The sequence below is a fragment of the Algoriphagus pacificus genome (assembly GCF_017254845.1).
Taxonomy (GTDB): domain Bacteria; phylum Bacteroidota; class Bacteroidia; order Cytophagales; family Cyclobacteriaceae; genus Algoriphagus; species Algoriphagus pacificus.
On the sequence record NZ_JAFKCU010000001.1, the window covers coordinates 1,319,818 to 1,377,488 of the forward strand.

The window sequence follows — 57,671 nt, forward strand, 5'->3', positions numbered from 1 at the left end:
GCTCCAAGCAAATTATTTTTGGAACATTTTGGGTCATTGTCTGACAGGCTGTCACCCCTTTCAACCAAATTTTTTATTGAAATTTGGCCTATTATATTTTTCTATAGCACTATTCCAATAATAAAAATGCTTTTGACAAATATCCTATTTCGGTACGATGCTTGTTTTAATTAGGCGGGTTTTATCTTTTAAAACCGCATGTTTCAGGTATTCATCTTTAAAAAGCAATCGAATTAAAGTCTGATTTGGAGCCATTTTCAACAATCCATAAGGGAGAACTGAAATGGGAAAAATCAATTTATTATAAAAAAAACAAAAATGTCAAGCCAAAGAATTCTCATCAAATATGGTGGGAATGCGATGATTCATCCTCAACTGCAACAAGAGATTGCAGCTGAAATTTTTAAACTTCAACAGGCCGGTTTTGAAGTAATAATGGTACACGGAGGTGGTCCATTTATCAATAAAGCCCTCGAAAAAGCCGCCATCAAATCTCAATTTATAGATGGGCTGAGAGTAACCGAAAAAGTTGCTTTTGCAGAAATCCAAAAAGCCCTGATCGGAGAAGTCAATGCTGATTTGATTTCCACTTTAAATCAAAATAATATCCAAGCTGTGGGACTATCTGGCAAAGATGCCGGGATGGTTACCGCAAAAAAATACATGCACCATTCTGCCAATGGTGAACTGACAGATTTAGGATTGGTGGGTGAAATCGTGGAAATCAATGAGGATCTGATCCAACTGCTTTGTGCCAATGGCTATGTGCCGGTGGTGGCATGTATAGCAGACGGAGATGATGGAGAATCCTACAATATCAATGCAGATACCTTCGCGGGAAAGCTTGCTGCGGCCTTGAAAGTGGATCAAATGATCGTTTTGACGGATGTGGATGGACTTTTTCTGAATTATCCAGATCCCGAATCTATCATCCACGAACTTGATGAAGAGGCTGTCGACAAACATTTGGGTAGTACCATCCAAGGAGGTATGATTCCTAAAATCAATGCCTGTGTTTTGGCTTTAAAAGAAGGTGTGAAAAAGGCCATTATTCTCAATGGTACCAAGCCGGAGCAAATTGCAAATTATGCAGTTCACCATCAACGAATTGGAACAACCTTAACTCTTTAAGACTATGAACAATCTAGATTTATATCACAAGGACAAAGAAAATTATCTCCCAACCTTTAACCGCTTTCCTTTGGCTTTCATCAAGGGAAAAGGTAGCAGACTTTGGGATGCCAATGGTAAAGAATATATTGACTTACTGGCGGGAATTGCGGTGACCAGTGTAGGGCATTGCCACCCGACAGTAGTTTCTGCGATCCAGAAACAAGCTGCAGAGCTGATGCATATCTCCAATTTTTTCGTCAGCCCACAACAAGTTGCTTTAAGTGAGTTGCTTGTTAAAATTTCGGGATTGGATCGCGTGTTTTTAACAAACTCTGGAGCTGAATCTGTGGAGGGAGCCATCAAAATCGCCAGAAGATATGCGCATAAAAATGGACAAGGTGGGAAAATAATTTCCATGCAAAACTCATTTCATGGCAGAACTCTCGCGACCATCGCCACAGGACAAGAAAAATATCAACAGGGCTTTGCGCCGATTCCAACCGGTTTTCAGCAAGTTCCATTCAATGATATCAAGGCTGTCAAAGCAGCTATAGATAAAGATACTGCCGCAGTTATTTTGGAACCTATTCAGGGCGAAGGAGGAATTATTCCTGCAGAAAAAGCCTATTTGGAAGAATTGAGAAAAGTCTGCGACCTAAAGGGAGTCTTATTGATTTTTGATGAAATCCAATGTGGAATTGGAAGAACAGGGAAGTGGTTTGCAAAAGATCATTTTGGAGTTCAACCAGATATCATGACCCTTGCAAAAGGACTCGGTGGAGGAGCTGCGATTGGAGCAGTCTTGTGTAATGAAAAAGTTGCCAGCGCAATAGAATTTGGTGACCACGGAACCACCTTCGGTGGAAATCCACTGGCAGCAGCTTCTGCCATTGCAACTATTGAAGTGATGTCGGAGGAGAAGTTATGCGCTAGAGCGGTAGAAACTGGAGAATGGCTTCGAGAGAAACTGACTGAGCTCATCGAAAAACACGAAGAACTGGAATCGATCAGAGGGATGGGTCTGATGCTTGGAGTGAAATTAAGTTCCCCAGGTGCACCACTTGTCAAGCAATTGTTGGAAGAAGGAATTGTCGCAAATGTGACTGCAGGGAATATTTTAAGGTTAGTCCCTGCCTTGAACATCAGCAAAGGAGAACTGAATATTTTCCTTGAGAAACTGGATGCAGTCTTGACCGAATCTAAAGCCCTAGCCTAAAATGAGTAATACAAAATTAAAAGTTGCGATAGTAGGCGCATCAGGATTTACCGGTTCTGAATTGGCACGATTGCTATTAAATCACCCCACTGTTGAGATTTCGATGATAACTTCTGAGTCTCATGTGGGTAAACCATTTTCTGACCTTCATCCGCAGTTTTTTGACCGGCTGGATATCCCGCTTGCTAGTGCAGAGGAAGTTTCAAAGCAGAGTTTGGACGTGATTTTCCTGGCTTTACCGCATGGAGTTTCAATGGATTTTGTCTCCAAATGGAAAGATTCAGGAGCAAAAATCATAGATCTTTCCGGTGATTTTAGACTTTCTTCAAAGGAGGTTTACGAAGAATGGTATCAAAAGAAGCATACCTATCCAGAAGGATTTGAATCTGCTGTTTATGGATTACCTGAGCTTTTCGCAGAGAAAATAAAAAGTGCAAAGCTGATTGCCAATCCAGGTTGCTATCCAACTGCATCGATTTTGAGCTTAGCACCTTTGTTTGCAAAAAAGCTTATCCAAGAGGATTCTGTGGTGATAGATGCCAAATCAGGTTTGACCGGCGCAGGAATCAAAGCAAATGCGACGACTCATTTTTCCAATGTGAATGAGAATTTCAAAGCCTACGGAATCGCTGGTCACAGACATACCATTGAGATTGAAGAGCAATTGGGAAGCTTAGCTGGATCAGAAGCCATAGTTCAATTTACCCCTCATTTACTACCAGTTGATAGAGGGATTTTGGTGACTGCTTATGCAAAAGTCAAAGGAGCTATGGATCAAGATTCTCTTACCAAGATTTACAGAGAGTTTTACCAAGACAAGCCTTTTGTGAGGCTTCGAAATCAAGCGCCTGGAATAAAAGATGTCAGAGGCAGTCATTATTGTGACGTGTTTCCCGTCTGGGATCAGCGCACCAAGCGGGTGATTGTCATCTCCGCCATAGATAATTTATTAAAAGGAGCTGCCAGCCAGGCAGTTCATAATATGAACTTAATGTTTGATTTGCCTGAATCTGAAGGCTTAACTCAAATCCCACTAAAACCTTAACCAGAAGAAAAGATGATTCAAAATATTACAAACGTAAGAGGCATTAAATGCTGGGGAGCACATACTGGTGTGAAGTCCATGAAGCGGGATTTGGCGATTATTTATTCTGAAGTGCCAGCTGCTGCTGCAGGAACATTGACGCAAAATAAAGTGCGGGCAGAACCAATCAAGATTACAGAAAGAAATCTGGAAAATAACCGCGCACAGGTTATTATCTGTAATGCCGGAAATGCCAATGCCTGTACAGGTGAGCAAGGGAAAGAAGGTGCAGAAGCGATGGTAAGAACCACTGCCGAATTATTGAAGATCCCTGAGGAAGATGTAATTGTTGCTTCGACTGGAATTATTGGTTTGGAGTTTCCAACCGAAGATGTGGTGGAAGGTCTGAAAGTCAACATTCCCAAGCTAAGTAATGAACTGAAAGCTGGGTCTTTTGTGGCAAATGCAATTTTGACTACTGATACATTTGCTAAAGAAGGCTTTGTGGATTTCGAGCATGAAGGTGCAGTTATCAATATGGGTGGAGTGGCAAAAGGATCAGGTATGATTCATCCCAATATGGCCACCATGTTAGCTTTCATCGTGACAGATTTCAACATTGATGAAAAGCTGCTTCAGGAAGCTGTCAGTTATTGCGTGGATCGTTCATTCAACATGATTACTGTGGATGGAGATACGTCCACGAATGATATGGTGGCTGTGATGGCAAATGGACTTGCCGGCAATCGAAAAGTAACCAGCAAAGATGATCCGGGATATGAGATTTTCTTGGAAAAACTTCTCGAGATTTTAACGCATCTGGCAAAATTGATTGTCTCAGATGGAGAAGGTGCTTCCAAATTCATTGAATACCGTGTCAGCAAAGCCAGAACAGAAGCTATCGCCAGAACAATAGTTCGTGCCATTTCTGATTCAACTTTGGTGAAAACTGCCATGTTTGGCCGTGATCCAAACTGGGGAAGAATCGTTGCCGCTGCTGGAAATGCCGGGGTGTCTTTTAATTACCGAAAAGTCAATTTGTACATCGGCGATCAAAAGCATTTGGTGCAGGTTCTTGACAAAGGAAATCCAGTGGAATTTGAAAAATCATATATGAAAAAATTACTTCGGGAATCCCATGTGAGAGTTCATATGGAGCTCAACACCGGAGAAGAAGAAGGAGTCGGTTGGGGATCTGATTTGACCACAGACTATGTGATGTTCAATTCAGTTTATACAACTTGATCCATAGAATTTAAAAGTGAAAAAAGGCTTTCCAGATTATTGGAAAGCCTTTTTTCTTGAATAATTAGGAATATCTACCTACTTCAAATCCTTTTATCTCCATGTTGGGATCTTTCTGCTGATGAAGTTCGCTGATTATTTTACCAGATCCAGGGGCTAAGCTGACTCCCATCATGGAATGTCCTGAATTGACCAAGACATTGGAATAGCCTGGAGCAAATCCGATGTAAGGCAATCCATCTGGAGAGCAAGGCCTTAATCCTTTCCAGATTTGATTTTCTTCTGGAAACTTCGCTTCAAATTCAGGGTAGTATCGATTGATAGACTCAAAGATTCCTTTTACTCGATTGATGTTTATTTTCTGGTTGGTGCCAGCAATTTCCATTGTCCCTCCAAAGCGGATATGATTTCCATAAGGACTAACCGCCACTTTCATTTCCGTCAAGATCGATGCCTGCTTTATTTCAGGCTTGTTTTCCTGAATAAAGGAATAGCCTTTACCTCCCATCATTGGAAGAGTGAATCCTAACATTTTTGTCAGTTCGCCTGACCAAGAACCTCCGCAAAGAATAACTTTTTCAGCTTCTATTTTTCCTTTATCTGTCAAAACTGCTTTGACTGAATTTCCGGATTTTTCGAATCCATGAACTTCCGTATTGGATAAAAATTTGACTCCCTTTTCCTGGAGGTAATCTTTCAAGAAGCCATATAATTTTCCGGGATCCAAATGTGCATCTCCTGGAAACATGACTGCACCTCTAGCTTTCACTTCCAGATTTGGTTCGATTTTGCTGATGTCTTCTGGACTGAGGATATCTGCTTCCAATCCATGTTTTCTTGCCAAATGCGCAAATTCCACCTCTTCTTTTTCAATGGCTTCGGTTTGATAGATCATCATCAAGCCTTTTTCTTGCAATGCAATCTTTGATTCTGGATGCTCGTTTCGAAACTCCTGATACAAAGCCTTGCTGAACAAGCTTAGATTTTTCAGATAGGGGATACTTCGTTCTACATGACTTGGATTGGCTGCTTTGAAAAACAGAAGACACCATTTCAATAATTTAGCATCAAGTCTCGGCTGAATGTAAAATGGGCTTTTGGAAGAAAACATCCACGAAATCCCCTTACTGATCATACCCGGAGCAGCCAAGGGTATGATATGACTAGGCACGATCATACCGGCATTACCCGTGGAGCAGTTCTGCTGCATGTCTCCTTTGTCCAATACTTGAACTTCAATTCCTTCTTTTTGAAGAAAATAGGCTGTGAAAAGTCCAACTATTCCGCCGCCGATGATAAGGGTTGGTTTCATATTTTAGTACCAAGTACTAGGTACTAAGTACCAAGAAAAATCATTACGACTTTTTACTTGATACTTTGTACTTCGTACAATTTATATTACTTGGAATCCATGGACATAAGGGTCGTCGTCATCCAGGATAATGGTATTGTATCCATAGACTTTTGCCCATCCTTCAATGCTAGGAATGATAGCGGGCTTACCGCCTACCTCAGTTTCCTCTTCAATTCGACCGATGAATTTTGAGCCAATAAAGCTTTCATGAATAAATTCTTCTCCGGGTTTCAAAAGTCCTTTGGCATACCATTGGGCCAATCTTGCAGAAGTTCCTGTTCCGCAAGGAGAACGATCGATTGCCTTGTCTCCATAGAATACAGCGTTTCTAGCTGTGCTAGTTGGGTCAATGGTTTTTCCTGTCCAGAGAATATGAGAAAGTCCTCGAATTTGTTCATGTTCAGGATGCACAAATTCGTATTGCTCGTTCATTTTCTTTCGAAGTGATCGAGCCATTGAAATCAATTGCTCAGCTTTGAAATGCTCCAATCCTGGGAAGTTTTCCTGTGGATCCACGATGCAATAAAAATTGCCTCCATAGGCCACATCCACCACTAATTTTCCTAGCTCATCCGATTCAATTTCCAGACTTTCCGCTGCCAAAAAGCTTTTAACGTTGGTTAGTTTGACGGACTTGACCTTTTTTCCTTCTTGTTTGTATTCTACCAAAACAAGTCCCGCAGGAGTTTCTAGCCTAAGTTTACCCGGAGTTTTGGGGTAAATCAATCCCTCTTCGATAGCTATCGTGACTGTGCCAATCGTGCCATGACCACACATGGGTAAGCAGCCACTGGTTTCGATAAATAGAACAGCTACATCATTGTCAGGATTATGTGGAGGGAAAAGCATGGAGCCAGACATCATATCATGTCCTCTTGGTTCAAACATCAATCCTGTGCGGATCCAATCCAGATTTTCTAGAAAATAGTGGCGCTTCTCCAGCATGTTATTCCCTTTCAAAAACGGAACTCCTCCTGATACTACCCGTACAGGATTGCCACAAGTATGAGCATCAATACAAGAAAAGGTATGCCTTGTAGAGCCAGTTGTTTCTTTTTTAGACATGAATTAATTGAGGGTCAGAAATGGACTCAATATCAAATTTTATCCGAGGTGAATTTTCCATTCACCTGTCTTACGATTCCTAATGGATTTTCATTTTTCAATGCATCAGGCAAAAGCTCATGAGGCATATCCTGGAAAGCAATAGGTCTGGCAAATCGCTTGATAGCATGTGCTCCAACAGAGGTGCTTCGAGGATCTGTAGTGGAAGGGAATGGTCCACCATGCTGCATGGCATAGCCTACTTCTACTCCTGTCGGTACTCCGGTAAATAGCAATCTCCCACATTTTTCTTCCAAAAGATTGATCAGTTCGCTTTGAGCTTTCAACTCGGATTTATCTGCCCACAGTGTAATTGTCAATTGTCCATGAAGCTTTTTGGCAACTTCCAGAAGTTCACTTTCATTTTCATAAACCACCATCAAAGCGAAAGATCCAAAGACTTCCTGCTGAAAGAGATCATCAGAAATCCAGTCTGAAGCTTTTATTTCTGCCAAAGCAGGGCTCACATTGATCAGGTGAGATGCGTCTGGGACCTTTACCCATTTTAATTCTGATCTGGTTTTAAGATTATCAATAGCGGAGTAGTAAGATGAAGCAATTCCTTCATGTAGCATTGGTCCTCCAGCAGCTGTAGCTAATGCCTCTGAAACTGCGTTTTCAAACCTATTTGCATATTCACTTGGCACGAAAATCAACCCTGGGTTGGTACAGAACTGACCAGCTCCTAAGGTAAGTGAGCTCACATAGCTCTGAGCCAAAGGCACTAATTCATTGCTAAGTCGCTCTGGAAAAGTGAAAACCGGGTTTACAGATCCCATTTCCGCATAGACAGGAATTGGTTCGTCTCGATCACTGGCAATATTAAACAGAGATTTTCCAGCCCCGTAAGATCCAGTAAAGGCCACAGCTTTTGCAAGAGGATGCTTGACAAGATCCTGACCCATTTTTACACCACCTTCCACATGAGTAAATACACCAGCAGGTAATCCTGATTTATTGACAGCCTGGGTAATGCATTCTCCAACAAATTTGGAAGTATCTGGATGCGCAGGATGTCCTTTGTAAATCACCGGGCAACCTGCAGCCAGCGCAGAAATGGTATCTCCCCCAGCCGTAGAAAATGCCAAAGGAAAATTACTGGCTCCAAAAACCACCACAGGTCCAATTGGAATCAGCATGCGTCGAATATCGGATTTTGGAAGCGGAGTTCTATTTGGATCAGCTGGATCGATTGTCGCCTCTAGCCAGCTTCCTTCTCTAACCTGCGAGGCAAAAAGTTTGATTTGACCGGTAGTTCTTCCAAGTTCGCCATTGATTCTTCCTTCAGGCAAATTGGATTCCCTTACGGCCATCAGTACAATAGCGCTTCTGTTTTCTTCTAATATTTCAGCAATCTTCTCGAGGAAGTCTGCTTTTTTACTATTGGAAAGGTTTTTATAAGATAGAAATGCTTCTTGTGCGGCTGAAAAGATCGTATCGAGGTTCATAAAATGAGTTTTGATAGGTTAAAAGATAGGTTTATCAAGAATGGCAAATGCCAGGGCTTAAGTTACAATTTTTTGCTCCTTTGCCCTGACAATTTGAGAAGGTGTTTACAGATAGACTTTATAAAGCAGGTCTATTTGCAATTCCGTCTTTGATGATTTTCTCGATTCTCTCTCTTTCCTCTCCGATTAATGTCAATCTTGGAGCACGAACATGCTCTGAACCGATCCCACAGTGAGTTTCGGCAAGTTTGATGTATTGAACCAATTTAGGGTGAATATCCAATTCCAATAGCGGTAAGAACCAACGGTAGATTTTTCTGGCTTCTTCGATTTTTCCTTCATTTACCAAATTGAAAATGGTCACTGTTTCTTTTGGGAAGGCACAAACCAAACCGGCAACCCATCCGACTGCGCCCATAAGCAATTCTTCCATTGCCAGTGTATCTACACCACAAAGCAGTTGGTATCTATCTCCAAATCGATTGATCATTCGGGTCACATTTGAAATGTCTCTAGTCGATTCTTTGATCGCCTGGATATTTTGGCATTCAGCCAATTCTGCAAACATTTCAATGGTTACCAAGGTTTTATAATCTACTGGATTGTTGTAGATCATGATCGGAAGATCGGTGCTATTCGCTACAGTTTTGAAATAAGCCACTACTTCTCGAGCGTCTGCCGCGTATCTCATCGGAGGTAGCATCATCAAGCCAGAAGCTCCAAGTTCTTTGGCTTTTGCAGCCCAAAAAAGAGCATCTTTTGTAGCTCCTTCAGCGATATTTAAAATCACAGGCACTTTACCAGCCACATAGTCTACAGTTTCTTTTGTCAGCGTGATTTTCTCTTCTTGGCTGAGTACGGAACTTTCACCTAAGGTTCCCCCAAGGATGATTCCGTGTACACCCGCTTCGAGTTGGAAATCAATGTTTTTGAAAAATAAATCCATGTCTAAACTTCCATCAGCGTGGAATTTAGTCGTGACAGCAGGGAATACACCTTTCCAGTTCATATCGTTTTTTTTTATTCAAAATTAATGGCTTCACGTTGTTTGTTCGTATGCTGAATTAGTAAAAAGTGGTTCTATATTGATATTAAAATAGGTCAATTTGAAGAATTTGTAATAATTGAATATCATTACTGTCTATGAGTAAAGTAATTTCATTCCAGATTCCGAAAGCAAGTAATACCTTTATCCAATACCAAGAGGACAGGGGAAAGTATTTTTATAACAACCTTCACCAACACCCGCAGACTCAGCTTACGGTTATTATGGAAGGTAGAGGCCAGCTTTTGGTTGGTGATTATGTGGGAAGATTTGATGCTGGGGATGTTTTTTTGTTAGGTGAGAATGTGCCCCATGTCTTTAGGAGTGACGCTGAATACTTTGAGGAGGATAATGATCTGAAAATTGCAGGAAATACTGTGTTCTTTGATTTTCAGGCTTTCGGTACGGCCATAGATAAGGTGGAGGACTTCCGTGACTTGTTATTATTAAATGAGCAAATCAATGGATGTTTTAAAATCCATGGAGATACGAAACAAGAGGTTTTCGACTTGTTGAATGGATTCAATGAATTAAAAGGCTTGGATAAGCTCCAGCGATCGATTCATATTTTATCCAAGTTGGATTTCAGTTCAGAAGATTTAGAAGCTTTGAATCTGATACCAGTTTCCAGATCAATGTCAGAAAAAGACGGGAAGCGAATGGATCAAGTCATGCGCTACATTTTGGAAAATAGCCATAGAACGATCACCCTGGATGAAATTGCTGAAAGAGCTTATATGAGTAAGGAAGCTTTCTGTAGGTTTTTTAAGTTGAGAACACGCCGGACTTTCACCCAATACATGCAGCAGCTTCGAATCACAGAAGCCAAAAAGCTTTTGTTGGAATCTGATATGAGTATCGCGCAGATTTCTTATCAAGTGGGGTTTCAGACCTTATCTCATTTCAATAAGACTTTTAAAAGCATGACTAACCAAACTCCAAAATCCTGGAGGAAATTGAATTAATTGAAGATTTGGGGGTTTATTTTCCCCAGAATAGGCATGGATTCATCCAAGAAATAAGGTTGAGATGTGTAATTATTTTTAGATAGAACTGACTTGGAATAAATCATAAACAACTTTAAATCAATGATTTAAATAATATTTTTTGTAGCTGCTAGAGTGCGATTTTTATTTGGGGCACTTGGTTTGGATTCCTAGAGGAAAACAAACCAACTATGAAAAAATTAATTTTATCGCTGTCTTTGATCCTTGCCGGACTGGCAGTCAACGCACAGGAAGTTAGAGAAATTGACGAAATCAATGAAAACAATTCTTGGCTGAAAGTAGGGATTAATTTAGGTGCTCCTGTAGGAGATGTAGGAAACTACTCCTCTTTGGCGTTAGGTCTTGACGTGGCCGCTCAATTTATGCGAACCGATAATTTCGGATTGGGTATCGCAACAGGTTATACCAAATACTTTGAGAAATCAGATGCACCTGCTTTTGATGGATTGAATGATGGATTTGGTGCCATTCCATTGGGTGTCATGTTCAGATATTATCCACAACCTACTGGATTCTTTGTAGGAACAGATGTCGGTTATACCTTTTTGACTAGTGTGAATTCTGCCGAAGGTGGTGCCTATATCAGACCTCAGTTAGGTTACCATAATTACGATTGGAACATTTTCGGTTATTATAACCAAGTATTTAGGGCTGATCCATCTATCGACGTGCAAAGTGTCGGTGTGGCAGTGACGTACAATATTCGATTTAAATAATTTCACTAAAAACCATTTCAACCATGAAAAATCAAGTAATTAAATACGCGCAAAACCTGTTCTTTTTCCTGTTAGCGATGACAGCAAGTCTAGCTACTTATGCGCAGGATAAAGGATTGAATATTGATGTAGAAATCGGAACAGAACCAGTTTGGTACCAACAGACTTGGGTTTGGGTAGTAGGTGCGGCAGTGTTTGTTTTGCTGCTAGTTGCTTTGCTCAAGAACAATTCAAAAAAATAAGTTAGAGTTTAGTGCTTTCAAAGAAAAGGGACCTGTAATTTGTAGGTCCCTTTTTGTTTTATTGAATTTCAACTGAAATCGTATTGTCATCAGGCAATCGATCAATTAATTTATTGAGTGGGTCAATGCCCGCTTTAGCTGGAGTTCCTTTTACCCTGATGGTAAGGTCACTTTCGCCAGGTTTGATTTTGTATTTCTGAATGTAAAGTGGATTGACACGATCCTTACCGTTCTCGTCCACATCATCAGCAGCAAAAACTCCAATATCAATGTAATCTCCATCGTAGGTGGCTGGAGTTTCCATCCCTGCTCCATCTGCGTAAAGCTTTTGAGAAGTGAATTTGATAGTCACATCGTATTCTTCCTCACCAACTTTTGTGGCAGTGACTTCTTGAGCTTTATTTTCGTAAAGCGTGATTTTATTCCAAGTGTCGTCCAGATAATACATCAAACTATCAGGAGTTTTGGCGGCCAAATGGCGATAAAGATCAGAGCTTCCTGGGAAAGGCGGTGCTTCTCGCAATCCAAATTCCTGATTGAAATTATATAGCGCTGAATCCATCGCTTCTGCTCCAATCAAATCCCTTAATCCGTAAAGGATAAGACTTCCTTTATTATACCACTGATAAGGACGATTACAATTGATGAAAACATTTTCTTTTTTGCCTTCACTGGATCTTCCACTTAAGTAATCATCCAGTTCGTCTTTTAAGAATCGCTTCATGTTTTCTTTGCCATACTTCCGTTCAGAAAGAATCAAGGCCGAAAATTCTGCCAAAGCCTCAGAAGTCAAATTGGACCCTCGGGTATAATTCGGAGTGATCTGATGTCCCCACCACTGATGCGCCAATTCGTGAGCAGTCACATAATAGACATAATCAAAGCTGTTTGGATCAGAAAAATCAGCTACCCAACCAAAGCTCTCTGCGAAAGGAACCGTATTCGGAAAAGACTGGGCAAAGCCAGCATACCTAGGGAATTCCAGAATACGCATTTGTCTGAATTGGAAGTCTCCATAGGTATCGGAGAAGTACTCTAAACCATCTTTGTAGGAGCTGACAAAACGATCGAGGTTGTATTCATGTCCTTTTTGGTAATAGATCTCGATGTTGACTTCTTTTCCTGAGCTCAAAGTTGCTTTGTCCCGTAGCACTTCATAATCAGCAGATAATACAGAGAAGAAAGCCTGAATAGGCGTGTCTTGCACATAATGGAAATAGCGACGACCGCCCTCTTCCCATTCTTTTTGAAGATAGCCAGGAGCTATCGCAATTTGACTTGGAATGGTGCTGACAGTGGCTTCAAATTGAATCAAATCTGCTTCATCTGCGAAAAGAAGCGTGTTTCTTCCATAGGGGTCATCATGTGGAGGTAGGTCTTCTGGTTTTTCAGGAAGCTCATATTCCCTCCTTTTTTCATCACTGTTCAATTCGTTCTGAGCAGAATAACCAATCTCTGGCATTCCTCCTGCGATGAAGCTTCCGTTATAAACCAATTCACGACCAAAGCCAGAGTTAGGGAAACCATCATTGATCACTTTACTTTTGATGACTAGGTCCAGAGTATCACCCGGCATCATTGTCTTAGGAAGAGCAGTGATTTTGTACCATTCACGATCCGGTTTCTTTCCGAAAATCTGGAATTTTGCAGGCTCATAATCCAAAGGAAAACGATAGGCTAAAGGCTCACCTTGGTATAAAATCTCAAATTCAGTCAATCCTGTGCTATTGAAATGCACCGAATCGATTGGCTCATTGGTTTTATTAACCATTTGTACCTCCGCTTCGAAATAGGCATCCCGCTCCATCGGAAATAAATCTGCTTTAAGGTTTACTTTGGTCACTTTTGGCTGAGGGATGAATTCGTATTGCTTCAATTGCTTCTCGTAAGCTACTTGTCGTAATTCTCCCTCATCGCTGGTACGATAGCCATTTTCATAAACCAAGGAATTGAAAATATATGCCCCGGTTGCAATACCTATGAAAAGGAAGACATAAGCGACGATGCTGGTCTTTTGTGTCAATCGACCTTTGGCCTGCTGAATCGTATTTTTGAATGAATTTTCGGATCCTCTGCTATAGAAGATGCTAAAGAAAAGAATCAGAAACAGTCCGATAGCCGTCCAATAAAGGTTAAACCAGAATAGAGGCTCTCCAAAATGTCCCAAACCATTCATATCACTCCAGCGATAGCCTGGCTTATAGGAGAAGAAGAAAAGGTTGAAATCGTATCCGGCAAAATCTCTAAAGATGATCATTACTACCCATATTCCGATCGCCACTGCATGGCCTGCAAACTTGTTATTCACAACCAAGTGCACTGCAAAAACCAGCATCACCATCTGTAAAAAATCCGGCAATGAGATCAGAAAACTGTCCACTAAATAGATTCCGATTTCATAATCAAAGTAGCCTTTCAGCGTCTGTATCAAGATTCCTACGATAATTGGAATGGTAGTCAACATCAAACATATAAAGGCCATCCCCGCAAACTTCGAAGCGATCACAGTTCCGTCTTTTACAGGGAAAGTATCATTAATTACCGAGTAGCCAGAGGACTTGTCTCTATGCAGTGTTTCTCCTGTGAAAAACACGATGATAATGAAAACGAACAGGTTGTAATCAAAAGTTTTATACTCCATCAAAAAGGAGGTGGAGGGGAAATTGGGAACGCTATAAAGCGTATTTCCTATCCAAAAGTCCAAAACCAAAAACACTAAACCACCCAACAAAATCGATTTGAAATAGATGTCCTTGAAGATGTTTTGGAACTCGATTTTAGTCAGAGTTTTAAAACTGTTCCATTGATAGCTTCCAGAGAAATCTGCTTTTGAAAGCACTTTTTGAAGCATTGGAGTACTCGCTTCTTCTTTCTCGGCTTTGGATTTCTTCTGCTGGGTCTGGAAGAAATAGGTAAAACTAAATCGTGCATAAGCTGCCACAAAGAATACAATCCCAACACTGATCCATAGGAGACGGTTAATCAAAAGATTTCCGACTACAGGAAGAATAAAGTTATTCTGCTCATAAGGAGTCAGGTATCGAGTTTGGAAATTGAAAGTATTGATCCCAAAAGGGTCCATAATTTCAACCAAATCCTTGTTTTCAATATCCTGGGCAAGAAAATTTGCCAAGAGATAAATGATAAATACAACGATACCTCCTGAGTAAATCGACTTGATATTTCTGGTGAAAACAATCAGCGCAAAAAACAACGCTCCAGCTAACCAAAGATTGGGAAGGGAAAGTGTCAACCAAGGATGTAAGTAATTGATCAGTTCATTTGGACCATAGCGTAAAGCATCTGTTCCAAAGAGAGGACCGAGCAGAGTTCCCAAATAAAATCCCACCAAACTTCCAAAAGAAATAAACATCAAGGTCACAAAAGAACCCCAAAATCTTCCCATGAAATAGGCGAATTTGGAAATCGGGTAACTGAAAAGAAAGGTTCCTGTTTTGTGTTCCAAATCTCTGTAGATGGGAACTCCCATGACTGCAGAGGCAATTAAAATTCCAAAAATTGAAATCAACAACTGAAGGTTTGCAATCACAATTGGGGCATTGTGATAGACCTTTTCCGAGGCAGGAGTGTTACCAAATCCCACCAATAACAAAGGCACGACCAGTAACATCAAGAAATAGATATAAGTCGCCGGACGACTGAATCTATATTTCAGTTCAAATATGAAAATATCTAAAAACATGTCCGGAAATTATATCGTGATTGGATCAACTTTCTTTGAAATGTGACTGAAGTACACATCTTCCAAATCTGCCGGAACAGCTATAAAGCCATTTCCTGGATCTTCTTCACTTTCTATTCTCAAGCTTAATTTGCCTTCCAGCAGTTTGGTTGAAATCACTGAGTATTTCTCTCTATAATCTCCCAATTCAGCCTTTTCAACTGATTTTTTATAGATTTTGCCTTGTACAGAAGCAATTCCTTCTGCTGGTTTTCCTTGCATTAGCACCTCACCTTGGCAGATAATTGCCATGTTAGAGCAAAGTGTATTGACGTCTTCCACAATGTGAGTTGATAGGATGACGACGGTATTTTCTCCGATTTCAGAAAGCAGGTTATAAAATCTATTTCGTTCTGAAGGATCTAGTCCAGCTGTAGGTTCATCCACGATGATTAAAGAAGGACTTCCCACCAATGCCTGAGCAATTCCAAATCGCTGGCGCATCCCCCCAGAATATGTTCCTAATCCTTTTTTGCGGTGACTGTATAAGTTTACTTTCTGGAGTAGATTTTCTACTAAGGCCTTTCTTTCACCCTTATTGCCAATTCCCTTCATTTGCGCAATATGATCGAGCATTACCTCGGCATTAATTCGTGGATAAAGTCCAAAGTCCTGAGGAAGATAGCCTAGTCGCTCTCGGACTTTTTGTTTTTCTGCCAGCACATCGATATCGTCCAGCATAATAGACCCCGAATCCGGATCCTGTAAAGTTGCAATAGTTCGCATAAGTGTTGATTTACCGGCTCCATTTGGTCCAAGTAAACCAAACATTCCTTGAGGAATGGTCAAAGTAATGTCATTCAAAGCCTTCACGCCATTCGCATAAGTCTTTGATAGGTTTTTGATGATTAATTCCATAAATACATAAGTGTGGTTAGTAGTGACAATTGAAAGAATAAGCAAAAAAATCAGTGTTTGGTGGTTTTGATTTAATACGCTTCTGAATATAATGAATTGTTTATAAATGACTTAGCAAAAAAGAGTAAAGTCTGTATACTTAATAGATGCCGGATTTACTCAATAGGTTGCAATCAAATGAGGAGGAATTCTTAAACTCAGGTATTAAACAAACCAAAATTGAAAGATGGATATAAGGAAATGGACCATAGGTTTTATGTCCCCACTGCTTTTTTTATGCTTGCTTTTTTCTTGTCAAAAAGTCGATTTCAAAAAAGAATTAGGATCCTTGGAAGCTTTTTCAGAAATGGTTCAGGCAGGAGTAAAACCTATAGCTCTTAGCGAACCTATGAGCTCGAGCGAGTTAGATTTGTTTTTGCCTGAGGCTCAGCGATTGGCTGAGAAATACGAGATTGAGGTTTTTAGAGAAGCCTCGTTACTCGGAACCTATCTTTTTGATTCATCAGTAGTTGAAGGAAAGGAAGTTTTAATCCTATATAAAGGAAAAGCTTTGGATGCCTATCAACTTCTCAAGAATGAAGCAAGTGAGTTGGCTGCAAATGGGACTTATTCTGGCTCAAAAAAAGAAGCAATTTCGAGGGCTTTTGGAAGGTTGCTTGGATATCCAGAATCCCGAATCAATGATTTGCTTGCTCAAAATTCTGAGTTCAGAGATTTGGAAGACTTTGGAATTAAGGGACAGGAAGTGATCTGGTTTTATAAAGATCTGCCTTCAGCAAAAGTCTTTTATGGAAGTACTTTGGGTTTAAAAATGATTTCTGAAAATGAAAATTCAGCTACTTTTCAAATCGCTGGAGATTCAAAACTGGTTTTGAAAAGTGTAGAAAAAAGTGGGTATTCAGGTAAGGAAGCCAAATCTGTGGCTTTGGCACTTTTGACAGACAATCTAGAAGCATGGTATGCTCATCTCCAAAATGAAAAAGTAGAAATCAAATACACCTTAAAAGTTAAACCTGAGGGTGCTCACGACGGATTTGTCGCTGTCGATCCTGAAGGATATTTATTAGAATTTGAAATGTTTCGGATGCATCCAGAAAATGAAAGATTTATACCAGAGCTGAAAAGTTTGAAACCTCTAGAAACAAGTTTAGGGTCAGGCTTAGATTTTTACGCAAGTATCACTTGGTTGTATTACAAGGATATGCTGCCGATGGAGAATTTTATGACTCAGAATCTCGGATTAGAAATAGCAGCAGATCAAGGCTGGGCCAAAATCTATAAAGTTTCAGAAAACAGCTATTTGGGTTTAGTCGATGAAAAACGAGGAATGAATTCTTTCGCTGAAGAGAAACTAGTGGAGGTGAAGTTTGATTTAGAAAATCCGGATGGCTGGGAAGAATATTTGGTTAAAACCTCAAAGGACTCGACCCGAATCTCTGGAACATTTAAAGATTTGGGAGGCTATCTGTTTCGATTTTGAGCTTTTATTTAGCCTCTTTCTTTTTCTGAAAGTAGGAATCCTCTCCTCCATTGTTCCTCAACCATGGAAAATTATTCTCTTCTTAAAAACTGAAAATCTCTCGCTTATAAAAAAACTAAATAGATTCAGGTCAAATCATTTAAATTAAACCATTCACTTAGCCACCATCAACCATGAAAAAAACGCTGCTACTAATTTTATTTAGTATGGCTTTCCATTTTGTATCTGCCACTGAATTGGTTCAGACGATTCAAACCTATCAGGCAGACTGGGGAGCTCTAAGAAGACTTTATACTAATAATCTTTCTCTGGAATATTTTGATAGAATACAGGAGTTCAATCAAGAATACTTATCGGATCTGCAGAAATTGAATTACGATGCTCTTTCTGAAGACGGGAAAATCGATTATGTGTTATTCAGGAATTTTTTGGAAAAGGAACTAGCTGAATTGAATTTGGAGCGAAGGGCTTTTGAAGAAATTTCATCTGTTGTGGCCTTTAGTGCACCTTTAGATGAATTTGTAGTGGGTAGAAGAAGAGCGAAAACACCAGATTCTCAGGCTTTGGCAGCAACTTGGAATGAGGTTGCTAAAAAAGTAGATGCCCAATTGAAAAATCTGTCTTCAACTCCAAAATATACCAGTTGGCAAAAAGCTGACTTGGCAGCTCAAGCTGTTGAAATGCTGGATCGAGTAGTAGGCGAGGCCTATAGTTATTATTTTGATTACGATCCAATGTTTACTTGGTGGATGCCTGAGCCTTGGAAAAAACTAGACACAAGTTTAAAATCCTATGCCAAAGCTTTGCGGGAGCATTACACTAATTCTGTCAAAGATGATGGGAGTGGAATTATCGGGAAGCCGATTGGGAGAGAGGCCTTGTTGAATCAATTGGCTTTTGAAATGATTGCTTATAGTCCGGAGGAGCTGATCGCGGAAGCAGAAAAGCAATTTTCTTGGTGCGAAAAAGAGATGCTAAAAGCTTCCAATGAATTGGGTTTTGGAGATGACTGGAAGGCTGCGTTGGAAATGGTCAAGGAAACGTATTTGCCTGCTGGCGAATGGCCTGCCGAGGTAATTCGATTGGCAGAAGAAGCAACCGAGTATGTCGAGAAGAATGATTTGATTACCGTTCCTCCAATGGCAAAAGAGACTTGGAGAACAACTATGATTTCTGCAGAGCGTCAATTGGTGAGTCCTTTTTTCTTGGGAGGAGAAACTATTCAGATTTCCTATCCGACTTCAGAAATGAGTCATGAAGATAAAATGATGAGTATGCGTGGAAACAACCCGCATTTCTCCAGAGCGACTGTTCAGCATGAATTGATTCCGGGTCATCATTTGCAGCAGTTTATGAACCAGCGCAACATGACACATCGTCGGATGTTTGGAACACCTTTTTGGACAGAAGGATGGGCTTTGTATTGGGAGTTTATTCTGTGGGACAAAGGATTTCCGAGAGATGCCAAAGATAAAGTAGGGATGCTCTTCTGGAGAATGCATAGATGTGCGAGAATTATTTTCTCTTTGAATTACCACCTGGAGAAAATGACTCCACAGGAATGCATCGATCTATTGGTGGATAAAGTGGGTCATGAGCCAGCAAATGCAGAAGCTGAAGTTAGAAGATCATTTGAAGGTCGATATGGTCCTTTGTACCAGATCGCTTATATGATCGGAGCTTTGGAGATTTATTCAATGCGAGATGAGGTAGTCAATTCAGGAAAAATGGGAGAGAAGGAATTTCATGATCTGATCATGAGCCAGAATGCCATGCCGATTGAGATCCTGAGAGCTAAGGTGACTGGAAATCCCCTTAAAAGAAACCATAAAGCAAGTTGGAAGTTTTTGGATTAAGTCACCTGAATTCATGAACAAAAAAAGGAAGCTCGTTTGAGCTTCCTTTTTTGATTTAAACATCAACCTTACCATTATTTTGGATCATTTTTAAGTTTGATGACAATTGCTCCGTTTTCAGCTTTTTTGCCGAATTTCTCGATGGCTTTTTCACCTTTTAATACCTCCATACTCTGGATATCTTTGGGATCTATATTTTTAAAGTCTTTTACCTGTTTCATTCCATCTTTCGTATCGATGTAAAATAAAGGAGCCTCATCCTCATTTACTCCCGCTACATAAACAGAAACATCTGGGCTAGAGCTACCCTTTCCTTGTGAAACTTTGTCGCTATCCCAAGTCACGGCATAACCTGGCTGACCTACTCTATATTTACTTGCAATTAAGCTGTTTGCAGCGTCACTTGTGGTTGCATACCCACGAACGCTCATTGATGAGCCTTGATCTCTCACAATAAAAAAACTATTCTTCTGAAGGATCTTTTGTTGCTCCTCGGTAAGCTCATTTTTTATTGCAACAAGATTATCCAATTGCATTTTCTTCAACTTATTTTCAAGATTCAGCACAACATCCATTTGCTTCTGAACAGCAGCTTGGTCAATCTTAGAAAGGTTGAGAAGGTTTTTCAGTTTTGTAGTGGCTTCATCAAGATCCCACTTTATCGTGCTGAATTCCCCTGCATTTTTGCTGTAGGCTTTTTTAATGTTTGCTACCTGAGCATCCGTCAGATCAAGTTCTTCTCGCATATCCATGACCTTATCAGCTGAATAAAGATTCCTTTGAAATAAATCCTGACCTTGGCCAAATGTTGTAGCTACTTGTCCCTGAGCAATTCCTGCGCTGAGTACGAGGAAAAGAAATAGTACATGTTTCATAAAATAAGTTGGTTTAGTAATCTGTCAATAAAGAGGCTGTTGGGGATTCCCAAACATCCAAATAGGCTTTTTCTTCGATGGTAAATTCCTGTTCATTGTTTTCCCCTTCCTGAAGTGTGATAATCAAAACTTCATTAGGAGCCTCAGGTAAGGGTTGAGGTTCATGCATGATCAAGCCCACTAAAGTCAAGGAGGCTGCTATTCCAGCAGGTATCCAAAGATTCATTCGCTTTGTTTTGTATTCAGGAAATGGAGGAATATGAAGTTCCTCGTCCTGTTTTTTCATCTGTTCAAAAAACCGTTCTAGCTGTTCGTTATTTTCCATAATCTTCCTGGATTTGAACTTTTGTAATCAATTCTTTTAGTTTCTTCTTCCCGCGATCATAATGTGTTCTCGCAGTTCCTAGACCAATTTGCAGCACTTCTGCACTTTGCTCTATCGTCATTTGATGGTAAAAAACCATCAGAATCACTTCTTGCTGCATTTTTGGAAGGAGTTGGATGATTGCTTGATAATCCGTTTGATCAATCTCTTCTTTGAAATCTTCTACTTCGTAGGATTCATCCAAGGAAATAACCTTGCCTTGTTTTCTGAATTGATCAATTGCAGTGTATCGGATAATCGAAAAAAGCCAAGTCTTTGCTTTTTCTATGTCCTTCAACTTTGCATTCCCTTCCAAGATTTTCAAGTAAACCTGTTGCAGCACATCTTTTGCCAGCTCATCATCAAATGCACAACATTGTCTTGCCCAGATATAGGCTTCCCGATGGTATGATTTGAGAATATGATCTAGCTGCTTGCGATTCATTTACATGGGTTAGTCGGAAAAGCAATAGTATATATGACAAGAAAGTTAAAAAATTTTTCGTGCCACAGCTTTAAGACTTATCCCTGAGCAGGATCTATCGCTTATTGCTTTACAATCTTTGGGATTTTTGATTCCCGGATTCTGAATAGATAGGCAAGACTAAACTCCAGAGTAGTAAAGTTCATGTCAAAAATCCTTTCCTGAGATTCCGGATTGGTGAATTCGTATCCAAATCGAACCTCCCCGGCAATCGTACTTTTGCCAAAAAGTTTAGAAATTCCTGCGCCTGCAGAAAGTCCATACATGAGTTTTTTGGGATTATCGCCTGCTCCACCATAGGTAGGGATTTCCGGAGGAGAGCTTTCGGAAAATTCCCTAGTCACATCATTTGCACTCAGCAGATAACCAAGATGAGGCCCAAACTTTATTTGAAATCTTCCGGATCGACCCACGAAGAAACTTGCCAATACAGGTACTTTCAAATAATTGAGCTCTGTTTCATTGGTAGAAATAACCCCTTCTGTATCCGCTAAGGTTTGGGAAAAACCTGTTCCTAAATATTGAAAATTAACTTCTACACCAGCATTTTTTGCATTAAAGTGCTCAATCACCAATGCAAAGGTTGGATTAGATAACCCTTCTACAGAAATACTCCTGATATTCAAAGCAGGAATGTAGGAGAATGAAGATGTCGAATATCCCCCTCTTATTCCAACACTGGTTTGAGCAGAAAGGCTTGCAGCACTAAGACAAAATAAGAAGGCAAGAAAGATTCTTTTCATGCTCGAAATTAAAGAAATACTGTGACCTGCTGTCGATTATTTGGAATTGATCGTGAAAGTTCCTGAAATAGCCTCTCCATTTATTCCCAATCCTTTCACCGAAACGGTCATCGGGCCAGCATTGTCATTGGTGTAAAAGGAAATAGTAACAGTTCCATTTTCATCTGTCACAAGGTACGGGTTCCAGTATAAAGTCTGTCTTTGGTCGATGATCGTTGGGTCATTTTCGGCTTCATAGTCTACTTGGAAAAATGAATTTGCCGGCGTAAAACCCTCAATAGTAAAGGAAGTTACGCCTTTGCCATTCATCAATGGGTTTTCAGCATTTGGATCATATTCTTTCAGATAAACAGCGATGACCCCATTTCTTCCTTGATCGCCAAGCATAGAAACAGTTCTACTGACAATTTCAACCCGGTCAATATCCCTCACATTGATACTTCTCAAATTATCGGCTGCCGTAGTTGCGCCTGTTTGCGCCATTACGCCACCATTTACCATTACTAGAGGTTCCAAATTTCCTCCTACAGATGCACCCCCGCCTCTTAATCTAATCTGTTGCTGGCCGGATGCCCCTGCCAAAGTAACTCGCATGCCAGGAACATTTCCTGCAAGACTATTTACCAAGTCCACAGAATTACCTGTTCCCATGAGTTTTTCGCCTTCCACGATATAATTCGGCTTTCCATAAATCGCAGTCTTCCCTTCTTTTTCTTCTGGTTCCTCTTCTTCAGCTACTATTTCTTCTTCCTCTACGACTTGAGGTTTTATGGAGGTTGTTACTGTTTCAGTTTTTGGGAAATATGCATCAGCAGGTAAGGCTACCGGAGCTTTGTATCGATCGATTAATCTTGCCGAGCCTGATGGATTTCCTTTTTTGTCAGTCACCTGAAAAGCCAATTTCATAGGCCCGTAAAATTCCATATCCTCTAGCATAAATTTTCCGTCACGATCGGATTCCAAATCAATCATTCCCTCAAAATCATTTACAAAAGCAGTGACTTGAGCTGAGGTAGGTTTTCCTTTATCATCCGTGACAAAACCTTCCTGAGAAAGCGCTTTTTCTACTGGGTAAGAGAATCGATCCAGTCCAAGAGTAGCTGGGATTTCCTCCAACTTCAAAGCTGATTGAATGCTGTTTGTTTGTTCAATTGGTACGATTTGAGTTTGATCTAAAACAGCCACAGATAAGTTTGCGGACAATGCTGTCTGTTTTTCCGAGGTAGTTTTAATCGTAAGGGTTACTTTTTCCCTTTTGCCATATGCCTCCTTGTCAGATTTTACGGATGTTCCGATAGGATTAGAGAATTCAGAAGCCTCAAATTCAACTACCCTTTCAAAAGGGTTAAGAATGCTGATGGGCTGGACGAAATAGTGGTTTGGTCCGTAGTTTTTTTCCCAGGAGGTATAGGCTCTCAAGAAATACTTTTCCTGAGAAAGTGTGTCTGGAAAAACAAAGTTTCCAACAGCAACTCCATTTGTGATCGGCAGGGTTTTTTCCAAAATAAAATCCCTGTTCGTATTGATCAACTCCACATAAAGGACCCTGCTAAGTTCATCTCTTAAATAGGGATTTCCATAGTTGAAATATGCTTTTAAGAAAATATCATCTCCGGCATAATAATAGGGCTTGTCAGTGTGGAGGTAGACTTTTTCCTGAAAATTGGCAGCTGTTCTATCCATGTTTTGGAGCATAATGGCTTTCTCAGCATCATAATCCAAAGGCAGGAGAGTGGAAATTCTCTTTCTGTCCATGTCTCCTGAGAATACCAGATCCTGAGGATTCATCACCATTCCATTTTCTTTGACACGAACAGTATTTTTATTCACTTCCAACCAAGAAACAGGGTAGGGAGCGTCTTTGTAGGTATTGACTTGAGAATACCCTTTTTGGTAATGGATTTCAATCCTTCCTTTCATATTGATCAAATATTCCCCTGGCTTATCCGTAGGAGTAACCAGCTGATCCGGTTTGTATGGAATGACTGATTTTCCGATTTCATTTGCAAAAATATCCGAGCGCATATTCATGGATGGAGAACCTCCCGGCTTGTCACCGTATAAGTAAAATCCTTCTTTTTCCTGTTCCCCAGTGATCATGGCTCGAAACATATTCTGAGGAGATTTTCGATAGACTTCGGCTCTGTGATTCTCCCAAGTGGTTCGCTGGGCTTCTGACTCAGGTACCATTTCTTCAAACCTCGCCGCTCCTGCAATCCTATAATTGGTCGGAGAATCGAAGAAGTCCTGAAGGTTAAAGGTGATTTTGTATCCGAGGTAGTTGTTGGTGATTTCGATGGGAATATCTGCTGCAGCTCGAAAAGTGTTTTTTTCTTCGCTTTCCGGAAAGTCGATGACCCAAGGATTTTCGATGGTTGATTTACTGGCGATCTCATCGTTTCCAAGAAATAAGTTTTCAAACTTTCGAAGATCTCTTTCCCATGCTTTGTCTCTTGAGGATTTGATTTCTACATCGCTCAATTCCTGAGCAAATGGTTTCATATTCAAATTGACAGTGGAAGTACCACCAGCATTCAGCGTGATTTTTTTTGTCTCAGCAATATATCCGATGAAGGAAAATCCGATTTCTAAAGGCCCAGGCTCCAAGTCAGAAAGTGTATACTTTCCATCCATATCTGTGACAGTAGCAATGGTCGTATTATTGACGAAAACATTGCAAAAAGGGAGCGTTTCTCCCGTTTCAGCATCTTTAACAACTCCGGTAACCGTGCCGGTTTGTGCCAGCATCAAAAAATGAATGCTGATAAAAAGAATAAATGTTGATACAACTGATTTCATAGGAATGCTGTGCAAGTTGGTTTTAGGTAATAAAAGTAGTTATTCCTGATTTATGACGAATCTCCCTTCAATCGGTTGCCCATCAGCAGAAATACCCTTGATTTCTACCCACATAGGGCCTCCAGTTTTTGAACTTTGAAATTGTACTTTTTGAGAAAGTTCTTCTGAATTGGTAATTATTTCAGGATTCCAATAGAGTGTTGGTCTAAGCCCCCTCAATAGAGAATTATTTTCTTGTTCATCCATTACATCTTCAAACTTTCTGAGGCTAGGATAACCAGAAAGGTAAAATGGAGTAAAGTCATTCATAATAGCGTCATTGGCTTTTTGAAGATCTAAACCAGTCTTCATGAAAATAGAAATAATCCCGTTCCTACCTCCTTCACCAAGTGCAGAAACGGTTCTTTTGATAACTTCCACCCGCTTTATGGCAAATACATTAATTCCTGCGATGATATCTGTTGCAGTTCGGCCACTAGGACTACCACCTCCAATGGTGGGTCCAGAAGAAGGGTTGATCGGAACACCATCGATCATTACTAAAGGTTCTCCACCATTTCTAAACCTGATAGAGGGAGGGTTTCCTGTGACGGACATTCCGGGGACCTGTCCAGAGAGAAGATAAAGAAACTGTGAGGTACTGCCGTTTAAAGGGAGTGTACTAGGATCAACTGAATTATCTGGATAGCCATAAATCATAGGACCTACCGGATCATCTTTTTCTTCATCAAGTACAAATTCCTCTAATAAAATCTCTCCTTTTTCCATATTTGCCTGAATTTCTTGGGCTGTCAGGGCAGGAGCTTTCGAGGTTTCTAATTTTGGAAATTCAAATGAAGGTAAATCTCCATCGGATTGATAATCTTGGATTTTCAAGGAAATATTCCTGACTGGGAGCGCTTTTCTATCGCTAGCTTGGATCGCAATTTCGAAATCATTTTCGAAGCTGATATTGGGAATCTCGAAGGTTCCGTCATCATCAACTTTAAATTTTTCGATATTTTCTAAGCCGTTTATTAGAGCCGTTATATTGCCTCGGATAGGTTCATCGTCTTCGTTTTTTATTTGCCCAATTAATGAATATCTATTTTCCAGGGGATACTTAAAATCTTCCAATTTTGCATCATTTGGGACTGGATTCAAGGAAAAAGCCTCCGATATGGATTTATTATTTTCTAATGGAACAGCCTGATCGAGATCTAAAACACGGATTGCCAAGTCTGAAGCAACTGGTTTTCCATTCCCATCTTTTACCATGATGTTCAGATTAACTTGCTCGCCTGGGCTATAATTCTGCTTATCAGAAAAAATCGTCACGCCATTTGAAAGTTGTTCTGGCATGGATGCCACTGGTTTTAAACTAGGATCATGGATCTGAATTGGTAGATAAGTTTCATTTCCATAATTGAGGCTCCAAGAAGTATAGGCTTTGACAATATATTTTTCCTGATCGAATTCGACAGGTAAATAAACCGACCCAATTGCTTTTCCGGCTTTGATCGGAAAAACCTGATGGTACTCCTGATATCCTGTGGTGTCCAAAATCTCCAAATGAAGAACTTTGCTGAGTTCCGGACCTAGCAATGGATTTGCATAGATCATATTTGCTTTGAAAAACATCGTCTCACCTCTGAGGTAATGGCTTCGGTCAGTTTGAAGAAAAACTTTCTCTTGAAGGACTTGGGCATTTTTTTCAATATTTGCCAGCTTAAGTGCTTTTTCGACATTATAATTCTTGGGAAGCTGATCCAATGGATGAATACTGCTAAAACCACCTTCCAAGATCAAATTATCCTCAAAAACAAGTGACCCCTCTGACCTTACAGCCAATTCATCTCCTTCATAGCTGATTGCACCTTTTCCCGGGATTTGAAAAGGCTTAGAGAAGGACAAAAGGTATTCTCCTGGGTAATTGCCAAAAGAAACTTTAATGTCTTCTTTGGATTCGGATTCGCTTATTTCCCCCGTTAGCATTTGTCTTAGCGAATATTCTGGAGAATTCAGGAATATTTTCTCCCGTTCGGATCTTCTAGCTTCAATCAGTTCTGGGATTTCATTGATTAAATCTAAAAATGCCACTACAACTTGATCTCTGGAAAATGGAGAAGCAAGGTTTTGAGGGGCAGTCAGATATAGTGTAAATAGAAAGCCCGTCTTATCATTTACAAAAATCAAATAGCCATCAGTTTCCACACTTAAGTCTTTCGAATTTTCGATTTCAGAAAATATCAAAGTCTCAGGATTTAATAAGCGAATCTGCTCTGAGTACTTGCTTGAGGAAAGGAATGCGGATGTAAAATCCTCTACGAGTGATTCCCTTTTTTTATCCGAAAGCTTCATAGGGAAAGGTGTGACCTTTTGCTTAGGCTTGAGAGAAAACGAGTAGTCTTTGGAAGTTGTATTTTCAACTACAATGGTTTGTTCAACAGACTCAAAACCCTCTCCAATTACCATAACCTCCCATCTTCCAACAGGTATATTGGGTATTGAGAATCTACCTAATGAATCTGAGAAAGTCTGAAAGGTAGAATTAGGAACAAAGACATGGATATCTTTCAATCCTTCACCTGAACTTTCATTTGTAATCCTACCGGAGAAATTGCGAGATTGTGCGTAGAGAACTTGGGATCCTGCCAGAAAAAGGAAGGTTAAAAAGAAGAATTGAACGAATAAAAAATGTTGTTTTTGAGACATTTGTAAGGATTAGAATCCCAAATAAATAAAAAAAGCTCCATATAGGAGCTTTTAGTTTGTTAATATTTATTAGTAAAAGATTATTTATCATCCTTTTCATTGAAGTCCAGATCATCTCTGTCCTTCAGCTTTTTATCTTCCACATTCTTATTTAGAAATTCATTGATTTTATCAATTGGGAAACTGGAAGAGATCTCACCAAAGGAATTGATGTTCATTTTGAAGCCTTTTAGGTCGTCATGAACTTTTGGATCGGAATCTTTCTTTTTTTTCTTTGCCATGATAATTAGGGTTTAGGCGATCACTGGTAGCGTATCTAACGCAAATTGGATACGGTTGGCCACTTCCTGAGGACCTAAAATAGCGAAAACTTCCATTAAATCCGGTCCCGCACCTGATCCAGTCACAGCTAACCTCACCGCTTGCATCACTTTACCAAGTTTTATTTCCTCCGCTTCGGCAGATGCTCCAAGCATGGTTTTGGCAGTTTCCGCATCAAATGTTCCTGAATATGCTTTTAGTGCACCTGCATAGTTACTCAAGACTTTGACTGCGTCGGCATTCCAACGCTTTTCAGCCACGGCCATATCAAACTCCTTTGGAGCTATAATCACACATTTACTTTCATTCCAAAGGTCAGCTGCAAATGTGCATCTATCTTTTGTCAAATTGACAAGGGCTTCAGCTTTGTCAGCAGGAATTTCCATTCCTTCAGCCTTAGCTTCGGCTACCAGAAGTTTTACTAATTCCGCACTTGTTTTGGATCTTAAGTATTGCTCATTGTACCATTTTGCTTTGGCAATGTCAAATTTGGTTCCTGATTTCCCGATTCTATCGATAGAAAACGCCTCTACCAATTCATCCAAAGAGAATAATTCTCTGTCATCTCCAGGATTCCATCCCAGGAATGCCAAGAAATTCAAGAATGCGTCTGGTAAATAACCTTGTTCACGGAATCCTGCTGCAGTTTCACCGGTTTCTTTGTTTTCCCAGTTTAAAGGGAATACTGGAAAGCCTAGCTTATCGCCATCTCGCTTCGAAAGTTTGCCGTTTCCGTCAGGCTTAAGCAGCAAAGGAAGATGTGCGAATTGCGGCATGGTGTCTTCCCAACCGAAGAATTTGTAAAGCAAAACATGCAAAGGAGCGGATGGCAACCATTCTTCTCCTCGGATCACATGGGTGATTCCCATCAAATGATCATCAACAATATTTGCTAAATGATAAGTTGGCATGCCGTCAGACTTCATTAGCACTTTATCATCCAGTGTACTGGAATGAACCATAACCCAGCCACGAATCATGTCATTAAGACGAACTTCTTCTTTTCTTGGGATCTTCACACGGATCACATAAGGCTCTCCAGAAGCTAATCTAGCTTTCACTTCTTCCTCGGGAAGAGTCAAAGAGTTTTTCATCTGGGTTCTGGTGATGCTATTGTATTGAGGCTGTACCACTCTTGCAGCAGTCAATCTCTCCCGCATAGCTTCCAGCTCCTCAGAAGTATCAAAAGCATAATAAGCATGGCCAGCTTCTACTAAATCAAGCGCATATTGCATGTAGCTTGATTTACGTTCCGATTGCCTGTAAGGTCCCACATCACCAGGTTTCCAAGGGCTTTCGTCAGCGGGGATGCCCAGCCAAGCCAGAGATTCCTGAATGTAATCCTCAGCACCAGGTACAAATCGGGTTTGGTCGGTATCTTCGATCCTTAATAGGAACTTACCTCCCATTTTCTTTGCAAAAAGGTAATTGTAAAGGGCGGTTCTGACGCCTCCGATATGCAATGGCCCTGTTGGGGAAGGGGCAAATCTAACTCGAACTTCTTGACTCATGCTTTGCTTTTTATGCTTACTGAAGTTACCTTCAGAATATTTTTAATGAAATAGGCTGCAAAGATAGGGAATAGAATGCTTTCAGAAATTCTGAGCAGGATAAACTTCGATTTCTTCCGGTTTCGGAATTACTCTTTTCGGATGACTCGACCTAGATAACCTAAGATAAAGAAGCCAATCAGTGATAAAATCCCAGGGATAGCAAAGAAGAACATATGCCAATTTTTAGAGTTTTCCTCAGGACTGTAGTCAAGGAAGAAAAAATGGAAGGAAAGATTCCAATCTATCATCAATTCTAGGTAGGCTAAATAAACCATATAGCCCGAAAGACAAATCAAAATCACGGAAAAGACCTGAAAGATTCGGATTGTAACTGAGGCTAAGTTTTTTGCAGGATCTATGGCGCTAAAAGAATTCATCTTGAAAAGTTTGTTAAAGCTAGTTGGTAAGATTCAGGATTTCAATGGCTTCCTTCTTAAAACGAGTTAAAATTATTTTTGATGCAAAAGCCATTTGATTGCATTTAAAACGACCTGATCTTGGTATTTATTACCAAAGGTATTCGAAAGAGTTTTATTCGTTCCTCCGTCGTAGTCCATGTCATTATGCCCCATATTGAAATAAACCATCCGATAATTTCGATTTGACCAGATGACAGGATAGTAGCCTTCATGCCAGATTTCATGTTTTTTAGGCCCGGTTCCTAAAGGAAAACTACTCGGGTCAATGGAAGCCAAAATTTCAATGGCAGAATTGTCCCGAAGATCATGCTCCCATTTATACCATTCATTTGGAGAGGATGAAAAGGTATTAGGGATTCCTTTAAAAATAGGATTAGAGGGAGCTTCTACTTTTAAAATGGCAGATGTCGGTCTCCAGGTATTGCTGGAATATTGACCCGAACCCAGGAATTCCTCATGGTACCAGTCCCAATCTTGAGGATAATCTGAAGGAGTCAAGGCAAAAGCTGAAAAATGAAAGCCTATCCAAGCGCCTCCATTCTTCATATAAGATTCAAATGCCTGGCGCTGATTTTCATTTTCAGGTCTTGTATCTAAAAAGATAACGAGGTCTGTGCGTTTTAATTCTTCCGAATTCAAACGTTTCCAATCTTGTGTAGCCTCAAAGACAAACCCATTTTCTTTAGCTTGTTTTTCAAACCAAGGCAATGCTTCCCCTACAAATGAAATATGGGCTAGATCGTTTTTGGCAGTGTAGAGAATCAAAATTTTAGACTGCTGGGCTTGGGAAACAATCGAAGCGAGTGTTAGAATAAAAAGAGAAATGTAAAATTTCATTGATAGAAATGGGATGTGAATGCCGGAAATTGAATTTAGCTGAATTCGGTTAAAGTTTTTTGTTTAGTTTTTTATAAGTTTAGTTTATGGACAGGAAACTCTATTTCACTTTTTTACTCCTCACATCCTTGATAGCTGCATGTGATTCCTCAAAAGATAAAAGTGCATTGCAGAAAGGCGACCCAGAGAATGGTGAATCAGAAAGGCTTCAAATTGTACCTGTGGATTTGGATGCAGCCAGAGAAGCTAAATTGTCAGAATATTTCTCTGAAATCAAGTATACACTTTTGGATTATACAGATGAAGAGCCGGTTGTATTTGCTTATAACATGGATTTTACGGAAGATAAGATCTATGTGGAAAGTCGGGAAACAGCAAAGGTTTTTGTGTTTGACAAGAACGGAAAAGTTTTATCCATTCTAGGGAAAAATGGGGATGGGCCTGGTGAATTTCGCATCATAGATGATATTTCTGTATCTGGAGATACCGTACGAGTTGAGGTTGGATATGCAAATAAATATGTATTGTTGAATGAACAGGGGGATGTTTTAGGGGAAGGGAAACCAGATTACCGGGGAGTGAATTATGAAGATGCTCGATTTAGCCTGCACTACATTCAAGAAGGAGAAAATGAAGAACGCTGGACTTATTTAAGAAAAGATAAGGCAACCAATGAAGTCCAAGGGTATTTGCCGGTTAGAGAAGGTTTTGATCAATTCTATAGTTTTGGTGAATTGAACGGTTTCTTAAAAGACCCAAACACTGGAGAGATTTATTTTGCAGAGCATTATGATTATTTGGTCCAGAATTTTGATTCAGATGGTTATTTGAAAAAGACTATTCGTTTTGATTTTGGAAAAAACAATTGGGACTTGAGGAGCCGATTAGAATTAACAAATAAAGGGGTAGAACAGCAGGACTTTTTAGCAGAGAATCAAGTGGTGCGATCTATTGTGGATTTTTACCCCTTTGAAGATTTATTTTATCTGTCATTTGGGATGCAACAGAAAAGCTACTGGGTTTTTATGGATAAGAGTTTCGAATCTTTGGATGTGATCAATGACTGGGAAAATGATCTGGATCAGATGAAATTAAATTATTGGTCTTGGGCAAAAGCTGAAGATGAAATCATTTACCAAAAAAGTTCCATTGGCTTTTTTAATGATTACAAAGCAGCATTCAATGGAAAATCTGTCGTATCAAAACCAGGTGATGTGCATCATTTTTTTGAGGAAAACAGGGAAAAGCTACAGGAAGAAAAAATTGTTTTGATTTCGTTAAAGTTGAAATAGGAACGAATTGATTATGATTAATCGAAATTCAGACCTTTAGGAATCAAAAAAAGGAACCCATTGCTAGGTTCCTTTTTATTGAAAGAGCAATTGCTCTTAGTGCTTCACTCTGATTTTCTCCTTGATACGTGCAGCTTTACCCTGACGTCCTCTCAAGTAGAATAGACGAGCTCTTCTCACTCTACCTTGTCTCACTAGGTCGATTTGCTCGATCGCAGGAGAGATGATAGGGAAAATACGCTCTACACCAATACCATTAGAAATCTTTCTTACTGTGAAAGTTTCACCGTTGGTATTTGGGTTTTTACGTTGGATCACAGTTCCTTGGAACTGCTGGATACGCTCTTTGTTACCTTCTTTGATACGTACGTGTACGTTGATTGTATCACCAGCTTTGAAAGTAGGGAACTTAGCTCTAACCTCGCTGTATTCTGCTTCTACTATTTTAATTAGTTCGCTCATAGCTTTATCTTTTTATGCTTTCGCTTTATGCCATCTCTGTGGCTTATTTAATTACTTCTTGTTCGATGTTCCATCGCTTTCCCCAAATTCCTGATTGCGGAGCAGATCAGGTCTTCTTTCTTGGGTTCGGCGAACCGACGCCTCGAATCTCCATTCATTTATCTTGGCTTCATGCCCAGAGAGCAATACATCCGGAACTTTCATTCCTTCGAATTCGGCAGGCCTGGTATAAACCGGCGGTGCCAATAAGCCATCTTGGAAAGAATCTGTCAAAGCAGAAGTTTCGTCATTTAGCACTCCCGGAATCAGTCGAATAACAGCATCGGCTACTACCGCTGCGGCTAATTCTCCTCCGGAAAGAACAAAATCACCAATACTGATTTCTTTGGTAATGTACCGCTTTCGCACCCGCTCATCTACACCTTTGTAATGACCGCATAGGATCAAAAGGTTTTGCTGAAGCGAAAGTGCATTGGCCATGGATTGGTCAAAAGTAGCTCCATCAGGTGTCATGTAGATGATTTCATCGTACGTACGTTCCTGCTGTAAGGCTTCAATGCATCGAGCGATAGGCTCGATCATCATGACCATTCCGGCACCACCACCAAAAGCGTAATCATCCACTTGCTTTTGTTTGCCCACTGAATAATCTCTCAAGTTGATCACCCGGATGCTGGCTAATCCTTTTTCTTCCGCTCTTTTCAGAATGGAATGTGCAAAGGGACTATCCAACAATCCCGGAACCACTGTGACAATGTCAATGTGCATCGGTCAGTCTTCCAGATAAATTTCAAGTAAACCTTCGGGTAATTGGCAGAAAACTTTTTTTGCTGCCTTGTCCACCTGTTGGATAATGCCGTCTTGAATTGGTATCAAAACTTCTTTACCCTGATGTGTCACCCCTAGGAGATCCTGTGTTTCCAGATCGTAAACAATCTGAACAGTTCCGATCAAACCTTTGGTCTCGTCAAAGACCTCAAATCCGATCAACTCGTGAAAGTAATACTGGTCATCTTCCAACTCTGGTAGCTCTGTCAGAGGAAGATAAACTTCCGTTCCAACGAGTGATTCTACCTGATCGAGCGTATTATAATCCTCAAATTTGGCCAAGGCTTTATTTCCAGGTTGGAGTACAAAGTGCTCCAGGAAAAACGGCACCAGCCGGGATTTTTGCTCGAGGAAGAGGTGCTTTAGATCATCATAATCTTCTGGATAGTCTACATCCAGCACCACGACCACTTCTCCACGAAGTCCATGAACCTTGGCTACATAGCCTAATTGAAAGCATTGCTCCTTGTTCATGGGGAGTTTTTTTTATTAAGCTTGTGCTTCGTCGCCTTCTGCGGAAGCTTCTGGAGCTGATTCTTCGCTAGCTTCTTCAGCTGCAGGATTGTTTGCTGCTTCAGCCGCTGCTAAAAGAGCTTTCTGCTCTTCTTCTCTTGCTTTGATAGCATCCAATCTTGCTTGGTTCTTAGCTGCTTCAGCATCCAAAGCTTTCTGACGAGCGTCAGCTTTTGCTTTAGAGATGGATTCAGTTTTACCAGCGATTTTCGCGTCTTTCTCATTCAACCACGCATCGAACTTAGCATCTGCTTGTTCTTGAGTGATTGCACCTTTCAATACACCAATTTGAAGGTGTTTTTTCAGCATGATACCTCTGTAAGAAAGCATAGCTTTTACAGTATCTGTTGGCTGAGCTCCATTCAACAACCATTTAAGAGCGCGCTCATTGTTGATGTTAATAGAAGCAGGATTCGTGTTAGGGTTATAAACCCCGATTTTTTCGATGAAGCGTCCATCACGTGGAGCTCTTGCATCAGCTACAACCACGTCGTAGATAGCCATTTTCTTTCTACCTCTTCGTGCTAATCTGATTTTTACTGACATAAATTTGTTGTATTTAGTGAGTGGATGGAACCCGTCCATCCTAATTTTGGAGTGCAAAGATAGTGTAAATCCTTGTAATGCCATAAGTTGGCTAAAGAATATTTGCCTAAAAACAGGCTTTTCTTTTATCTTGCAGCCCTGATAGTGATGGCTTTAACCCACTTCAGGCTTTAATCGTTCATTGGGAAGTTTAAAGCTTGGTTATTTGCCAGTAGAATATGGCCCCGTACCTGCCTGCCGGTAGGCAGGGTTCAACGGATATCTACCTGTCGGTAGACAGGGAACAGCGTTTCCTAAACGCTAGATCTAGGTTCCCTGCCTGCCGGCAGGCAGGGATTCCTAGCGGGACTCTTCACTAATTAATAAGACATGGATCATTTTTTTGTATATGCCTTAAAAAGTTTGAAAGACGGTAGGATATATGTTGGGTTTACAGAAGACTTGGAAAGAAGGATAAAAGAGCATAATTCTGGTAAGACTAGCTCTACCAAAGCTTGGGTCCCTTGGGAATTATGGTATTCTGAAAAAGTTTCAACTCGAATAGAAGCAAGAAATAGAGAAAAGTATTTGAAATCTGGCATTGGAAAAGAATATTTGAAGTCTTTAAAATAAAACGGCCCCGTAGTTCAACGGATAGAACAAGCGTTTCCTAAACGCTAGATCTAGGTTCGATTCCTAGCGGGGCTACTTTTTTGAAATTTGTTTTGAGATAATCAGACTGAAAACCATTAAATTAAAAGCAGTTTGAACCCAAAATAAATGTCTGAAAAAAGAAGACTCACCCTGAAGGATATTGCCAAAGAGTTGGGAATATCTGTTTCCACCGCATCAAGAGCTTTAAATTCCTATCCTGGCATCGCTGATGAGACCATCAAATTGGTGAAGGATTTTGCTGAAAAACACAATTATGTGCCTAATACCATGGCCGTGAATTTCAGGAAAAACAAGACCATGACTTTGGGAATAATTGTCCCAGAGCTGATCCACTACTTTTTTTCTTCCGTCATCAGTGGAGCCATCCAAACAGCCAAAAAACATGGATATAGTGTTTTTGTCAGTCAGACTGATGAAAAGGTTTCTGATGAAATCATTGCCTGCCGTACCCTTTTATCCTCGGGGATCGATGGTTTATTGATCTCAATTTCCAATGAAACGATAGAAGGAGAGCATATACGGGAGTTTTTGGAAGAAGGTAAACCTGTGGTCCAGTTTGACAAAGTTTCCGATTACCTCGAAACTCCAAAAGTTATTGTGGATGATTTTCAGGGGGCATTCCGAGCAGTCGAGCATTTGATCAAACAGGGCTACAAAAAAATAGCCCATATCGGTGGATGGGCAGATGTAAAAAACTCCATCGAAAGGAAAAGAGGCTATGAAGCGGCTTTAGATCATTTTGGCTTTAAAGTGAACAAAGATTATCTCTTTCAATGCAAAGATATCAGTGAGCAAGAAGGCTATGATTTTACCAAAAAGCTGATGGAACTTCCTGAGCCACCTGATGCTATTTTTTGTATTACAGATATTGTTGCGATGGGTGCGATTAAATTTTTAAAAGAAAAGAAAATAGCTATCCCTGATAAAATCGGAATTGTAGGTTTCAGTAACTGGCAGTTGGCAGGATTGGTCTCTCCCTCTTTGAGCTCAGTGGACCAGCATGCTTATCAAATGGGTGTAAAATCTGCTGAGATTTTGATCAATATTCTTAAAGGAGAAGGTGTATGCATGGATGAAACCCACTTACTCGAAACAGAGCTAGTGGTCCGTGAATCTTCCTCTCATGGCTAAATTCCAACTAGAAGGTTACTATTTGATTGGTTCAAAGAGGAAAAAGGAATATGGCTCCAAGATCAGATATTCATGATCCATTCCAATTTCAAATTCCTTCCCACTCCAATGATCAAATAGTTTTGAAGGAACTGGCTTGGTTTCTTTGAAAGCATACCAGGTCAGAAATGTAGTTTCTGCGCTAAAATTGAATATCCCATATAATTTTTGATCGCCATATTGGCGCAGGAATCCTGCTACATGAATGTTATGTGGAGGTAGCCATACCAGGTTTTTGTGATCCGCTACCACAGCCAAGCTTTTCCGAAGGGAGATCAATTTCTTAGTCCCTTCAAAAATTTCATTTTCTACACTGCCTGCTACTTTCCTGTTCTCATTTCTCTCCCAATCAATAATCGGTCGGTGCATCCATCGATTATCATAGCTTTTGCCAGGATCCTTTAAATAAGAATAGTCATTGGTATAGCCAATTTCATCTCCATAAAACAAGATTGGAAGTCCACCGATGAAAAAGGAATGGGCTTGCATCATCAATATTTTCTGAATGGATTGTTTGATGCTGAAGTCACTCTGTTCTTCCAGCGCTTTTTCCAGTCCACAAAGAGAGGCTAAAGATCCACTGATTCTTGCATCTCCTGTTTTGGGATTGGAAGAAAATAGGGCACCTTTTGAAGGACTATGTGCTTGGATTCCCGTGAAGTAATTTTTCAAAAACTTCCGATGCTCATAGGGGTTTTTACCAGCCTGCTCAATCATGTAATCATCATAACCTAACCCGATATCATCGTGGCATCGGGTATAAGTAATCCATGTAGTACCAGCCGGCTTTTTAAGTATTTCATGCTGAGCTGCAAGCATGACTTTGGTTTGGCCCGAAGCAAGCATGTCCCATTGAAGCGCCATTTGGGTAGCGTTGTATGCAAAGTCGCATTCTTGGGCCACATAATCTCCTGTTCCGAAATACTTGATGATTTCCTTTGGGGCAACAATAGCCTCTCCCAAAAGAGCCATCCCAGGAGTAGCTACCGAAACACATTGTTTGATTAGCCTGAGTAGGGCATGAGCCTGAGGTAAGTTTTGCGAGCTTGTTCCTGTTTGTTTCCAGATAAAAGCCGGTGCATCAATCCGTAGGACATCTACACCCAGATTTCCATAAAACAGAATATTATCCAGCATGGCACGAAATACCTTCGGATTCATATAGTTCAGATCCCACTGATAGTTATGGAAAACAGTCATGACCCATTTATTGCATTCTGGGACGTAGGTAAAATTACCTGGGGAGCTTTCTGGAAATATTTCAGGCATGGACACATCATACTGGTTTGGAATCCAGCGATCGTCGTACATGTAAAAATAATTCTGAAACTCAGGATCCCCTTGTTTGGCTTTTTCAGCCCATTCGTGTCGATGGGAAGTATGATTCAGAACTATATCCAGCATCAAATACATTCTTTTTTTTTGCATGGATTTTCGCAGTGCAATCAATTCCTCTAGCGTACCATAGCGTTCATCGACTTTCCGGAAATTTGAAACAGCATATCCTCCATCACTTTCTCCTTCAGGGCTTTCAAACAAAGGCATCAGATGAAGGAAATTCACTCCTAACTCCTCAAAATACCCTAATTTCGATTTCATGTTTTTCAGTTTTCCTGAAAATCTATCTACATACAAACTCATCCCAACCAGCTCATTGCTCAGAAACCAGTCTCCTTTTATTTCTTTTTGGGCATCCCTTTTCTTTAAGTCACTTTCTCTGGCAGAATTAGCTTGAGCCAAAGAGAGAATTAATTTTCCAAAACTCTCTTGAGCCTCGGCGGAAGTACCATAGATTTCTGAAAAAAGCTCCTTGATCTTGTCTATGGCATTAGAAAGCCTAAAGAAAAACGCGGGATCTTCTTTCTGGGAAAAACCATTTTTGGATAATATATCAACAGCAAAAGAGTAGGCGGGTTGATCCATTGTAAGCATGCGGAAATGAAATTTACTTTAATGTCCGATTGGGCCAGGGTTGGGGCCTTCGGTGATATTTTTGTTTTCGTTGATTCTAAGGACTGCCAAAGCTCCAATCAGCAATAAAATTCCTGCGAAAGAAATGGCTGTTCCAGGGTCATTATTCAGAAATGTTTTGGAAATAAATCCGAAACTTAAAGTTTGAAGGATCATGGGAATTACGATCATCATGTTGATGATTCCCATATAAACACCGTAGCGTTCTTTTGGTATTTCATTGACCACCAAAAGGTAGGGCACTCCCATCATACTTGCCCAAGCAATGCCAAATCCGGTCATCGGAGCAAATAACAAATACTTGTTTTCAATATGAGGAAAAACAAGCAAGCCTAAACCTGCCATAATCAGACAGATAAAATGTACTTTCTTCGGGCCAAATTTGGTAGCCATTCTTGCCAGGAAGAAGGCGGATAGGAACGTGACTACGTTATACCAGCCATTAACAAGTCCAGTCCAACCCACGGCTTCCTCATATAAGGTCTTATTTTGATTAGGTGTCGTTTCCCAAACTGATTGGGCGATACTTTTCGCAGCATTTTGCCAATAGCAAAACAAGGCATACCACTGAAAGAGATAGACTAGAGCGAGTTTCCACATTACCGATGGCATCTGGGTCAATGCTTCGATGATTTCAAGATTTTGGGCAAAAACCACTTTGATGGTCGGATGATTTTCTGCCCAATGAATTGTTCTACGAATGATTTTACGATCAAATAAAGCTGGGATGACCAAAATAAATAAGACCAAATAAGCGAAAAGGGTAGTGATAATAGAGAGGAAAAACTGAATAGCAGGATGTGGCATCCCCTTATTCCGTTCTTTTAAAATCACAAGTTCCTCTTCGGATGGAGGATATTCAGGTGTTTTGGAAATACTCCACATGACCGAGCCGATTGAGCAAACAGTTCCTAAAAAGAAGGATGCATAGACCCAAAGAGGCAATGAGCCAGCCACGCCTGGAATGTATTTTTGGAAAACAAATAAAGAGACATTAGCCAGAGTAATACCTAATCCAGTAAAGAAACTTTGAGTCAAAAATCCCTTGCTATACTGTTCATCTGGAAGTACATCAGCAATCAAAGCCCGATAAGGCTCCATTGCCGTATTATTTGCAGCATCTAAAACCCAAAGTAAACCTGCCGCCATCCAAAGTGAACTACTGAAAGGATAGAAAAAAAGACAGATACTGCACATCAAAGCGCCAATGAAAAAGAAGGGCTTTCTTCTTCCAAATCGTGGACTCCAAGTGCTATCACTGAGCGCTCCAATGATCGGCTGAATAAGCAAACCTGTCATCGGACCGGCTAGATTCAAGATAGGGATCTCATCTGGAGCAGCCCCCAACATATCATAGATAGGATTGACGGCACTTTGTTGCAACCCGAAACTATATTGGATCCCAAAAAAGCCAACATTCATGTTGATTATTTGGGATAAGGAGAGCTGAGGCTTTCTCATGCGATTATTTTGGGTTCAGTATTTTGGGTTGTGATCAAAGGTTTTGTGCTAAAACCTATTAAATCGGCAATTAAAATACGGAATAAACCCTTCAATCAAAGCCGGTTGGGTTGGGGTCTTAACTCTTGAAAATGATGTTTCAGAGGTCAAATCGCCGAATTTGATATATTTCAAACGGTTGAAATGATGAAAAATAGAAGGGGAAAATTCATGAGAAATTTTTAATTTTTTTTTAAAATTGGTGTGAATCATCCAAGAACTGACCGTCAATCACATTTTCTGTCGGCAAATCTATTTTTCTACTCTCCCGTTAACCTCACTTTAATTTTTGTTTTATCTCCTTTAATAGTCCAGGCAGGAATTCGGATTTCAATCCTCTTTAGTCCTTCAATTTGCCTATCAAGCTGAAGGGGAGCCGGATCAAGGGATACAATTGAAACCGTAATTTTAGGGTGAGAAAGATTCTGAAGGTGAAGCATTTTACCATCTTGCTTCAAAATTGCGCCGCTTTCAGTTATTTCTACAGCGGCTAAAGTCATCATCTGCCAAGTGATGAGTTGGGTGTTTTCTGAAAGCTCAATTTCATCCTCAATGGTTATAGAAGTTGGGCTGTCTTTTGTGAATTTTCTTTGTGCTGATTTTACTTGCCCTTCCAGCGTTTTGCTGAGGTTGAAGGTAGCTTGAGGTTGGTCGCCATCTGTAAAAGAGAGAAGTGATGATTGACCTTCCGTTCTGTGGAGGGAGTCATTGACAGTCAAAGTGCTGTGTCCGAAGTTGTTTTTGGTCAACAAAGTCCAACGCTCACTACTTTGAGACCGATTCCATAGATCGAAACCGGTCTTTTCCAACTCATTGTAATCTTGATTTCCAGGATCAATTGACCAACGAACCCCATTCAATTCAAATACAAAGGAACCGGCATCCATGTTTCCATGATTTACCATCCCACGACCACCTTTACCTCCAAAATAAAAATTTTGGGGATCGTTTTCACCTCCTGTAAAAATCACGATTGGGTTAGAACCTTCCCCTTTCCAGGCAGTAGGAATCCCTGCTCCGCCTTTTTCTTCATATTGTGAAAGCCAGGCCATCGAAGCTCCGGCCAAACGACCAAGTTTCCTCATTTGATCCGAAGAAATAAGGAACCGTTCTTTTTCAAAATAATGAGGATTTCCGGATTTTGCTGCAAACCAGGCTAAAGTAAAATCTCCAGCTTCGCTCCGCTGATCCCCGCAATCTGCGAAATTATAATACCATCCTGAGGGAGCATTTGCCAAAGTTCGGAAAACAGCACTTTCCTTGAATGCCGGGAATTCCCAATGCCCGAAGTCTGTACCAAAAGAACTTTCCAACATAGCTGCTGTGATCACAGAAAAGCTGGTTCCATAGGCCCAATAAGTGGATCCTTCGGGGTAAACTCCATCTGGGCCGTATTCCACCAATGAATGAGGTAAGCCTTCCAAAGCCCGACTGATAGTTTTTGAGGCTAGGGAAGGATTATCTTCCGCGATGGCAATGGATGCAGCGATCATGCCTCCATTGCAGACCTGATTCCAGTTATTTGTGCCATAGGCCCACCAAGGAGATTCGCCATTTTCCGGCCAACTTGGAAGGATTGCTTTTTCAATCAATGATTTTTTAGCTAGTTCTTGTGTGGTTTTTGGTAAGTCACCAGCTGTCCAATCAAGAGCAAAAGCTACCGCAGTTGCCATTTCAGCCACATCTAAGAAATGGCTTGGGTTCCAATCTGAAAAACTACAAATTGCAAGGACTTCATCATTGATCCTGGTTAAAACTTTAGGGTCCTTTTCCATTAGATAAACAACCCCCAGCATATTGATCCGATAAAGCATTTCTCTGGAAACACCCAAAAGCCTTCTTCCCTCCATCACTCTTTCCAAAAGTGGCTCTTCAAAAATAGATTCTGCATTCATTTGAATGCTTGCATACATGTTTTGCAAAACTGGATCTGTTTTGATTTTCTTTTTCAGATCCTTCAAAATTGGCTGGTCGAAAACCAACCTTGGAGAGGATTTTCTCAGATTCTTTTGGAGGTAAGAAACCGACATGGGATTGTCAAGTTTTGGGATTTCTTCCTCTTGTGCCAAAGCTGGAAAAAGAGCCAGAATAAAAATAAGTGATAGAATCAATCTGAGTTTTGCAAGCATGGGTTTCAGGGTTTTAATAATCAATCTTAGAGGTGATTTTTCCATTTTTTTAGATACTTGCTTTTTTTGCTAAAAAGCCTTTGGTAGTAGTTTTCACCAAAAAGACATCACCACTTAGTGGGTATTCCTTGAGTTGAGTTTCACTTAGATTTTCTTGGGCAGTTGTGATCAAAAGCGTATCAAGATTTTCTCCACCAAAGCAACAGGAAGTGATATGAGGAACAGGTAGATCTATTTTATCTAGCAACTCACCGTTTTTTGGATTCCATCGATATACACACGAACCCCCATAATGAGCAACCCAAAGCATGCCTTTTTGGTCGATACACATGCCGTCAGGAAATCCCAACTCCTCCTGTATCTCAACAGCAACCCTATCAAATTCTATTTCACCAGTTTCGAGATGAAAGTGAAATGCTTTGATTTGACGTGTTGGGGTATCGATGAAGTAAAAAGTCTGATTGTCTTCTGTCCAGGCCATTCCATTGGAAATAGTCAGATTGGATAGTTTCTTTTTTGGTTCTAAATCCTTATCGATACAATAAAGCGAACCTGCTCCCTCTGTGAATTTGGTACTCAAAGTTCCTATCCAAATTCGCCCTTTTGGATCTACTTTTCCATCATTGAAGCGATGTAATTGATATTCTGACTCTACTTCGCATAGCCAGGATAGTTCTTCAGTTTCTAAATCAAACTTTGCAATCTTTCGATCTAAACCTAAGATTAAACTTCCGTCTTCTGATTCTAATACTACTGCCAAATAATGTGGGAAACTTCGTTTTTTCGTTTCCCTGGTCTTGAGATGATGTTCGAATAGTTTTCCATTTTCAATATCCACCCAGAAGAAACTTTGTCTTCCTGCATGCCAATAAGGCCCTTCGCCTAGGAAGCATTGAGATGGGATGGAGGTGTAGTTGTAGGTATTCAAGGTTGTTGAGTTTAATGTTTTATAAACCTTCGTGGAGATTTCTCAGTCGTTTTTCTTTCGAAATGACACCTCAAAGGTTACTATTGAGGACGTATTTCGTATTTCTCAATTCGTAAATCATAGGTGCCAATACTGGGCTATTTTCTTTTTCAAAAATGCCACAGATCGCTGTAGTTGATCCATGCCATCGACCCCATCTTCTATGCTGATCCAGTTGTCAAACCCCACTCTTTTCAATTCAGTGAAAATGGCATCGTAATCATTCATTCCTTGTCCGATTTCTCCATGGCTTAATCGCTTTGCATAACCTACTGCTCCTCCTTCTTCTTTTCGTAGATCTTCAATAGTTCCATATTTCAAAAACCGATCGCTGGCATGCATGGTGACAACTTGCTCCGAAACCTCATATAATAAATCCAGCGGATCTTCGCCTGCCAAAAAGGCATTACTTGGATCGTAGTTCACCCCGAAATTCGGATGCTTAATACTATTGACCAACTTGGTGAAAAGTTCTCTTTTCTGCGCAAACTCGGGATAATCCCAAAAGTCATCTTTATAGTGATTCTCCAAAATTAGGGTGATTCCAAGTGATTTGGCATAAGGTAGACAGGCTTGGATTGACTCAGAAGCATATTTTATTCCCTCATCTTCCGTGAGCTCAGGACGATATTGTCCAGAAAGTACGCGGCAGTATTTCCCTCCGAGTTCATCCGTCATCTCTATCCAACGCTTCTGTTTTTGAATTTCTTTGTCCCGAAAAGCTTTGTTTGGATGAGTGAAATCCGGGGAACAACACATCATAGGAATGACCATTCCTTTGTCTTCCACCATTCTTCGTAAGAGGCGCCAGTTTTCTTCCTTCTCCATTTCCAGAAAACCTGCATACCATTCCAATCCATCGATTCCCAGCCTGGAACCAAGTTCTATCCACTCCGATAATTTCATGCTTCCATCCTTGCAAAGTGCATTCATAAAGGCTTTGGGAAAGGCTGCTATTTTGGGCATTTCAGCTAAGGTTAAATTTATTTATGAGGAATAGTTGTTGCGTCCTTTGGGATGTTTCTTCCGATCATCGGGAATTGCTCCAAATCAACTACCTGGCCACTGATCGGTCCGCTTTCATCCGATAGCCAATAAATACATGCCACTGCGATTTCTTCAGGCCAGATAATTCTTCCAGCTGGAGCGTACATTTTGGATAATTCCTTGTACCATGTGTCCGAAAGTCCATGTTCCTTTTTTCGCTCAATTTCCTTTTCGGTAAGCACCCATCCTGGATTTATCTGATTGACCCGCACGCCATTTTCCCGGAAAAGAGAATCTCCCAAATTCCTGGTCATAGTCATTAGTGCGCCCTTAGTAATGCTGTATGTCAATAAATTGTGCTCACCACTCCATGCATTGATCGAACCGATATTCAAGACTGCTCCATGACTTTCAATCAAATGAGGCAAAGCGGATTTGATAAGGAACAATGGGGCATAGGTATTTACCTCCATTAGTTTGTTTAAAAAGGCTTTGTCAGTAGTGTGAATATCTGATGCAGCAACTATAGCGGCATTATTGACAACGCTGTCAAGTCTTCCCCAAGTTGAAATGGCTAGGTCAACTAGTCTTTGTCCAGCTCCTTCATTGGAGAGATCTTCAATGTGCAGTTTTGCGTTTTTAGCTCCTAATTCGGATACAACCTGAGCACCTAAATTTTCTTCTAGCCCGTGGATAATAACTTTTGCACCTTCAGCTACAACTTTCTTTGCAATGGCTTTTCCAATGCCCATGGTGCTTCCGGTGACGATGATGACTTTTCCTTCGAGTCTCATATTAAACAGGTTTTAAAACAGATTTGACTACTTGACCATGATGCATTTTCTCAAAAGCTTCTCTCCACTCGGTGATCGGCCAAACCCCTCCAATTATTGGTTTTACATCTAAAGCTCCACTTGCAAGCAGTGCGATGACTCGCTCCCAAATTGGCCAGTTATGACTAAAGCTTCCCTGGAGTCTGACATTTTTTTGGATGATGGGATCCAATGAATAATTACAAGGTTGAGGCCCCCAACCAACTTTGGTAATTTGTCCATTTGGCCGTACTAGCTGCATGGCTATTTTTAAAGTTTCACTGACGCCAGCAGCATCGATGACCAAATCAGCTCCCATTCCATCTCTCTTTCTGGCCCAGTTTTCTGCATCTCCGATAATCGTATCGCAACCATATTTTTTGGCAATTTCCAATCTGCCTTTGTCCACTTCCAAACCTATAATAGCCACTTCTGCTCCGCAAAGTTTGGCTACAGCTGCGCAAAGAATTCCTATCGTACCTGGCCCAATCACAACCACACGATCACCGGGTTTGATGGAGGAATTTCCCGCCACTGCATTATATGCCACACAACAGGGTTCAGTTAAACATGCTTCTTCAAAAGAAAGGGTTTCGGGAACATGGTGGAGGCATCTTGCAGGAACTTTTACAAAACGTGTCATGGCTCCATTTACTCCATATCCAAAGCCTTTTCTTGTTGGATCCAAATTGTACAAACCTATTTTACTCATTGGATTCAGCTTGTCAATGACAGCTGCAGTTTCACTGACCACTCGATCACCTGTTTTCCAACCGGAGACTTTTGATCCAACAGCTGCTATTTTTCCTCCAAATTCATGTCCCAGGACTACAGGGTAATTTACTGGCCAGCTATGGTCAGAGGTCCATTGATGAAGGTCACTTCCGCATACTCCGACATTTTCCACCTCTAATAAGACATCTTCTTCACCTAATTCTGGGATGGGGATTTCTCGGATTTCAACCGAATATTTTTGCTCTGCAAAATTGACTACAGCTGCATTTTTGGTACTTGACATAGGTTAGGGTCTTTTGGGTAAAACGGTTTCTTGTTTATGGATTGCCTCGCAAATCAGTCGAAGTGAGCTTTCTAGATCTCCACTTGCTGTTTTGAATGAATCAGCATCGATAGTTAAGGGAGCTCCAAGGACTACTAGCGGGGCACCGTATTGGGGACATTGGATTGCTTGTTCAAGCGAAAGTCCACCCACAGCCTGAACAGGAATATTCACAGCCTCAACTACTTCCCGGAGTTGATCTAAAGGACTTGGCATTCTTTTACCAGAGGCAGCAATCCCTCTTCGTTCATCATATCCAATGTGATGAATCACATAATCGCATCCCAGATCTTCTAAAAATTTTGCGCCATCGACCATGTTTTCGCAGACCATGTTATCTCCCATAACCTTCGCGCCAAAATCTTTTCCTGCCTGCACCACACATTTGATGGTTTCTGCGTGAGCCCTCGCCATGACAACCACATGAGTGGCACCTGCTTTAGCCATCATTTCTGCTTCCAAATAGCCTCCATCCATGGTTTTCAGATCTGCGACCAAAGGAACTCCAGGAAATGCCTCTCTTAATTTTCTGACACCGTGGAGACCTTCTGCCAAAATCAAAGGTGTGCCAGCTTCTATCCAATCTACGCCTGCTCTGATAGCCAGAGCTGCGGTTTCCAAGGCTTCATCGATGTTTGTAAGATCCAAAGAGATCTGTACAATAGGTTTCATATATTTTGGGTTTTGGAAAAAAAAGTAAACCTTAATATAAGCCTTTTTTAAAACCTAACTTCCTGCTTCTACCATTATAGGAAGGGTAAGAGCTATCTTTTTAAAAAATAGAATTGGGCACAAAAGAAAAAACCTCAGACAAAAGATCCTGAGGTTTCAATATTGTTTTGATTTGTTATTGCTGAAGTCTTGCCTGAACTTCCTCAATCAAACCTTCATATTTTTTAAGGATTCTAGCCCAGTCTTCAAATTTCTCATCATCTTTTACAGTGACTTGGTTTTGACCATCGAGATAGGCTTCCTGGCTGATCAATTTAATTGCATAAGCCAATTGGTCAGAATTTCCTCCGCTGCTAACAATCACCCTAGTTCTGATAACTGAAGATTGGAAATTTTGAACTTGCCAAGAAGTAGTCAAATAGCCCGTATTAAAATCAACGGTTTCCAATATGTCAAAATATCTCGTAATGATAGAGCTCAAGATTCTCCAAGCTTCTTCTGGAGTATGAACTGAGTTGACAGGAACTGTAATTCTCACATTTGCCAAATCCGAAGAAACAGAGGAAGTGTAAGCTTCATCCACAGTCATTTCAATATAATCGGTAATTGGTGGCTCCTGCATATTTGCCTGATTGTAATAGTTCTTTACATAGCGAACAAATCCATCCTTTTTCACTCGGATTTCCACGTTTCCATTTTTAGGAACTTTCAAATCATAGCTACCTGTACCTACTGTTTTTCCACCAATCTCAATGATCGCATCATTAGGGTTTGTGGTGATTTTGACCAAACGATCTTCCAATTGAGCTTTTTCTCTTACTGGAGGCTCTGGGTCAGTTTCGGGCTTGTTACAAAAAACTTTGGTGTATTCTACATAGCCATCCTTGTTGACAGTAACTGTTACGCAGTCGTTCAAAGGAATTTTAATATCCTGATTTCCTCTTCCAACGCCAACGCCATTGGCAGTAACAGTTCCATCTGCTGGAATTACTTCCAAACGAACCTGTCTGTCTTTCAATTCAAAATAATCCTTCGCTGGAGGAGTTTCTCTATCAGGAGAATTATAGTAGCTTTTGGTAATTGGTGCAAAGCCTGGCTTTTTGATCTCTACCGTATGGAAACGGTCTTTTTGAATGATCAGGTAGATAGCTTTTGTTCCTATCATACGGCCATCCACAAAAATCTCTGCGTCGTAAGGCTCTGCTGTAATCTCAACTCTTCTGGCATCCAAAGCAACATATTGCTCTTTGTCCCACTTCAAGTCTCTGTTGAATTCCTTGATAACAGGTTCATAGCCAGGTTTTGTAATCTTGATTCGATTACGACTGTCTTTCTCTAACTTGTATTCAATCGCTCCAGTTCCTAGCTCCTGTTTATCAGAATCATCGTAATCATTTAGCAAGATGAATTTTGCATCTGAGTGATTAGCAGTGATTTGAAGTTTTTGTGAGAAAGAAAGGGAAGCTGAAAAAAAGAAAATTAAGGCAAGGGTGAGTAAATTTTTGAACTTCATAAATCGGTGGTTTGCGTTTAGCTTTCGCTAAATAATTCAATTAGAATTATTTATGCAAAACAAAACCACAGGAATTGTCCAATTTTTCCCCAATTAAGACCATGCTTTTTTCAAGAAGCTCAACCAATTTCCATGCATGACTTTCTCCACGTCTTGGTCAGAATAACCTCTTTGTCTCAGTAAATCAGGGACTTTGCTCAGATCTGCAATGCTGTCTAAATCATAAGGAGCCTGCTCTTTTCCGAAGGCCCCATCCAAATCCGAGCCAATTCCGATGTGGTTTGCATTTCCTGCAACCTGACAAATGTGATCCATGTGATCCAAAACGGTATTCAAAGTTACTTCGCGCTCCTTTGGGGTAGATTTTCCTCTTTCCCAACCTGGACTTAGCATCCATGCATCCATAGCACCTCCGATGACAGCTCCTCTATCCACTAAAGCCTTGATCATCTCGTCAGAGAATTGTCGATTGTGATCAACTAGCGCTCTACAATTGTTATGGCTGGCCCAAACCGGTCCTTGAAAAATCTCCAAAGCATCCCAAAAAGCTAAATCGCACAAATGAGTGGTATCCAGAATAATTCCTAATTCATCCATTTTGCGAAGAAGATCCTTTCCCATTTCATTGAGAGGAGCGGAAGCATCTGTGCCATGTGCATATCTTCCTGGTCCATAATGTGCTGGTCCCAAAGCTCTCAAGCCTGATTCATATGCTTTTTCCAGATAAGCCAGATGAACAATAGAATCCGCACCTTCAAGCGAAAGAATAAATCCAACAGGCTTGTTGGCATTGTTTTCCTGATTTTCCCAAAGAGCTAGATGCGCATTCAATTCCGATAGATTCCTGATCTGAGTCATTTCTCCTTGCTCTACCATGGCTTGATACCAAGCAAGTTGTCCTTGGGTTTGAGCCCAAGCCTGTGCAGGAGAATGCCAACCTGGAAGAGGATTATCTGGTGCGACATATCTACCGATTTGAGTTGCAACCACCAATCCAATATTGCCTTTTCTAAGATCGGGAAGAGATACTATCGCATTTCCTCTGTCTGGTTTATCCATCATGCCAACTTCTCTGGCATTGATTTCGGTAGCAGGACGAGTGAGATCACGGTTCCACTCAAGAGCATTCATGCTCAGATCTAAATGGGCATCTATTGTTAGCATTTATTAAAAGCTTTGGAGTACAAAAACAGTTGGGATTTTATGAAGATCAAGTGGCAGTTTTTTCCACTCAGCAATAGTTTTGGTTAAAATCAATTCATCGGAACCAGTGATGTTTTTGGCAACACAAAGTTTTGTGTTGGCAGAAAGCGTTCGCAATGCATCTTCAAAAAGTTGATTATTTCGAAAAGGAGTTTCCATAAAAATCTGGGCTCTCTTTTCCCGCAAAGATTCAGCTTCAAGGTTTTTCAAGGCAGCGGCTCTTTCTTTTCTATCGATCGGTAAGTAACCATGAAAGGCAAAAGATTGACCCGAAAACCCTGATCCCATCAAGGCTAAAAACATGGAACTAGGACCTGAAAGCGGCACTACCTGAATTCCTTTGACATGGGCATGAGCTACCGCCAAAGCCCCTGGATCAGCAATTCCTGGACATCCAGCCTCTGAAATAATCCCCATATCTGCTCCATTGAGAAGTGGTTGCATGAGTCGATTGATTGTTTCGGGCTTGGTGCTTTTATCTAAAATCTCCATGTGGATTTCTTCAATATTGACACCTAGCTTGAGGCTGCTGATATACCTGCGGGCAGTTCTCAGATTTTCTACCAAATAGACCTTGGTATGTTTCACCACCTCTCTGACTTGAGGACTGATTACGGTGTTTGCAGTGTTTTCTGCCAGGACATTTGGGATCAGAAAAAGCTTTCCTTTAGGCATGGGGAATTTGAATCGTTGGAAGGAGATTCGAATTTAATATTTAAAAGCCAAATTCATTATCTTATACGATCAACCACCCCTTAGTTTTATGAAACACATTAAAATAGCTTTTATTCTTCTGGCTATGCTCCAGACTTTTTCTGCTTATTCACAAAGCATGAAAGCACTCGTAGGCGGAACACTGATAGATGGTTTTGGGGGAGTGCCTATCCGAAACTCAGTGATATTAATTGAAAATGACAAGATTGTTGCAGTAGGTCAGCAAGGAAGTTTGGAAGTGCCTGCTGGTGCCGAAGTTATTTCCACCGAAGGGATGTCTGTGATGCCTGGGCTTTGGGATATGCACGTGCATCTGATGATCAACGGGCATAGTGATTATACACATTGGGATAGTACTTACATCGATATTTTGGATCCTGTGATAATGCCTGCCTCAGCACATCAATTGTTAATGGCAGGAGTGACCAGCGCCAGAGATTTAGGAGCTCCTTTAGAAGCAAGTATCAATGTTCGCGATAGAATAAATCGAGGTGAGATTCCCGGACCGACAATCTATGTTTCCGGGCCTTTTATACAGAAGGCTCCATACCCTAACACAGAAGCTTTCCGCTGGGGAGTGAATGGAGTGGCAGATGCAAAAGCCAAAGTAAAAAAACTAGCTGATGCCGGTGTAGATGTCATTAAATTGATTGATCAAGATCAGATGACTTTGGAAGAAGCACAGGCGGTTGTGGATGAGGCGCATAAATATGGCTTGCCAGTTGTGGGGCACTCACATCGTCCAGAGGAAATCAGAATGGGATTGAAAATAGGAGTGGATTGTTTCGAACACACAGGATTGTCATCTGCTCCGGAATACCCTGAAGATATCATGCTGATGATTCAGGAGAGAGCTGCCCAAATGAACAAAGGACCTTTGTTTTGGACGCCGACTGTTGAAGGACTATATAATTATGAATCTGTCAGGGATAATCCAGAAAAGTTGGATGATCCTTCCTGGCATTTGGATTTACCGGATTCAATAATTGCAGATATCAAAGCCTCATTAAAATATCCCGGCCGAATGTCTTATTTCCAATTGACACCTGTGAGAAAGCCTACTTTGGAGCGAAAATTCAATCAGTTGAAACAGAGCGGCGTGGTGATGTTGATCGGGACAGACAGCGGGATTCCGATGAAATTTCACAGTCAAAGTACCTGGAATGAATTGGATGTTTGGGTAAATGAATTTGGCTATGATCCAATGCTTGCCATCAAAGCAGCTACCTATTGGCCGTCTGTTGCCATGGGAGTTTCGGATAAAGTGGGAACGATCTCAGAGGGTAAAAAAGCTGATATTATCGCAGTGAGGGGTGATGTCTTGAGACATATCAGTTTATTGCAGGATGTGGATATGGTGATAAAAAATGGAAAACGTGTGAAATAGATAGAACTGAAAAGGGAGCTGTTTTTTAAAACAGCTCCCTTTTTTTAATTCAAAAACTTCAAAACTTCTTCAATCACCGACTCCGGTTGTTCTGCATGCAGCCAATGACCTGCGTTGGAAATAAACTCCACTTCATATTTAGGGAAAAATTCCTCCATATCGGATAAGTCAGATTGCTGGATGTAATCGGAGTTTTCCCCAGCTAAAAACAGAGTTGGACCATCATAGAGCTCTCCTTCTTCCAGCGCTTTTCCAACTTCTTCAATGTTTTTAGTAATAACAGGCAAGTTGATCTTCCAGACAAAACCTTGAGAATCTCTACTTAGACTTTTTAGTAAAAACTGTCTGACTCCCAGTTCAGGGATATATTCAGATAAAATGTCATCCGCTTCTTTCCTTGATTTGATAGCTTTCAAGTCAATTGCGTTGAGTCCGGTCAGGATTTTTTGATGATGGATTGGATAGTATCTAGGAGCAATATCAGCAACAATCAGTTTTTCCACTCGATCAGAATATTTGACTGCGAAATTCATGGCTGTTTTTCCACCCATGGAATGACCCATCAAATACACCATATCCAAACCTTCATCGTCCAGTAATTCCTTTAAATCTTCAACCATGACCTCGTAATTCCATTCGTCTGAATGAGGGGAATCTCCATGGTTTCGCTGATCGACTAGGTAAAGAGTAAATGATTTTTCCAGTTCTCTGGCAATACTAAACCAATTGTCCAATGAGCCAAAAAGACCATGAAGGATTACTAATGGCTTACCGGCACCTAATTTTTTGAAGTTTAATTTCATTTGTTTAATTATTGTCAACAGACCGCGGACTACAGACCACCGCGCGTACATTACATTGGTTTTAGAATTAAATTGAATTTTTGAGAGCTTGAATTTTTTTGATTAACTCATCATATGAATTATAAAGTCTGGAGAAATCTTCTTCCGAAATTATTTTCCTCTTCTTCCCTAAGAATAAGCAGCTAACGACTTCAATTCCGGACCTAATAGAATATCCTAAGAACTTTTTAAATTCTGGATTGGACTGTCCTGTAGAGCCTTCAGCAATATTCAATGCCACTGAATCGGCAGCACGTTGGATTTGAGTGGAAAGAACAAATTTCTCTTCAGGTGGAAAAGTTTTAATTAAGACGCTTATTTCCGTACTCAGATCAATTGCCAAATTCCAAACTCTTAAATCTTCGAATTTAAATGCCATAGGTTAAAAATTAAACGTCATTTATTGAATATAAAGGCGGTTGACTGTCGTCTGTCAACAGTTGACTAAATTTCCAACTGCCTTCTATACATCTGGATGGTATTTTCCAGACCGTAATAAAGCGCATCACAAACGAGCGCATGGCCAATTGAAACTTCATCAAGGTAAGGGATGGATTTTTTCAAAAAGGCAAGATTATGCAAGTCTAAATCATGTCCGGCATTGATGCCCAAGCCGAGCACTTTTGCAATTTCAGCTACTTCTACATAAGGTTTGACTGCTTTTTCTCTGTCCTGATGATAGCCAACTGCATAGGGTTCGGTATATAATTCTACTCTGTCTGTCCCAGTCAGTTTAGCAGGTTCAAAGTATCTGATTTCAGGATCGATGAAAATTGAAACCCGGATTCCGGACTCATGTAGCTCTGCGACAATATCTTTGAGCATTCCTTGATTGGAGATAGTATCCCAACCGGAATTGGAGGTAATGGCATTTGGTGGGTCAGGAACCAGCGTTGCTTGAGCTGGTTTAACAGCTTTAACCAAGTCCATGAATCTACGATCTGGATATCCTTCAATATTGAATTCAGTAGTGACCACAGCAGCCAAATCAAAAACATCCTGATGGCGAATGTGTCTTTCATCTGGCCTTGGATGAACGGTAATTCCTTCAGCACCAAATCGTTCTGCATCCAGTGCAACTTTGACAACATCAGGATTATTGGCCCCTCTGGCATTCCGAAGGGTGGCAATCTTGTTAATATTTACGCTTAGTTTAGTCATTTACAGGTCGAAAAGGGTATTTTTGTCTGAATTTTACCAATAACACAAACTTAGGGCTTATGAGTTTAAAGCAGAAAGTAGATAGCGAAATAAAATCAGCAATGATTGCTAAAGATAAGGATAGATTGAGAGCTTTAAGAGCAGTTAAATCTTTGATTCTCTTGGAAGAAACCAAAGGAGGCGCTGCTGGAGAACTGTCAGAAGATGAAGAAATGAAGATTTTGACAAAGGCTGCAAAACAGAGAAAGGATTCTGCAGATATCTATCAACAGCAAAACAGAGAAGATCTTTATGCAGTAGAAATGGCTGAACTTGAAATCATCCAGGAGTTTCTTCCAAAAGCACTTAGTGAAGAAGAATTGACTCAGGCAATCAAAGAAATCATCGCACAAACTGGAGCTTCAGGACCAAAGGATATGGGTAAAGTGATGGGAGTTGCCAGTAAGCAGCTAGCCGGAAAAGCGGATGGAAAAGCAATTGCGGATAAAGTAAAATCTTTATTGAATAGCTAAGTTGAGTACCGTAGACATTATATTACTTGCTGTCTTGTGCCTTGGAGGCTATGAAGGATATAGACAAGGATTTCTTCTAGGAATCCTTGGCCTTTTTGGTTTTGTAGTGGCCATAATTCTTGGGATTTACTTGATGGATCCAATGACGGATTGGCTCAAGCACAATGTCACAGAATTTAATCTTGGCTATCCAATTTTTGGCTTTTTAGTGATTTTTTTGATTACCCTGTTTTTGATCAGGATTTTGGGCTGGATTTTAAAACAAGCCATGGATTTGGTTTTGTTAGGTCCTTTGGATTCAATTGCAGGCGTATTTCTAGGAGTTGTAAAGGCCGCTTTTTTCATCAGTTTGTTCTTTTGGCAAGCCTCGCTGTTCAAATTGGATTTGCCAAAACAATGGACAGCGGATTCTGAATATTTAGGCTACATAGAGCCAGTTGCTCCTGCCATTGTAGATTTTCTAGAGCCCTTTTTCCCTAAAATGGAAGAGAGTCTTGAGAAGTTGGATAAGATAGTAGATGAGATTCTGAATGATTCTGCTGATTGATAATTTTGATTCATTCAGTCACATGCTTGCTGATCTGATTCGTCAGACTGGAGCTACTTTAAAAATCCTCCGGAATGATGTCGAATTAGAATCACTTGAGCAATTTGAATTCTCCGGATTAATATTATCTCCTGGGCCGGGTATTCCCTCGAAAGCGGGTAACTTGAATAAGATCCTGGAAGCATATTATGATAAAGTGCCCATACTTGGCGTCTGTTTGGGTCATCAAGCAATTGGAGAATTCTTTGGGGCAAAACTGATTAAAAATAACTTTCCTGTCCACGGGAAAGTCCATCAGGTGAAGAAATGCTCTCTCCATTTTTATACTGAAGGAATCCCAGACACCTTTCAGGTGACTCGATATCATTCTCTTCAGCTAGAAAATATTCCTGAAAGTCTGCAGGTGATTCTTGAAACAGACAAGAAGGAAGTCATGGGAATTGCTCACAGGGAGCTGCCAATTTTAGGAATTCAATATCACCCCGAGGCTTATTTGACAGAGTATGGTCTAACCTTGATAAAAAATTGGCTGAAAAAGGTTTCTAATTAATTTTATCTCAAATCGATTACCTCTACTCCAGCGTGTTGTTTTGTGTCAAAAACAAAATGCGTATCTGGAATATTCGGGTCTGGTTTTAGGTTTTTGAAAGCATAAGAAAAAGAACCTCCTTGACCGTCAAACATCTCCCATCCCAAAAGGTCCTTTGTGTTTTTATCGATCATAAGCTTTACTTTCTGAAACGGAGCATTGGATTTTTGAGCATCTAATTCCACCACGTTGGCTTGTTTACCTTGGAAGGTTTTATCCGCCAAAAGCTTGTAGTTAAATCCAGTCTCGTACATTTTATAAATGTTAGATGGAGTCAATTCTCCTTCCATTTGAGAAACATCATTGATTGTAACTTCCTTGTATGTTGGAGTTTCTATAAAGGTCCAAACGGTTTTACCATCATTGAAAATTTCTTGATCTGGAAGCTTGAGTCTGTATTGGTTTCCCTTCACGGCAATTTCACCGCTTTGGCGATCACTTGCACCAGCTTCGTCTGCATAGGTATAATCAAAGCTGGCTGTGAAACCTTTCATGCTTTGATACTTTTGGCTCATGCCATCCAATACAACTTTTGCTTTGGGATCTTTTTGGGCAGCGACATCAAAAACGATGCATACTGCTAGGAATATGCTAAATACTAGGGCTAGTTTTTTCATGTAAATCAGGCTGTAGGAACTCTATAAAACAGCTTTTACAAACTATTCAATAACCGTTCCAAACTAGCTTCGTCTTGAATCAAGACTTCTCTGGCTTTGGAGCCTTCAAATGCTCCCACGACTCCAGCTGCTTCCAGTTGATCAATTATTCTACCTGCGCGATTGTAACCTAATTTCAGTTTACGCTGAATCAAGGAAGTACTCCCTTGCTGATGCATGACAATAAGCTTTGCAGCATCGTCAAAAAGTGGGTCCCGATCGGATAAATCTACATTTCCCACAGAGCCATCTCCCTCTTCTCCTTCAAATTCAGGCAAGAGATAAGCGTCTGAATATCCTTTTTGCTCGCCGATCCAATCACAGATAGAATCAACTTCTGGTGTATCTAGGAATGCGCATTGGATACGGATCACTTCAGAACCTTGGGATAAAAGCATGTCACCCATACCGATCAATTGATCGGCGCCACCAGCATCCAAAATGGTTCTACTGTCGATTTTAGAGGTTACTCTAAAAGATAATCTAGCAGGGAAATTGGCCTTGATAATACCCGTAATGACATTAACAGAAGGTCGCTGCGTAGCAACCACCAAGTGAATCCCAATTGCTCGGGCAAGTTGCGCAAGTCTGGCAATAGGAGCTTCGATCTCTTTTCCAGCAGTCATCATCAAATCCGCCAATTCGTCAATAACAAGCACGATATAAGGCATGTAATGATGTCCTTTTTCAGGATTCAGTTTTCTGCTGATGAATTTTGCATTGTACTCTTTTAGATTTCTCGCTCCTGCATCTTTAAGCAGGTTGTAGCGATTGTCCATTTCGATACATAGGGAATTCAAAGTATAAATTACCTTTTTTGTATCTGTAATAATTGCTTCTTCGGCTCCTGGTAGCTTGGCTAGGAAGTGGCGTTCTATTTTATTGAAAAGTGTCAATTCCACTTTTTTAGGATCCACCAAAACAAACTTCAATTGAGAAGGGTGTTTTTTGTAAATCAAGGAGGCGAGGATCATATTCAAGCCAACCGATTTCCCTTGTCCCGTAGCACCTGCCATAAGAAGGTGAGGCATTTTTGCCAAATCTGCTACGAATACCTCATTGGAAATTGTCTTTCCCAAAGCAATCGGAAGATCTTTATCAGATCGCATGAATTTCTCTGTGCCCAAAACTGCCCTTGCCGGAACGAGTTCTCGGTTTTTATTAGGAACCTCGATACCAATGGTTCCTTTTCCAGGAATAGGGGCAATGATACGGATACCTAGAGCAGCTAAACTCAAAGCGATATCATCTTCCAAATTCTTGATTTTGGAGATTTTCACTCCTGGTTCAGGTACGATTTCATAAAGTGTTACTGTCGGCCCAATGGTAGCTTTGATCTCCTGAATTCCGATTTTGAAGTTTTCAAGAGTCTCAACAATCTTGTTTTTATTGTCCTCTAATTCCTGACGGGAAACGGTGACTTTCTGAACATCATACTCGTTCAATAGATCCAGCGTCGGATATTTATATCTAGGTAAATCTAGGGTTGGATCAAAAGGATCTAGGTTTTCAACTTCCGAAGCAGTCTTTTCTTCTCCCACAGCTTTGGTTACCGAGAAATTCTTATCCTCCGCAGAACTTGGCTTTTCAACTATTTCATCCAGTAAGTTGACTTGATTGACATGGAATAAGTCATCCTCAATGTCTTCATCCGAAGTGGAAGAAACAGGTTCATCAACCAGATCCACATCCTCATTTTTGATGATCCAATCGCTACCATCATCTTCAAATTCTTCTTCCTCATCTTCTTCTGAAATAGCCTCTATTCCTGTGGTTTTTTCAAATGGGTTTTTGGAAGAAACAGAGGATTCCTGCAAATCATCAAGCATGTCATCACTGCTATCAGCTTTCGAAGTGAACCACTCCAACTTATCTATGTCAAAGAAGAAAATCACAAAAATCAGCAAAGCCGCTCCAATCAGGATAAAGGTGCCCCAGCTAAGGAAATCTGCTGAAAGTTTGGCTAGCTCATACCCAAATCCACCCGATAAGAAGCTCCAATAGGAATAACCTTCTACTAAGATCACAATGTATCCAGTGAGTAGCCCAAGCCAGAAAGTGAAGAATAGGGCAAATGTGGTATATCGGGTCAGGGAGATCAGAGATACTTTAAAGCTCCATTTAAAACCTAAAATGAAAAGGAAAGGAGGGAAAAGGAAAGCTGCAATTCCAAACCAGCGGTAAATCATCCAATGGGCAGCTTGTGCTCCAAGATACCCTAGCCAATTTCCAGCATTTCTTGCCGTTTCACGAATTTCTTCATCTCCAGGGGTATTCATGACCAGACTTTGGTCAGCTGGTCCATTAAGTAAATAGCTGATAAATGCGATGAAAAGGAATATCCCCACAGACATCAACAGAATGCCAAGGGTTAAAACCAACTTGGAGCTTTTGATTTTGCCAAAAGAAAACCCAGGGCCTTTTGGTTTTGAGGCAGGTTTCTTTTTT

At 40.5% G+C, this 57,671-nt stretch carries 52 protein-coding genes and 1 tRNA gene (1 of these 53 running past the window's edge); 17 read left to right on the top strand and 36 right to left on the bottom strand.

The features are described 5' to 3' along the window. Positions 1-318 precede the first annotated feature (318 nt). Genes argB through argJ form a run of 4 tightly spaced genes read left to right on the top strand, consistent with a single transcriptional unit; the run spans position 319 to position 4,598 of the window. On the top strand, positions 319-1,131 hold the full coding sequence (argB, locus tag J0A69_RS05620; RefSeq protein ID WP_206585538.1) for an acetylglutamate kinase: 813 nt from the start codon (positions 319-321) through the stop codon (positions 1,129-1,131). 4 nt (positions 1,132-1,135) lie between these two features. Beyond that, on the top strand, positions 1,136-2,329 hold the full coding sequence (locus J0A69_RS05625; RefSeq protein ID WP_206585539.1) for an aspartate aminotransferase family protein: 1,194 nt from the start codon (positions 1,136-1,138) through the stop codon (positions 2,327-2,329). A gap of 1 nt (position 2,330) precedes the next feature. Beyond that, the gene (gene argC, locus J0A69_RS05630) at positions 2,331-3,374 is read left to right on the top strand and encodes an N-acetyl-gamma-glutamyl-phosphate reductase (protein ID WP_206585540.1); all 1,044 of its coding nucleotides are present in this window, start codon (positions 2,331-2,333) and stop codon (positions 3,372-3,374) included. Positions 3,375-3,386: 12 nt separating this feature from the next. Next, positions 3,387-4,598, top strand: coding sequence for a bifunctional glutamate N-acetyltransferase/amino-acid acetyltransferase ArgJ (gene argJ / locus J0A69_RS05635; protein WP_206585541.1), 1,212 nt, complete (start codon positions 3,387-3,389; stop codon positions 4,596-4,598). A 64-nt stretch (positions 4,599-4,662) separates the two neighbouring features. On the opposite strand, the gene J0A69_RS05640 is transcribed toward argJ, so the two are convergent. The 4 genes from J0A69_RS05640 to J0A69_RS05655 all read right to left on the bottom strand — a co-directional run bounded on the left by J0A69_RS05640 (position 4,663) and on the right by J0A69_RS05655 (position 9,513). Next, the gene (locus J0A69_RS05640) at positions 4,663-5,910 is read right to left on the bottom strand and encodes an NAD(P)/FAD-dependent oxidoreductase (protein WP_206585542.1); all 1,248 of its coding nucleotides are present in this window, start codon (positions 5,908-5,910) and stop codon (positions 4,663-4,665) included. Between the two features lie 81 nt (positions 5,911-5,991). Continuing rightward, positions 5,992-7,017, bottom strand: coding sequence for a 4-hydroxyproline epimerase (locus tag J0A69_RS05645; protein WP_206585543.1), 1,026 nt, complete (start codon positions 7,015-7,017; stop codon positions 5,992-5,994). 32 nt (positions 7,018-7,049) lie between these two features. Further along, complete coding sequence (locus J0A69_RS05650; RefSeq protein ID WP_206585544.1) at positions 7,050-8,504, bottom strand: aldehyde dehydrogenase (NADP(+)); 1,455 nt, start codon at positions 8,502-8,504, stop codon at positions 7,050-7,052. A gap of 118 nt (positions 8,505-8,622) precedes the next feature. Continuing rightward, entirely contained in the window at positions 8,623-9,513 is an 891-nt protein-coding gene (locus J0A69_RS05655; protein ID WP_206585545.1) for a dihydrodipicolinate synthase family protein, read from the bottom strand. A gap of 134 nt (positions 9,514-9,647) precedes the next feature. On the opposite strand from J0A69_RS05655, the gene J0A69_RS05660 reads away from it, so the two are divergent. The 3 genes from J0A69_RS05660 to J0A69_RS05670 all read left to right on the top strand — a co-directional run bounded on the left by J0A69_RS05660 (position 9,648) and on the right by J0A69_RS05670 (position 11,514). Further along, entirely contained in the window at positions 9,648-10,514 is an 867-nt protein-coding gene (locus tag J0A69_RS05660) for an AraC family transcriptional regulator (protein WP_206585546.1), read from the top strand. Between the two features lie 212 nt (positions 10,515-10,726). Beyond that, on the top strand, positions 10,727-11,272 hold the full coding sequence (locus J0A69_RS05665; RefSeq protein ID WP_206585547.1) for a hypothetical protein: 546 nt from the start codon (positions 10,727-10,729) through the stop codon (positions 11,270-11,272). A gap of 23 nt (positions 11,273-11,295) precedes the next feature. Next, the gene (locus J0A69_RS05670) at positions 11,296-11,514 is read left to right on the top strand and encodes a hypothetical protein (RefSeq protein WP_206585548.1); all 219 of its coding nucleotides are present in this window, start codon (positions 11,296-11,298) and stop codon (positions 11,512-11,514) included. A 58-nt stretch (positions 11,515-11,572) separates the two neighbouring features. Here the strand turns inward: J0A69_RS05670 and J0A69_RS05675 are convergent, their stop codons facing one another. Continuing rightward, positions 11,573-15,217, bottom strand: coding sequence for an ABC transporter permease/M1 family aminopeptidase (locus tag J0A69_RS05675; protein ID WP_206585549.1), 3,645 nt, complete (start codon positions 15,215-15,217; stop codon positions 11,573-11,575). A gap of 9 nt (positions 15,218-15,226) precedes the next feature. Further along, entirely contained in the window at positions 15,227-16,114 is an 888-nt protein-coding gene (locus tag J0A69_RS05680) for an ABC transporter ATP-binding protein (RefSeq protein WP_206585550.1), read from the bottom strand. A 226-nt stretch (positions 16,115-16,340) separates the two neighbouring features. Between J0A69_RS05680 and J0A69_RS05685 the strand changes: the two genes are divergently transcribed. Further along, positions 16,341-17,594: a VOC family protein gene (locus J0A69_RS05685; RefSeq protein ID WP_206585551.1), complete on the top strand. Its 1,254-nt coding sequence runs from the start codon at positions 16,341-16,343 to the stop codon at positions 17,592-17,594. Between the two features lie 173 nt (positions 17,595-17,767). Further along, positions 17,768-19,450, top strand: coding sequence for a DUF885 family protein (locus J0A69_RS05690; RefSeq protein ID WP_206585552.1), 1,683 nt, complete (start codon positions 17,768-17,770; stop codon positions 19,448-19,450). A gap of 74 nt (positions 19,451-19,524) precedes the next feature. On the opposite strand, the gene J0A69_RS05695 is transcribed toward J0A69_RS05690, so the two are convergent. From J0A69_RS05695 to J0A69_RS05740, 10 genes are all read right to left on the bottom strand, one after another. Next, a complete protein-coding gene (locus J0A69_RS05695) occupies positions 19,525-20,325 on the bottom strand; it encodes a Spy/CpxP family protein refolding chaperone (protein WP_206585553.1) in 801 nt (266 codons plus the stop codon). Positions 20,326-20,338: 13 nt separating this feature from the next. Then, positions 20,339-20,650, bottom strand: a complete 312-nt coding sequence (locus J0A69_RS05700) for a hypothetical protein (RefSeq protein WP_206585554.1) — start codon at positions 20,648-20,650, stop codon at positions 20,339-20,341. After that, positions 20,640-21,134, bottom strand: a complete 495-nt coding sequence (locus tag J0A69_RS05705; protein WP_206585555.1) for an RNA polymerase sigma factor — start codon at positions 21,132-21,134, stop codon at positions 20,640-20,642. Before J0A69_RS05705 ends, J0A69_RS05700 begins: the two co-directional genes overlap by 11 nt. 101 nt (positions 21,135-21,235) lie before the next feature. Beyond that, positions 21,236-21,916, bottom strand: coding sequence for an outer membrane beta-barrel protein (locus J0A69_RS05710; RefSeq protein ID WP_206585556.1), 681 nt, complete (start codon positions 21,914-21,916; stop codon positions 21,236-21,238). Positions 21,917-21,952: 36 nt separating this feature from the next. Beyond that, entirely contained in the window at positions 21,953-24,715 is a 2,763-nt protein-coding gene (locus J0A69_RS05715; protein WP_206585557.1) for a TonB-dependent receptor, read from the bottom strand. Between the two features lie 39 nt (positions 24,716-24,754). Then, positions 24,755-27,409 (bottom strand): carboxypeptidase regulatory-like domain-containing protein, encoded by a 2,655-nt coding sequence (locus J0A69_RS05720; RefSeq protein WP_206585558.1) that lies wholly within the window; start codon positions 27,407-27,409, stop codon positions 24,755-24,757. 80 nt (positions 27,410-27,489) lie between these two features. After that, positions 27,490-27,690 (bottom strand): hypothetical protein, encoded by a 201-nt coding sequence (locus tag J0A69_RS05725; RefSeq protein ID WP_206585559.1) that lies wholly within the window; start codon positions 27,688-27,690, stop codon positions 27,490-27,492. A 12-nt stretch (positions 27,691-27,702) separates the two neighbouring features. Further along, positions 27,703-29,241: a glutamate--tRNA ligase gene (gltX, locus tag J0A69_RS05730; RefSeq protein WP_206585560.1), complete on the bottom strand. Its 1,539-nt coding sequence runs from the start codon at positions 29,239-29,241 to the stop codon at positions 27,703-27,705. A gap of 128 nt (positions 29,242-29,369) precedes the next feature. Continuing rightward, entirely contained in the window at positions 29,370-29,660 is a 291-nt protein-coding gene (locus J0A69_RS05735; RefSeq protein ID WP_206585561.1) for a hypothetical protein, read from the bottom strand. Between the two features lie 72 nt (positions 29,661-29,732). Next, positions 29,733-30,539: a ThuA domain-containing protein gene (locus tag J0A69_RS05740; protein WP_206585562.1), complete on the bottom strand. Its 807-nt coding sequence runs from the start codon at positions 30,537-30,539 to the stop codon at positions 29,733-29,735. An 86-nt stretch (positions 30,540-30,625) separates the two neighbouring features. On the opposite strand from J0A69_RS05740, the gene J0A69_RS05745 reads away from it, so the two are divergent. Then, the gene (locus J0A69_RS05745; RefSeq protein ID WP_206585563.1) at positions 30,626-31,831 is read left to right on the top strand and encodes a 6-bladed beta-propeller; all 1,206 of its coding nucleotides are present in this window, start codon (positions 30,626-30,628) and stop codon (positions 31,829-31,831) included. Positions 31,832-31,927: 96 nt separating this feature from the next. On the opposite strand, the gene rplS is transcribed toward J0A69_RS05745, so the two are convergent. The 4 genes from rplS to J0A69_RS05765 are packed head-to-tail and all read right to left on the bottom strand — an operon-like array spanning position 31,928 to position 34,180. Continuing rightward, on the bottom strand, positions 31,928-32,293 hold the full coding sequence (rplS, locus tag J0A69_RS05750) for a 50S ribosomal protein L19 (RefSeq protein WP_206585564.1): 366 nt from the start codon (positions 32,291-32,293) through the stop codon (positions 31,928-31,930). A 51-nt stretch (positions 32,294-32,344) separates the two neighbouring features. Beyond that, positions 32,345-33,061 (bottom strand): tRNA (guanosine(37)-N1)-methyltransferase TrmD, encoded by a 717-nt coding sequence (trmD, locus tag J0A69_RS05755; RefSeq protein ID WP_206585565.1) that lies wholly within the window; start codon positions 33,059-33,061, stop codon positions 32,345-32,347. A 3-nt stretch (positions 33,062-33,064) separates the two neighbouring features. Further along, positions 33,065-33,595: a ribosome maturation factor RimM gene (gene rimM / locus J0A69_RS05760; RefSeq protein ID WP_206585566.1), complete on the bottom strand. Its 531-nt coding sequence runs from the start codon at positions 33,593-33,595 to the stop codon at positions 33,065-33,067. A gap of 15 nt (positions 33,596-33,610) precedes the next feature. Further along, entirely contained in the window at positions 33,611-34,180 is a 570-nt protein-coding gene (locus J0A69_RS05765) for a 30S ribosomal protein S16 (RefSeq protein ID WP_206585567.1), read from the bottom strand. A 369-nt stretch (positions 34,181-34,549) separates the two neighbouring features. Between J0A69_RS05765 and J0A69_RS05770 the strand changes: the two genes are divergently transcribed. The 3 genes from J0A69_RS05770 (at position 34,550) to J0A69_RS05780 (ending at position 35,965) form a co-directional block, all read left to right on the top strand. Continuing rightward, positions 34,550-34,792: a GIY-YIG nuclease family protein gene (locus J0A69_RS05770; RefSeq protein WP_206585568.1), complete on the top strand. Its 243-nt coding sequence runs from the start codon at positions 34,550-34,552 to the stop codon at positions 34,790-34,792. Between the two features lie 3 nt (positions 34,793-34,795). Then, a tRNA-Arg gene (locus tag J0A69_RS05775) sits at positions 34,796-34,867 on the top strand. A gap of 72 nt (positions 34,868-34,939) precedes the next feature. After that, complete coding sequence (locus J0A69_RS05780; protein ID WP_206585569.1) at positions 34,940-35,965, top strand: LacI family DNA-binding transcriptional regulator; 1,026 nt, start codon at positions 34,940-34,942, stop codon at positions 35,963-35,965. Between the two features lie 18 nt (positions 35,966-35,983). Here the strand turns inward: J0A69_RS05780 and J0A69_RS05785 are convergent, their stop codons facing one another. From J0A69_RS05785 to J0A69_RS05835, 11 genes are all read right to left on the bottom strand, one after another. Then, positions 35,984-37,936 carry an alpha-amylase family glycosyl hydrolase gene (locus J0A69_RS05785; protein WP_206585570.1) on the bottom strand — a complete coding sequence of 651 codons (1,953 nt, stop codon included), beginning with the start codon at positions 37,934-37,936 and terminating at the stop codon, positions 35,984-35,986. 18 nt (positions 37,937-37,954) lie between these two features. Then, a complete protein-coding gene (locus J0A69_RS05790) occupies positions 37,955-39,436 on the bottom strand; it encodes an MFS transporter (RefSeq protein ID WP_206585571.1) in 1,482 nt (493 codons plus the stop codon). A 299-nt stretch (positions 39,437-39,735) separates the two neighbouring features. After that, positions 39,736-41,604 (bottom strand): heparinase II/III domain-containing protein, encoded by a 1,869-nt coding sequence (locus J0A69_RS05795; protein ID WP_206585572.1) that lies wholly within the window; start codon positions 41,602-41,604, stop codon positions 39,736-39,738. A 49-nt stretch (positions 41,605-41,653) separates the two neighbouring features. Beyond that, complete coding sequence (locus tag J0A69_RS05800; RefSeq protein WP_206585573.1) at positions 41,654-42,532, bottom strand: SMP-30/gluconolactonase/LRE family protein; 879 nt, start codon at positions 42,530-42,532, stop codon at positions 41,654-41,656. Positions 42,533-42,649: 117 nt separating this feature from the next. Further along, entirely contained in the window at positions 42,650-43,537 is an 888-nt protein-coding gene (locus tag J0A69_RS05805; RefSeq protein ID WP_206585574.1) for a sugar phosphate isomerase/epimerase family protein, read from the bottom strand. 17 nt (positions 43,538-43,554) lie between these two features. Next, positions 43,555-44,352: an SDR family oxidoreductase gene (locus tag J0A69_RS05810; RefSeq protein ID WP_206585575.1), complete on the bottom strand. Its 798-nt coding sequence runs from the start codon at positions 44,350-44,352 to the stop codon at positions 43,555-43,557. Between the two features lies 1 nt (position 44,353). Further along, positions 44,354-45,388, bottom strand: a complete 1,035-nt coding sequence (locus J0A69_RS05815; protein WP_206585576.1) for a zinc-binding dehydrogenase — start codon at positions 45,386-45,388, stop codon at positions 44,354-44,356. 3 nt (positions 45,389-45,391) lie between these two features. Continuing rightward, positions 45,392-46,099, bottom strand: a complete 708-nt coding sequence (locus tag J0A69_RS05820) for an orotidine 5'-phosphate decarboxylase / HUMPS family protein (protein WP_206585577.1) — start codon at positions 46,097-46,099, stop codon at positions 45,392-45,394. A gap of 175 nt (positions 46,100-46,274) precedes the next feature. Then, positions 46,275-47,612, bottom strand: a complete 1,338-nt coding sequence (locus J0A69_RS05825) for a PEGA domain-containing protein (protein ID WP_206585578.1) — start codon at positions 47,610-47,612, stop codon at positions 46,275-46,277. A gap of 93 nt (positions 47,613-47,705) precedes the next feature. Then, complete coding sequence (locus J0A69_RS05830; RefSeq protein WP_206585579.1) at positions 47,706-48,776, bottom strand: dipeptidase; 1,071 nt, start codon at positions 48,774-48,776, stop codon at positions 47,706-47,708. A gap of 3 nt (positions 48,777-48,779) precedes the next feature. Next, a complete protein-coding gene (locus J0A69_RS05835; RefSeq protein WP_206585580.1) occupies positions 48,780-49,490 on the bottom strand; it encodes an SAM-dependent methyltransferase in 711 nt (236 codons plus the stop codon). Between the two features lie 88 nt (positions 49,491-49,578). Here J0A69_RS05835 and J0A69_RS05840 point away from each other — a divergent pair, with 88 nt between their 5' ends. Continuing rightward, the gene (locus tag J0A69_RS05840) at positions 49,579-50,916 is read left to right on the top strand and encodes an amidohydrolase family protein (RefSeq protein WP_206585581.1); all 1,338 of its coding nucleotides are present in this window, start codon (positions 49,579-49,581) and stop codon (positions 50,914-50,916) included. A 44-nt stretch (positions 50,917-50,960) separates the two neighbouring features. Here J0A69_RS05840 and J0A69_RS05845 read toward each other — a convergent pair whose 3' ends face one another. The 3 genes from J0A69_RS05845 to J0A69_RS05855 form a co-directional block, all read right to left on the bottom strand. After that, entirely contained in the window at positions 50,961-51,719 is a 759-nt protein-coding gene (locus tag J0A69_RS05845; protein WP_206585582.1) for an alpha/beta fold hydrolase, read from the bottom strand. Between the two features lie 67 nt (positions 51,720-51,786). Beyond that, a complete protein-coding gene (locus J0A69_RS05850) occupies positions 51,787-52,137 on the bottom strand; it encodes a four helix bundle protein (protein ID WP_206585583.1) in 351 nt (116 codons plus the stop codon). A gap of 65 nt (positions 52,138-52,202) precedes the next feature. Further along, complete coding sequence (locus J0A69_RS05855) at positions 52,203-52,919, bottom strand: pyridoxine 5'-phosphate synthase (protein WP_206585584.1); 717 nt, start codon at positions 52,917-52,919, stop codon at positions 52,203-52,205. A gap of 59 nt (positions 52,920-52,978) precedes the next feature. Here J0A69_RS05855 and J0A69_RS05860 point away from each other — a divergent pair, with 59 nt between their 5' ends. From J0A69_RS05860 to J0A69_RS05870, 3 genes are read left to right on the top strand one after another with little or no spacing between them, the layout of a single operon-like run. Beyond that, positions 52,979-53,431: a GatB/YqeY domain-containing protein gene (locus J0A69_RS05860; RefSeq protein ID WP_206585585.1), complete on the top strand. Its 453-nt coding sequence runs from the start codon at positions 52,979-52,981 to the stop codon at positions 53,429-53,431. 1 nt (position 53,432) lies between these two features. Then, the gene (locus J0A69_RS05865; RefSeq protein WP_206585586.1) at positions 53,433-53,978 is read left to right on the top strand and encodes a CvpA family protein; all 546 of its coding nucleotides are present in this window, start codon (positions 53,433-53,435) and stop codon (positions 53,976-53,978) included. Then, positions 53,962-54,528, top strand: a complete 567-nt coding sequence (locus tag J0A69_RS05870; protein WP_206585587.1) for an anthranilate synthase component II — start codon at positions 53,962-53,964, stop codon at positions 54,526-54,528. Before J0A69_RS05865 ends, J0A69_RS05870 begins: the two co-directional genes overlap by 17 nt. A gap of 2 nt (positions 54,529-54,530) precedes the next feature. On the opposite strand, the gene J0A69_RS05875 is transcribed toward J0A69_RS05870, so the two are convergent. Further along, a complete protein-coding gene (locus J0A69_RS05875; RefSeq protein ID WP_206585588.1) occupies positions 54,531-55,184 on the bottom strand; it encodes a LolA family protein in 654 nt (217 codons plus the stop codon). 35 nt (positions 55,185-55,219) lie between these two features. Then, positions 55,220-57,671: the 3' portion of an FtsK/SpoIIIE family DNA translocase gene (locus tag J0A69_RS05880; RefSeq protein WP_206585589.1), read on the bottom strand. The gene runs 53 nt beyond the window's last position; only the last 2,452 of its 2,505 coding nucleotides appear in the window; the start codon falls outside the window, past its right edge; the stop codon is at positions 55,220-55,222.

Excerpts from the sequence above, each read along its gene's own strand:
- J0A69_RS05715 (WP_206585557.1), bottom strand. The coding sequence starts at position 24,715 with ATGAAATCAGTTGTATCAACATTTATTCTTTTTATCAGCATTCATTTT.
- J0A69_RS05665 (WP_206585547.1), top strand. The coding sequence starts at position 10,727 with ATGAAAAAATTAATTTTATCGCTGTCTTTGATCCTTGCCGGACTGGCA.
- J0A69_RS05855 (WP_206585584.1), bottom strand. The coding sequence starts at position 52,919 with ATGACTAAACTAAGCGTAAATATTAACAAGATTGCCACCCTTCGGAAT.
- J0A69_RS05785 (WP_206585570.1), bottom strand. The coding sequence starts at position 37,936 with ATGCTTACAATGGATCAACCCGCCTACTCTTTTGCTGTTGATATATTA.
- J0A69_RS05840 (WP_206585581.1), top strand. The coding sequence starts at position 49,579 with ATGAAACACATTAAAATAGCTTTTATTCTTCTGGCTATGCTCCAGACT.
- J0A69_RS05690 (WP_206585552.1), top strand. The coding sequence starts at position 17,768 with ATGAAAAAAACGCTGCTACTAATTTTATTTAGTATGGCTTTCCATTTT.
- J0A69_RS05805 (WP_206585574.1), bottom strand. The coding sequence starts at position 43,537 with ATGCCCAAAATAGCAGCCTTTCCCAAAGCCTTTATGAATGCACTTTGC.
- J0A69_RS05820 (WP_206585577.1), bottom strand. The coding sequence starts at position 46,099 with ATGAAACCTATTGTACAGATCTCTTTGGATCTTACAAACATCGATGAA.
- J0A69_RS05705 (WP_206585555.1), bottom strand. The coding sequence starts at position 21,134 with ATGAATCGCAAGCAGCTAGATCATATTCTCAAATCATACCATCGGGAA.
- J0A69_RS05670 (WP_206585548.1), top strand. The coding sequence starts at position 11,296 with ATGAAAAATCAAGTAATTAAATACGCGCAAAACCTGTTCTTTTTCCTG.
- argC (WP_206585540.1), top strand. The coding sequence starts at position 2,331 with ATGAGTAATACAAAATTAAAAGTTGCGATAGTAGGCGCATCAGGATTT.
- J0A69_RS05870 (WP_206585587.1), top strand. The coding sequence starts at position 53,962 with ATGATTCTGCTGATTGATAATTTTGATTCATTCAGTCACATGCTTGCT.
- J0A69_RS05650 (WP_206585544.1), bottom strand. The coding sequence starts at position 8,504 with ATGAACCTCGATACGATCTTTTCAGCCGCACAAGAAGCATTTCTATCT.
- argJ (WP_206585541.1), top strand. The coding sequence starts at position 3,387 with ATGATTCAAAATATTACAAACGTAAGAGGCATTAAATGCTGGGGAGCA.
- J0A69_RS05735 (WP_206585561.1), bottom strand. The coding sequence starts at position 29,660 with ATGAATTCTTTTAGCGCCATAGATCCTGCAAAAAACTTAGCCTCAGTT.
- J0A69_RS05795 (WP_206585572.1), bottom strand. The coding sequence starts at position 41,604 with ATGCTTGCAAAACTCAGATTGATTCTATCACTTATTTTTATTCTGGCT.
- J0A69_RS05695 (WP_206585553.1), bottom strand. The coding sequence starts at position 20,325 with ATGAAACATGTACTATTTCTTTTCCTCGTACTCAGCGCAGGAATTGCT.
- J0A69_RS05640 (WP_206585542.1), bottom strand. The coding sequence starts at position 5,910 with ATGAAACCAACCCTTATCATCGGCGGCGGAATAGTTGGACTTTTCACA.
- J0A69_RS05625 (WP_206585539.1), top strand. The coding sequence starts at position 1,136 with ATGAACAATCTAGATTTATATCACAAGGACAAAGAAAATTATCTCCCA.
- J0A69_RS05720 (WP_206585558.1), bottom strand. The coding sequence starts at position 27,409 with ATGTCTCAAAAACAACATTTTTTATTCGTTCAATTCTTCTTTTTAACC.
- J0A69_RS05780 (WP_206585569.1), top strand. The coding sequence starts at position 34,940 with ATGTCTGAAAAAAGAAGACTCACCCTGAAGGATATTGCCAAAGAGTTG.
- J0A69_RS05830 (WP_206585579.1), bottom strand. The coding sequence starts at position 48,776 with ATGCTAACAATAGATGCCCATTTAGATCTGAGCATGAATGCTCTTGAG.
- J0A69_RS05700 (WP_206585554.1), bottom strand. The coding sequence starts at position 20,650 with ATGGAAAATAACGAACAGCTAGAACGGTTTTTTGAACAGATGAAAAAA.
- J0A69_RS05810 (WP_206585575.1), bottom strand. The coding sequence starts at position 44,352 with ATGAGACTCGAAGGAAAAGTCATCATCGTCACCGGAAGCACCATGGGC.
- J0A69_RS05655 (WP_206585545.1), bottom strand. The coding sequence starts at position 9,513 with ATGAACTGGAAAGGTGTATTCCCTGCTGTCACGACTAAATTCCACGCT.
- J0A69_RS05765 (WP_206585567.1), bottom strand. The coding sequence starts at position 34,180 with ATGTCAGTAAAAATCAGATTAGCACGAAGAGGTAGAAAGAAAATGGCT.
- J0A69_RS05845 (WP_206585582.1), bottom strand. The coding sequence starts at position 51,719 with ATGAAATTAAACTTCAAAAAATTAGGTGCCGGTAAGCCATTAGTAATC.
- rplS (WP_206585564.1), bottom strand. The coding sequence starts at position 32,293 with ATGAGCGAACTAATTAAAATAGTAGAAGCAGAATACAGCGAGGTTAGA.
- J0A69_RS05645 (WP_206585543.1), bottom strand. The coding sequence starts at position 7,017 with ATGTCTAAAAAAGAAACAACTGGCTCTACAAGGCATACCTTTTCTTGT.
- gltX (WP_206585560.1), bottom strand. The coding sequence starts at position 29,241 with ATGAGTCAAGAAGTTCGAGTTAGATTTGCCCCTTCCCCAACAGGGCCA.
- J0A69_RS05860 (WP_206585585.1), top strand. The coding sequence starts at position 52,979 with ATGAGTTTAAAGCAGAAAGTAGATAGCGAAATAAAATCAGCAATGATT.
- trmD (WP_206585565.1), bottom strand. The coding sequence starts at position 33,061 with ATGCACATTGACATTGTCACAGTGGTTCCGGGATTGTTGGATAGTCCC.
- argB (WP_206585538.1), top strand. The coding sequence starts at position 319 with ATGTCAAGCCAAAGAATTCTCATCAAATATGGTGGGAATGCGATGATT.
- J0A69_RS05685 (WP_206585551.1), top strand. The coding sequence starts at position 16,341 with ATGGATATAAGGAAATGGACCATAGGTTTTATGTCCCCACTGCTTTTT.
- J0A69_RS05770 (WP_206585568.1), top strand. The coding sequence starts at position 34,550 with ATGGATCATTTTTTTGTATATGCCTTAAAAAGTTTGAAAGACGGTAGG.
- J0A69_RS05660 (WP_206585546.1), top strand. The coding sequence starts at position 9,648 with ATGAGTAAAGTAATTTCATTCCAGATTCCGAAAGCAAGTAATACCTTT.
- J0A69_RS05850 (WP_206585583.1), bottom strand. The coding sequence starts at position 52,137 with ATGGCATTTAAATTCGAAGATTTAAGAGTTTGGAATTTGGCAATTGAT.
- J0A69_RS05725 (WP_206585559.1), bottom strand. The coding sequence starts at position 27,690 with ATGGCAAAGAAAAAAAAGAAAGATTCCGATCCAAAAGTTCATGACGAC.
- J0A69_RS05835 (WP_206585580.1), bottom strand. The coding sequence starts at position 49,490 with ATGCCTAAAGGAAAGCTTTTTCTGATCCCAAATGTCCTGGCAGAAAAC.
- J0A69_RS05675 (WP_206585549.1), bottom strand. The coding sequence starts at position 15,217 with ATGTTTTTAGATATTTTCATATTTGAACTGAAATATAGATTCAGTCGT.
- J0A69_RS05710 (WP_206585556.1), bottom strand. The coding sequence starts at position 21,916 with ATGAAAAGAATCTTTCTTGCCTTCTTATTTTGTCTTAGTGCTGCAAGC.
- J0A69_RS05745 (WP_206585563.1), top strand. The coding sequence starts at position 30,626 with ATGGACAGGAAACTCTATTTCACTTTTTTACTCCTCACATCCTTGATA.
- J0A69_RS05825 (WP_206585578.1), bottom strand. The coding sequence starts at position 47,612 with ATGAAGTTCAAAAATTTACTCACCCTTGCCTTAATTTTCTTTTTTTCA.
- J0A69_RS05680 (WP_206585550.1), bottom strand. The coding sequence starts at position 16,114 with ATGGAATTAATCATCAAAAACCTATCAAAGACTTATGCGAATGGCGTG.
- J0A69_RS05740 (WP_206585562.1), bottom strand. The coding sequence starts at position 30,539 with ATGAAATTTTACATTTCTCTTTTTATTCTAACACTCGCTTCGATTGTT.
- rimM (WP_206585566.1), bottom strand. The coding sequence starts at position 33,595 with ATGAACAAGGAGCAATGCTTTCAATTAGGCTATGTAGCCAAGGTTCAT.
- J0A69_RS05875 (WP_206585588.1), bottom strand. The coding sequence starts at position 55,184 with ATGAAAAAACTAGCCCTAGTATTTAGCATATTCCTAGCAGTATGCATC.
- J0A69_RS05815 (WP_206585576.1), bottom strand. The coding sequence starts at position 45,388 with ATGTCAAGTACCAAAAATGCAGCTGTAGTCAATTTTGCAGAGCAAAAA.
- J0A69_RS05790 (WP_206585571.1), bottom strand. The coding sequence starts at position 39,436 with ATGAGAAAGCCTCAGCTCTCCTTATCCCAAATAATCAACATGAATGTT.